Source organism: Ruoffia tabacinasalis, assembly GCF_005864045.1.
GTDB classification, from domain to species: domain Bacteria; phylum Bacillota; class Bacilli; order Lactobacillales; family Aerococcaceae; genus Ruoffia; species Ruoffia tabacinasalis.
Map to the genome: position 1 here is coordinate 1 of NZ_VBSP01000018.1, position 46,412 is coordinate 46,412.

42 protein-coding genes, 1 tRNA gene and 1 pseudogene are annotated in these 46,412 nt (G+C 37.4%); 7 read left to right on the forward strand and 37 right to left on the reverse strand.

Annotation, left to right across the window (positions count from 1 at the left end):
* Positions 1-279: 279 nt before the first annotated feature.
* From FEZ33_RS12420 to rlmD (FEZ33_RS06290), 15 genes and pseudogenes are all read right to left on the reverse strand, one after another.
* Entirely contained in the window at positions 280-453 is a 174-nt protein-coding gene (locus FEZ33_RS12420) for a hypothetical protein (protein ID WP_171031307.1), read from the reverse strand.
* Positions 453-1,049: a hypothetical protein gene (locus tag FEZ33_RS06230; RefSeq protein WP_138404546.1), complete on the reverse strand. Its 597-nt coding sequence runs from the start codon at positions 1,047-1,049 to the stop codon at positions 453-455. The genes FEZ33_RS12420 and FEZ33_RS06230 overlap by 1 nt, the downstream gene beginning before the upstream one ends.
* A 162-nt stretch (positions 1,050-1,211) precedes the next feature.
* The gene (locus FEZ33_RS12580) at positions 1,212-1,487 is read right to left on the reverse strand and encodes a hypothetical protein (RefSeq protein WP_212746673.1); all 276 of its coding nucleotides are present in this window, start codon (positions 1,485-1,487) and stop codon (positions 1,212-1,214) included.
* A 564-nt stretch (positions 1,488-2,051) separates the two neighbouring features.
* Complete coding sequence (locus tag FEZ33_RS06240; RefSeq protein ID WP_071131225.1) at positions 2,052-2,570, reverse strand: ClbS/DfsB family four-helix bundle protein; 519 nt, start codon at positions 2,568-2,570, stop codon at positions 2,052-2,054.
* A gap of 545 nt (positions 2,571-3,115) precedes the next feature.
* Positions 3,116-3,715 carry an ABC-2 transporter permease gene (locus tag FEZ33_RS06245; protein WP_138404547.1) on the reverse strand — a complete coding sequence of 200 codons (600 nt, stop codon included), beginning with the start codon at positions 3,713-3,715 and terminating at the stop codon, positions 3,116-3,118.
* Complete coding sequence (locus FEZ33_RS06250) at positions 3,716-4,561, reverse strand: ABC transporter ATP-binding protein (RefSeq protein ID WP_138404548.1); 846 nt, start codon at positions 4,559-4,561, stop codon at positions 3,716-3,718.
* Positions 4,562-4,563: 2 nt separating this feature from the next.
* Entirely contained in the window at positions 4,564-4,938 is a 375-nt protein-coding gene (locus tag FEZ33_RS06255) for a GntR family transcriptional regulator (protein WP_138404549.1), read from the reverse strand.
* A gap of 243 nt (positions 4,939-5,181) precedes the next feature.
* Positions 5,182-5,268: pseudogene (locus tag FEZ33_RS13055) on the reverse strand (site-specific recombinase); the annotation flags it as partial.
* Positions 5,269-5,611: 343 nt separating this feature from the next.
* Positions 5,612-6,706, reverse strand: a complete 1,095-nt coding sequence (locus FEZ33_RS06260) for a recombinase family protein (protein WP_438943008.1) — start codon at positions 6,704-6,706, stop codon at positions 5,612-5,614.
* Between the two features lie 258 nt (positions 6,707-6,964).
* The gene (gene rlmD / locus FEZ33_RS06265; RefSeq protein ID WP_138404550.1) at positions 6,965-8,368 is read right to left on the reverse strand and encodes a 23S rRNA (uracil(1939)-C(5))-methyltransferase RlmD; all 1,404 of its coding nucleotides are present in this window, start codon (positions 8,366-8,368) and stop codon (positions 6,965-6,967) included.
* Positions 8,369-8,535: 167 nt separating this feature from the next.
* Positions 8,536-8,736, reverse strand: a complete 201-nt coding sequence (locus FEZ33_RS06270) for a hypothetical protein (RefSeq protein WP_138404551.1) — start codon at positions 8,734-8,736, stop codon at positions 8,536-8,538.
* Between the two features lie 11 nt (positions 8,737-8,747).
* Positions 8,748-9,425, reverse strand: coding sequence for a hypothetical protein (locus FEZ33_RS06275; RefSeq protein WP_138404552.1), 678 nt, complete (start codon positions 9,423-9,425; stop codon positions 8,748-8,750).
* An 11-nt stretch (positions 9,426-9,436) separates the two neighbouring features.
* Positions 9,437-10,168: a DUF1538 domain-containing protein gene (locus tag FEZ33_RS06280; RefSeq protein ID WP_138404553.1), complete on the reverse strand. Its 732-nt coding sequence runs from the start codon at positions 10,166-10,168 to the stop codon at positions 9,437-9,439.
* Between the two features lie 17 nt (positions 10,169-10,185).
* Positions 10,186-10,866 carry a DUF1538 domain-containing protein gene (locus tag FEZ33_RS06285; RefSeq protein WP_138404554.1) on the reverse strand — a complete coding sequence of 227 codons (681 nt, stop codon included), beginning with the start codon at positions 10,864-10,866 and terminating at the stop codon, positions 10,186-10,188.
* A 191-nt stretch (positions 10,867-11,057) separates the two neighbouring features.
* Entirely contained in the window at positions 11,058-12,428 is a 1,371-nt protein-coding gene (rlmD, locus tag FEZ33_RS06290) for a 23S rRNA (uracil(1939)-C(5))-methyltransferase RlmD (protein WP_138404555.1), read from the reverse strand.
* 182 nt (positions 12,429-12,610) lie between these two features.
* On the opposite strand from rlmD (FEZ33_RS06290), the gene FEZ33_RS06295 reads away from it, so the two are divergent.
* The 4 genes from FEZ33_RS06295 (at position 12,611) to FEZ33_RS06310 (ending at position 16,951) form a co-directional block, all read left to right on the forward strand.
* Complete coding sequence (locus FEZ33_RS06295) at positions 12,611-13,666, forward strand: peptidoglycan-binding protein (RefSeq protein ID WP_138404556.1); 1,056 nt, start codon at positions 12,611-12,613, stop codon at positions 13,664-13,666.
* 298 nt (positions 13,667-13,964) lie between these two features.
* The gene (locus tag FEZ33_RS06300; RefSeq protein ID WP_138404557.1) at positions 13,965-14,924 is read left to right on the forward strand and encodes an alpha/beta hydrolase; all 960 of its coding nucleotides are present in this window, start codon (positions 13,965-13,967) and stop codon (positions 14,922-14,924) included.
* Positions 14,905-16,296: a condensation domain-containing protein gene (locus FEZ33_RS06305; RefSeq protein WP_235888783.1), complete on the forward strand. Its 1,392-nt coding sequence runs from the start codon at positions 14,905-14,907 to the stop codon at positions 16,294-16,296. The genes FEZ33_RS06300 and FEZ33_RS06305 overlap by 20 nt, the downstream gene beginning before the upstream one ends.
* Positions 16,286-16,951 (forward strand): DUF6320 domain-containing protein, encoded by a 666-nt coding sequence (locus tag FEZ33_RS06310; protein ID WP_138404558.1) that lies wholly within the window; start codon positions 16,286-16,288, stop codon positions 16,949-16,951. The genes FEZ33_RS06305 and FEZ33_RS06310 overlap by 11 nt, the downstream gene beginning before the upstream one ends.
* Positions 16,952-17,482: 531 nt before the next feature.
* Here FEZ33_RS06310 and FEZ33_RS06315 read toward each other — a convergent pair.
* From FEZ33_RS06315 to FEZ33_RS12865, 3 genes are all read right to left on the reverse strand, one after another.
* A complete protein-coding gene (locus FEZ33_RS06315; RefSeq protein ID WP_138404559.1) occupies positions 17,483-18,244 on the reverse strand; it encodes a LysM peptidoglycan-binding domain-containing protein in 762 nt (253 codons plus the stop codon).
* A 167-nt stretch (positions 18,245-18,411) separates the two neighbouring features.
* Positions 18,412-18,597: a glycoside hydrolase family 2 TIM barrel-domain containing protein gene (locus FEZ33_RS12860; protein ID WP_138404560.1), complete on the reverse strand. Its 186-nt coding sequence runs from the start codon at positions 18,595-18,597 to the stop codon at positions 18,412-18,414.
* Positions 18,598-18,599: 2 nt separating this feature from the next.
* Positions 18,600-19,013 (reverse strand): glycoside hydrolase family 2 TIM barrel-domain containing protein, encoded by a 414-nt coding sequence (locus FEZ33_RS12865; RefSeq protein ID WP_138404561.1) that lies wholly within the window; start codon positions 19,011-19,013, stop codon positions 18,600-18,602.
* A gap of 277 nt (positions 19,014-19,290) precedes the next feature.
* On the opposite strand from FEZ33_RS12865, the gene FEZ33_RS06330 reads away from it, so the two are divergent.
* Positions 19,291-19,373 (forward strand) — tRNA-Leu (locus FEZ33_RS06330).
* A gap of 64 nt (positions 19,374-19,437) precedes the next feature.
* Here FEZ33_RS06330 and FEZ33_RS06335 read toward each other — a convergent pair.
* Complete coding sequence (locus FEZ33_RS06335) at positions 19,438-21,618, reverse strand: Tex family protein (protein ID WP_138404562.1); 2,181 nt, start codon at positions 21,616-21,618, stop codon at positions 19,438-19,440.
* Positions 21,619-21,628: 10 nt separating this feature from the next.
* Positions 21,629-22,333, reverse strand: a complete 705-nt coding sequence (locus tag FEZ33_RS06340; protein ID WP_138404563.1) for a metallophosphoesterase family protein — start codon at positions 22,331-22,333, stop codon at positions 21,629-21,631.
* Between the two features lie 218 nt (positions 22,334-22,551).
* Here FEZ33_RS06340 and FEZ33_RS06345 point away from each other — a divergent pair, with 218 nt between their 5' ends.
* Positions 22,552-24,015, forward strand: coding sequence for an NCS2 family permease (locus tag FEZ33_RS06345; protein ID WP_138404564.1), 1,464 nt, complete (start codon positions 22,552-22,554; stop codon positions 24,013-24,015).
* Between the two features lie 142 nt (positions 24,016-24,157).
* On the opposite strand, the gene FEZ33_RS12425 is transcribed toward FEZ33_RS06345, so the two are convergent.
* Together FEZ33_RS12425 and FEZ33_RS06350 are read right to left on the reverse strand one after the other, a co-directional pair.
* Positions 24,158-24,298 carry a hypothetical protein gene (locus FEZ33_RS12425; protein ID WP_171031308.1) on the reverse strand — a complete coding sequence of 47 codons (141 nt, stop codon included), beginning with the start codon at positions 24,296-24,298 and terminating at the stop codon, positions 24,158-24,160.
* A gap of 146 nt (positions 24,299-24,444) precedes the next feature.
* Positions 24,445-24,645 (reverse strand): hypothetical protein, encoded by a 201-nt coding sequence (locus FEZ33_RS06350; protein WP_138404565.1) that lies wholly within the window; start codon positions 24,643-24,645, stop codon positions 24,445-24,447.
* Between the two features lie 300 nt (positions 24,646-24,945).
* Here FEZ33_RS06350 and FEZ33_RS06355 point away from each other — a divergent pair, with 300 nt between their 5' ends.
* Positions 24,946-25,176 carry a hypothetical protein gene (locus tag FEZ33_RS06355; RefSeq protein ID WP_138404566.1) on the forward strand — a complete coding sequence of 77 codons (231 nt, stop codon included), beginning with the start codon at positions 24,946-24,948 and terminating at the stop codon, positions 25,174-25,176.
* A 111-nt stretch (positions 25,177-25,287) separates the two neighbouring features.
* On the opposite strand, the gene FEZ33_RS06360 is transcribed toward FEZ33_RS06355, so the two are convergent.
* From FEZ33_RS06360 to FEZ33_RS06430, 15 genes are all read right to left on the reverse strand, one after another.
* Positions 25,288-26,568 (reverse strand): ABC transporter substrate-binding protein, encoded by a 1,281-nt coding sequence (locus FEZ33_RS06360; protein ID WP_138404567.1) that lies wholly within the window; start codon positions 26,566-26,568, stop codon positions 25,288-25,290.
* 29 nt (positions 26,569-26,597) lie between these two features.
* Positions 26,598-27,419 carry a carbohydrate ABC transporter permease gene (locus FEZ33_RS06365; protein ID WP_138404568.1) on the reverse strand — a complete coding sequence of 274 codons (822 nt, stop codon included), beginning with the start codon at positions 27,417-27,419 and terminating at the stop codon, positions 26,598-26,600.
* The gene (locus FEZ33_RS06370; RefSeq protein WP_138404569.1) at positions 27,416-28,318 is read right to left on the reverse strand and encodes a carbohydrate ABC transporter permease; all 903 of its coding nucleotides are present in this window, start codon (positions 28,316-28,318) and stop codon (positions 27,416-27,418) included. Before FEZ33_RS06370 ends, FEZ33_RS06365 begins: the two co-directional genes overlap by 4 nt.
* Positions 28,311-29,351 carry an ABC transporter ATP-binding protein gene (locus FEZ33_RS06375; RefSeq protein WP_138404570.1) on the reverse strand — a complete coding sequence of 347 codons (1,041 nt, stop codon included), beginning with the start codon at positions 29,349-29,351 and terminating at the stop codon, positions 28,311-28,313. The genes FEZ33_RS06370 and FEZ33_RS06375 overlap by 8 nt, the downstream gene beginning before the upstream one ends.
* Before the next feature lie 94 nt (positions 29,352-29,445).
* Positions 29,446-31,035, reverse strand: a complete 1,590-nt coding sequence (locus FEZ33_RS06380; RefSeq protein WP_138404571.1) for a bifunctional metallophosphatase/5'-nucleotidase — start codon at positions 31,033-31,035, stop codon at positions 29,446-29,448.
* A 12-nt stretch (positions 31,036-31,047) separates the two neighbouring features.
* Positions 31,048-32,388: an MBL fold metallo-hydrolase gene (locus FEZ33_RS06385; RefSeq protein ID WP_138404572.1), complete on the reverse strand. Its 1,341-nt coding sequence runs from the start codon at positions 32,386-32,388 to the stop codon at positions 31,048-31,050.
* A 195-nt stretch (positions 32,389-32,583) separates the two neighbouring features.
* On the reverse strand, positions 32,584-33,762 hold the full coding sequence (locus FEZ33_RS06390) for a LysM peptidoglycan-binding domain-containing protein (RefSeq protein ID WP_138404573.1): 1,179 nt from the start codon (positions 33,760-33,762) through the stop codon (positions 32,584-32,586).
* Between the two features lie 160 nt (positions 33,763-33,922).
* Positions 33,923-35,731, reverse strand: coding sequence for an oligoendopeptidase F (pepF, locus tag FEZ33_RS06395; RefSeq protein WP_138404574.1), 1,809 nt, complete (start codon positions 35,729-35,731; stop codon positions 33,923-33,925).
* A gap of 19 nt (positions 35,732-35,750) precedes the next feature.
* Positions 35,751-36,944, reverse strand: coding sequence for a pyridoxal phosphate-dependent aminotransferase (locus tag FEZ33_RS06400; protein WP_138404575.1), 1,194 nt, complete (start codon positions 36,942-36,944; stop codon positions 35,751-35,753).
* On the reverse strand, positions 36,941-37,429 hold the full coding sequence (locus FEZ33_RS06405; RefSeq protein ID WP_235888784.1) for an Lrp/AsnC family transcriptional regulator: 489 nt from the start codon (positions 37,427-37,429) through the stop codon (positions 36,941-36,943). The genes FEZ33_RS06400 and FEZ33_RS06405 overlap by 4 nt, the downstream gene beginning before the upstream one ends.
* 113 nt (positions 37,430-37,542) lie before the next feature.
* A complete protein-coding gene (locus tag FEZ33_RS06410) occupies positions 37,543-39,285 on the reverse strand; it encodes a serine hydrolase (RefSeq protein ID WP_138404576.1) in 1,743 nt (580 codons plus the stop codon).
* A 79-nt stretch (positions 39,286-39,364) separates the two neighbouring features.
* Positions 39,365-40,102 (reverse strand): hypothetical protein, encoded by a 738-nt coding sequence (locus tag FEZ33_RS06415; protein ID WP_138404577.1) that lies wholly within the window; start codon positions 40,100-40,102, stop codon positions 39,365-39,367.
* A 142-nt stretch (positions 40,103-40,244) separates the two neighbouring features.
* On the reverse strand, positions 40,245-40,976 hold the full coding sequence (locus FEZ33_RS06420; protein ID WP_138404578.1) for an amino acid ABC transporter ATP-binding protein: 732 nt from the start codon (positions 40,974-40,976) through the stop codon (positions 40,245-40,247).
* A gap of 3 nt (positions 40,977-40,979) precedes the next feature.
* Entirely contained in the window at positions 40,980-43,925 is a 2,946-nt protein-coding gene (locus FEZ33_RS06425) for an ABC transporter substrate-binding protein/permease (RefSeq protein WP_235888785.1), read from the reverse strand.
* 253 nt (positions 43,926-44,178) lie between these two features.
* The gene (locus FEZ33_RS06430; RefSeq protein ID WP_138404579.1) at positions 44,179-45,717 is read right to left on the reverse strand and encodes a ClC family H(+)/Cl(-) exchange transporter; all 1,539 of its coding nucleotides are present in this window, start codon (positions 45,715-45,717) and stop codon (positions 44,179-44,181) included.
* Positions 45,718-46,412 lie beyond the last annotated feature (695 nt).

Here is a 46,412-nt window from a genome sequence, read left to right on the forward strand (position 1 = left end):
GGTAAGATGTGTGTATGGATTCATAGCTTTCTCCTTCTAATAGTTGGTTGGTACATCTATTTTATAGGAAAACTATGGATCTTTTTTTATTTTATTATTGTTGTTGCACTTAAATTGTAAATTCGTCACACAAAATAAAGAGAGTCACAGCACCATGCCTCATTGAGGTGACCCCCGAAAGTTAGAGTTAAAAATCTAACTTTGGGGGTCACATCATTTAAGGGGGTTCATTTGGTTTAATTTTTACCTGTTATCTATTAAATAAACAGGTAACAAAAACTAGCTATCTTTTTTATTTTTGTTCTCTAAATATTTACTAACGATGAAAGAAGATGATGTCATGGCTATGACAACCCACCATTTAAATTCTTTATTAGCTAGCAGTGTTAATACATACACCATCGTTAAAGTTAATAAGTTATAACCTACTAATTTTATTAAGTCTTTGCTCATTAAAAATTAATCCTTCCATTGTTAGGAACAGCATCGTTTTCGTCCCATAATTGAGCTAAATAGGTACCTGGTGATAGTAAATTCATTGCAAATTCTAATACAACATCATTCACAACCCAGCTTCCTAAATATTTTGCAATTGCTGAACGTATGGCACTTTTTGCTGCGTGTTTGCCTTTTACTTTTATTAAATTGGCTAGGGTAGCTGTACTTCCTCCTAGAGCTAATGCAATATCAGTATCTAGGGCCGCTCCCATTTGATCTACAGTTATACCTTGCCATGATGATCTAGTTTGAGCCTGAGACGATGTATATTCTGTTTGTAACGAGTAATCACCTTGAAGTTGTTTGTATATTACTTCTATAATCCACTCTTTAGAAACACTAGGGTGTAATGCTTGAATTTCATTAGCAAGGGAGTTGATTTCTACCTCTGTTAATGAAAGAGATGTAGGCTCTACAATTTCAACTTCAGTGTATTCTTGTGTTTGTTGTTCATTTTCAGTAGCGTAAACAGTTGTAATATTAGGAAATATAGAAGCACCTAGAAGCATTATAGCGAAAGATAACGAAACGATTTTAAGTTTTTGATTCATAATTTCTCCCTTTTTTTAATGTTTATTTGTTTACTGTACAATGTGTTTGAATAATATAATCGATTTAGCCCCAACTTTTCTGTTTAAAAAACGTTCCCCCCCTACAATTGTATCTTAAAAAAATTTATCTTGTTGTCAAATGTCATTAAGATCGCTTTATAGTTAATAAGTTATTAGGTTGTAAACAAAGTGTAAAATTATTTTGTGTAACCCTTTTATCGAATCTACTCTACTAATATCGGTAGATATAACAGCATCATAGCAATCTATAGTTTGAAATAAAGCAGTCTTTTCATCTAAACCAATTGCCTTTGGCCCTCCCCCTCTACAAATTAAGAAAGCAATTTCTTCAAGACTGGTTTCATCAATAGCTGAAATATTTTTTCCTTCTAGTAGATCTTTAAGTGAAAATCTCTCCAGTCGAATCCTTTGTCTCATATAAGCTCATTGGTTGCATTAACAGCCTAGATATTCTTTCCGTCCCTGTGTGCATAGATTCATCAAATTCATTAGGCACCGCTGAACCTGTTAATATAAATTGATCAAATTCATCCCGATTATCCACTTCATAACGGCTTTTTTGTCATTAAATTGTATCAAGTTGCCAGTTATCATTTTTCCACCTTATCACACCAATCGACCTGTTTCCCCAGACGTACCCCTATTTTTCTCTGGAAAATCAACTTCCAGGTCAAAATGTCCACTTCCCTAGCAAAAAACGAGGCCCTTAAACATCCATCAAACGTCCAGAAACCCGTCCATATACGATTTATCCTTTCATTTTTTCAATCAATACTACACACTCAACATGTGTTAAGAGGAAGTCATAGCTGTCAAAGGTCAATTTCCATTTTCCTTTTTTACTTAATTCTCTTTGAGGGAACATATCCATTGTGGACTTGCGTATGTGGGAAGATATCCAAGATCGAACCTTGTATGCAGGAACATATCCAGATAGGATTGTACTTATGAGAATAGTTTGCCAAGTAACTGAACTTAGTTTCATAGTGCTATCTTTTTCCATTTTCTTATCTTGGTTCTAAAAGTCCCAAAAGGAGCAACAGTATTAACGTGAATAAATTTATATACTTCCCATACTGCTGTTTTTGTAGCTTCATCAGCCCACTTTCTCATATGAGGTAAAAATAATTCTTCATCACTTAGTACATCAATCATTTTATTGATTGAAATAACATTTCTGTTTAGCCTATCCTTTAACTCCTCTAAGGATAAATTTGCATAGGTATCTGAAAACCACTGATATAATTCACCAAGCTGATTCCACCTAAACATATCTGATGGTGTCTTTACTGTTAAGCCATTTTTCTCATCGGCTTCCCATTGCAGGAGCAATGTTGTCCAGCCAACTTGATAAGCAAGGTTTTCAGATGGTGTTCTGTCAACTTCGTCAACGCTTTTGTCTTTCAGTGATTCTGGGATATTATTAAATTCAGAAATATACTTTTCAAAACTTTTATTTATCTCAAATTTTAGCTCTTCTTTATCTTTATATGTTCTCATAATACCTCCTGTTATTAATACAAGGTCTAATTGATAATAATCTTTCTAGAAAAATAGAATAATTACGATGGTAAACCTCTTGAACCTCTATGGCTCAAATTTGTAACATAAATGAAATCGGGGAATTAATCCACTGATGGCTTTCGTATTCAACTTAACATCCCCTTACTCTTATTAATCTGTTTCCACAGTCAAACTCACTTTAAAATAATAAAAAGGAGTAACTTAATCTAAAAATCAAGTTTACTCCTCATAATATTAGCATACCAATTTGCTGTTTTCATTAACAACCTTATTGTATCAAACTTTTAGTCAATTGCTTTTTCAATCAATACTACACACTCCACATGTTTTGAGAGGTATAGATAGCTGTAAAAAATAAATTGCATGAATATTTCCATGTGAAATTCTCTTTGTGGGAAGATATCCAATATTGGCTCTCGTATGGGGGAACATATCAATCAGTTTTACATGTTTTGCAGATGTAACCAAAAAGCCAATTAATATTAATCGTTTTACTGTTATATTCATTTTTCTTACAAAAATTAAGCTTTATCCTTTTTAATATTCATAGAAATCATTAAAGACATCACATTTAGTATAACAACAAATGCAAGTAAAATAACGGGAGATAAGTTAAATATTTTAAGTATAATTCTACTATCAACTTTCTGCAGAATTGGTCCGCTTGCACCAACAAGCGCCATTGTAATAATAAAAACAAACCTACCTTTTTCACTACCAAATTTAAAGAGAATGGGAGTATTTATTGCTATAAAGATAAGACCTCCCATAACGGCAAATAGTAGAACTTTTATATCATCATCTATCGCCACAATGCCATTATTTTTTCCAATAATTTGACCAATAAATACAAGCAGAGCTGCACCAAACATACAAAGATAACCCAGCAAATATTTACTAAAAATAAGATCAAATTTCGAGTAAGGCATCATGGCGGCAAGTTCATTCCACTCAGAACGTTCATCATAAGCAATCGCTGTCATTGGTAACACCGCTCCTAGTAAAATTGAGAAAGTAGACATCGCCTCTCCTGTTGTCAGCGCAATAACTGGAATAATAATAAGAAATATTTTAAGCTGTTTTGTGATAACATAAAAATCTTTTAATAGTAAGCTTTTCATTTAGACACCTTCCTTTACCATCAATAAAATAATATCTTCAAGTCTGGTATTTTCTACCCTAAAGGCTGCGTTAATTTTATCTTTTTGTACAAGTACTTCGTAGCCGAAACTTGTTCTATTTTTTCGAACAATGGAATCCTTTGGTAATGTTTCCAACTGATTTTTCGTCAGTTTTATGACTGCATATTTTTCTAATAACAAATCTTTTTCTTCAACTAAAAGAAGCTCACCTTTATGAATAAAGCAGATATAATCACAAATTTTTTCAAGGTCACTGATAATATGCGATGAAAGTAAAATTGAATGATTCTCGTCCCTTGTAAAGTCATTAAACACATCGAGAATTTCATCTCTCACCATAGGATCGAGTCCACTGGTTGCCTCATCTAAAATAAGTAGTTTTGGATTATGGGATAGTGCAACTGCGATAGACAATTTCATTTTCATTCCTCTTGAAAAGTCTTTAAATATTTTAGTGAGAGGTAAAGATAACTTTTTTATGTATTCAAAATAAGAATCCTCGTTCCAATTTTTATAGATAAGTTTCATTATGTTATTAATGTTTTCAGCATTTAATACTTCTGGAAAATACGCCTCATCAAGTACAACCCCGATATCTTGCTTAAGATTTGTAAATTCCTTAGATAAATTAGACACCCCTAAAACTGAAACTTCACCGTTATCTGCTTTTAAGGTGTTCATAATAAGTTTTATAGCCGTGCTTTTTCCTGCGCCATTTTCACCAACTAGCCCCATAATCGTTCCTGAAGGTACATTAAAACTAAGATCTTTAAGTGTGAAATCACCAAAAGATTTTGTAAGATTCTTCACTTCAATACTGTTCATATTTATTCCTCCTCTGAAATGATTTTGAACATTTCAATAATATCGTCTACTGTTAATTTACACGCTGGAGCAATCTTTAAAATTATTCTGAAGTGCTCCTCAATTTCTTTTAAATGGGCTTCCCTCAATATTTCTGTATTTTTTTCTGCAACAAAAGAGCCTTTACCTATTGCTGAATAAATATATCCGTCTTTTTCAAGTTCATCATAAGCTCTTTTGGTTGTTATCACACTAATTCTTAAATCTTTTGCAAGATTACGAATAGACGGGAGTAAATCCCCTTCTTTAAGCTCAGATGAAATAATTGCAGACTTTATTTGACGATATATTTGCTCATAAATCGGCTCATTATTTGCGTTGCTAATAATGATATTCATCTTCTACCTCCAATGTAAGTGTATATATTGAACATAAACATTATATACTCAACGAACAGTTGTGTCAAGATATAAAGTAAGGCGGACTATATTTTAATCCAGCCTAAAGGTATACAAACCAATCTTTCTGGAAATTCTTATTGGTTGACAATTACGAAGGTACTCAGAACATTTTTTTCTTGAACAAGCACAAATAAAACCCACAACTCTACCGCAGAGTCATGGGTTATTTGCTTTGAGTTTTCATATTTCCATTTCGATGCCAGATTTATAGGCTATGACGAAGTGGTCTTCATAGACTGTAACGCTCTGGATTATCTTCCTTACAAGCTTATCATCATATTCTAAGGTGCGGAATTTGTTCTTGCGGATAAATTCAATCAGCTCATTGATTCGCTCGTTCTCGCCACTGAGGGAGGCATCTTCTACTAAAAGGATCTGTCGCTTGTCTCTCAGCTCATCAATCTCATCTGCTAGGTGTTCATAGTCTTGACCCTTGTTCGCCAGCTTGATAAGTTCTTTTTGCTTTTCCTCCAGTAAGTTGTTAATCTCTGAAATTTGGTATTCTGTCGTTTCACCAATCACAGCATAAATGTTCTCTTCCAGGGTCTTTATCATGTTGTTGCCACCTGCAAGTAGCTTATTAATTGCGGTCATTACAGCACCATAGAGTTCATCTTCTTTTCTTACAAACTTCAGGACCTTGCTCGATTCTAGTCACGCATCGCCAGACAAATTCTTTTCTACCATGAATATTCCAATAGGTTCTCCTATAAATATCGCCACAATCTCCACAGAAGGTGATGGCACTTAAAGCGTACTTGCTACTATAAATTCGTTTGTTCTTGCCTTCTCCTGTGTAGATATTGCTTCTTCGATGAATCTCTTCCTGCACCTGCAAAAATAACTCTTTAGGAATAATCGCTTCATGGCTGTTTTCAACATAATACTGGGGAAGATGACCTTCATTCTTAACTCGTTTCTTGGTTAGAAAATCTACAGTAACAGTCTTTTGTAAGAGGGCATCTCCGATGTATTTTTCATTTTGGAGGATTTTTTTAACTGATTCCGGTCGCCATCTTGGTTTTCCTGCTGCTGTTAAAATACCATCCTTCTCAAGACCTCGACCAATACCCACTAGACTCTGACCTTCAAGGTATTCTCGGTAGATGCGTTTGATAATCTCAGCTTCTTCGGAGACAATAATTAAATTTCCATCTTCATCTTTGGTGTAACCCATAAATCGCTTATGGTTGACCTGTACCTTTCCTTGTTGGTATCGGTACTGTAGTCCAAGCTTAACGTTTTGTGAAAGGCTTTGGCTTTCCTGCTGTGCCAAAGATGCCATAATAGTCAGCAAAACTTCACCCTTGGCATCCATTGTGTTTATGTTCTCCTTTTCAAAGATTATTCGAACTTTTAATTCCTTGAGCAATCTTACTGTCTCTAATGCTTCAATCGTATCTCGACCAAAACGACTCACACTCTTTGTGATAACGATAGTTATTTTTTTATTACGACTGCCATAAATGAGACGGTTATACTCTTCCCGCTTTGATTTTGCTTCGGCTGAGGCTACATCAATATAGATATCAACTAACCGCCAATCCTCAACTAAGGAAACTTTCTGAGTTAAGGCCGAAACTTGATTAGCTAGACTTCGTAACTGATCTTTTGTATTGGAACTTACTCGACTATAAATAGCCACTTGCTTCTGTTTCGGTTGACGCCTAGCTGGATTATAATACACGTTGTCCTTTAAATTCATTGGTTCCCTCACTTTCTAGAATGACTTAAATAATCACATTTAACCTACCTATCTATTTAGAATAACCCCATGATAAGTAGGCTACTTAAATTTATTTTATTCATTTTTTTATACGAAAAGATGTTGACCAGTTCCCACATACTACCTATCAATTATTGGATATCATTCCCAACCTCAACCGTTTCCAAACCAATTATACTAAAAAAAACAGCCCCTTGAATATGGTATGCACATTCAAAAAGCTGATATAACAACTATCTAATCTTTTACCTTTTCCATCAATACTACACACTCAACATGAGGTGTATGCGGAAACTGGTCAATCGGTTGAACCGTCTTCAATTCATAACCAAAGTCTCTTAACCAAACTAAGTCTTCAGCTAAGCTTTTTGGATTACATGAGACATAGACAACTTTATCCGTTCCAAGTCTTCCAATGCTTCGCATCACTTTCCCGCCGGCACCACTTCTTGGTGGATCTAAGAGTAATAAGTCTGGTTGGCCCCAAATTTCTGGGAGTTCTTTCATTCCGCGTCGAGCGTCACTCGCCATGAAGAAAGTATTGTCTAAGCCATTATCTTTCGCATTACGCTTCGCTGACTCAATTGAAGTTTCAACAATTTCAATTCCAGCTAATTCTTTACTGCGTTTCGCAAATGGTAAACTGAATGTCCCTACCCCGCAGAATAAGTCTAAGACACGCATATCTTCATTCACATCAGCTAACTCAAGAGCTAACTCCACCATTTTCTCAGCTTGAACTGGGTTCGGTTGGAAGAATGTATCATGCCAGATACGGTAGCGGTAGCCACCTAATTCGTCGTAGATATAATCGCGTCCATATAAAGTAAAGGACTCTTCTGATTGAATACGCCCTGAGATATTTGTATACTCAATCCAAACTAGACTGGCTAAGCTTGGGAAAGCTTCGCTTAAGCGGTCTGTTAAGTCTTTTACAGCTTCTGGATGTGCTTCGGGTTTTTCTGTCGCATAGACAACGACCATTAATTCACCCGTTTCAAAAGAAGTTCGCATCATTAGGTTACGTAAAAGTCCTGTATGTTTATCTTTATCATAGCCTTTGAAATCATAATCTTTCTGCCATTGGCTCACAATGTGCTTTACTTCAATCATCACCTTTGGAGCAATAACTGAATCATTTAAATCAATGACTTTTCGGTAATTTCCTTGTTGGTGCATACCTAGTTCTCCGGTTTGTCCGAAAGATAATTCCATCTTATTACGGTAACGGTCTGGCTCATCCATACCAATAATTGGTTGGATTAACGCTGTATCAAAGCCAGCCTGCTCTAGAGATTCTTTGACAATATTCGCCTTAAACTCCAATTGATCAGGGTATTTCATATATTGCAGTGGCGCTGCACCTGACACATCAAAGTGAGTTGGCATATCTAAGTTACGTGTTGGACCTGGTTTCAATAACCTATCATAGGGAACAACTGCCTTGTAACGACCTTTCGCATTATCAACTGTTACTCGAACCACATCACCTGGAACCACATTCGACGTTATGATTTTTAACGTTCTACCGTTTGAGCCTCTATCTGGTGCATGGGTATAGTGAACGAAGCCACGTCCTTTTGAATCTACATAATCGATTTCTACATCCAACACTTCTGTTGGGTAATCGCCTTTTCTCATTGAATCACCTCAATATTATTATTTATACAAAAGCCTGTGTATTATTACAATATTCCCTAGTTTATCATATGTAGCCGTTGTGTCTATCTTTTAAGTAAATTTAAGTGCATATTTTTTAGTATTTTATCCATACAAAAAGCATCCCGTTAAGGATGCCTCTTTTAAAATTATTCACTTGGTAATTGATTCACCAAACCATGAACTTCACTTAAAGGTTCTACAAATAGAATTCCGTTACCTTCTTTGTCTAAGTCCATATTTTGGAAAATAATTTGACTCACTTCTTTATATTTATCTTTCTCAACAATAAACCAAATGACTTCTCCAGCATCCCCACTTGGAACGACTGCATAGATTAAATACCACATATTATCCCCTCCTAAAAGCGATACAGATAAACGATGTCACGGGTAAAAGCAATCGCTCCGGCTTCACCGAATTGAATACCTTCATATGCTTTCGCAAATTCGTGCACCCCTTGGACATTTTCACTTTGTACAATTTGCATGACAATGTCTTTTTCCGGTTGGAAATAACGTCCTTCAAAGTTATCAGATAATCTAGCGGAACCATGTCCTTTAATTAAAGCATGTTGTAAGATATCAGTTCTTTGAGTCGCATCGATATAATCCTCACCCTCACCATGGTCACAAATCACTGTTACCATTTTATAAGGGGATTTTACTGCGGCTTCGACATCATTAAATGATGAATTCTCTTCAATATCACCGTAGTCTTCTAGACCTGCTAAGCCGGCTAGACGCGTAACAAATAGGAAGCTTTCGCCGTTCTCTTTTTGAGGATAGCGACTTTCAACATGTTCAATTACTTTATCTAAATTGTCTTTATGCGTTGCTTTTATAATAATTTCTTTTCGCTGACCTTGTATATCTAGAATACTTTGGCGATCATCTTCATCATAACAAGCAGCTAAGTAAGTCGTTGCTCCACTCGTCCCCTGTTTATGAAATATATCATCAATTCTGTCTGCCAGTTTAACTTTGGCAATAATCGTAATAAGGTAAAACTCACTACTAAATTCTTCAGTATTAACCAATGTTCGTCCTCCTATTTTTGTTTCACTTGATAGTCATAAAATATTCCAACAAGTTGTACGATAACAATCGGTGTTAAAGATACAATCGCAATCACCCCAAAACCGTCTGTGACACTATCAGCTGTCGGTACAAAGTTGGCTACCCCTTGGGTAAATGGCAAGATAAAAGTTGCGGTCATTGTCCCAGCCGCGACTCCTCCCGAGTCAAAGGCAATCCCAACAAATAAATCTGATGCGATATATTGTAAGATAAGAACTGTCACAACGAGTGGTAATAAAATATGCCAAATTTCTAACCCTGGTAGTGTAACACGAAGTAGAGATAATACAACCGATAATCCGACACCAATAGAAAGACAGAAAGTCACTAAACTTTGTGGAATCATTCCTGCTGTTTCATCAAGAATTTGGACATTTAGGACATGGACGGATGGCTCAGCTAATATACTTACCATCCCAACGATTCCACCAACAAGCAAGATGATCCAAACATTATATTGTTCTGCTAAGGCGTATCCCATTTCAGAAGCAACACTTAGGAAGCCTTGGTTCACTCCCGTTAAGAAAAGACTTAAGCCAACTAAAATTAATCCGACACCAAGCAACATACTCTGTAAGCGTCGCTTAGATACTTTCACTTGCTTTGTCGAAACTAGAATGAGGAATACAATGACTAAAGGTCCAATCGCAATTAGTGAATTAACTATCGACGGCCATAATTCTAAGACAAAATCCATCGCCATCGTTGAATTATCAATCGCTACTTGGGTATCCGCACCACCTGCGGACAGCGAATAAACCCAGCTAAAGCCCCATATAATATAACTGCGAAGATCGCTCCGGTTGACACAATTCCAAGTAAACCGAAACTGTCCGCACCAGTATCATCTGCTTGACGAGACTGGCTTGCGGCACCCGCACCAAACGCTAGGATAAACGGTACGGTAATCGAACCAGTTGTAGAACCTGAAGCGTCAAAGGCAATCGCAATAAATTCAGACGTTGAGAATAAGCATAAGATACCTATTAATATGTAGATAATTGTAAAGCTATGACGTAAGTTAAAGTCTTTTATAATTCGGTACACCCCAAAAGCAAGCATCGCCCCTACACCTACAGATACTGCCATAACAAAGATTTGTTCAGCAATCGCTCCACTAGTCATCGTATCGACTTGAATCCCTAAGATAGTTAGATCCGGTTCAGCAATACTTGAAATGAATCCTAAACCAAATATACCAATCATCGCAATCACTTTCTTCGGATGTTTAATTAAGTAGTGACTGAATAAGTCACCCATCTTCTCAATACTCATATCGACACCAACTAAGAACAGCGGTAACCCTATTAATAAAAAAACGACACCAATAATAAATCGAAGTATCGTTAACCAAGCTACCGGCTGCAATATAAATTGAATTAAAAGTACGACACCAACCATTGGTAGTAAGGAAGATGACGTTTCTTTAAAGTTATCTATTAATCGACCCAGTATAATCTCCTCCTTTTCAAAAAATTATCGAAATAATTTGTACTAATAATATAGTAACATTTTAAGCGTTATTTAGCATTTTTTTCAAATGATGCCAAATAAAAAGAAGCCCGTTCTCACAGACTTCTTTCAAATATAAATTATGCTTTTGTAAATAAGGCAACGGCTTCAACGTGAGTCGTTTGTCCAAATAAATCAACCGGTTGGACAAATTGTAAGTCATACCCAGCATCTGCAAATAATCGTGCATCTCTCGCTTGAGTTGCTGGATTACAGCTAACATAAACAATCTTTTCTGGTTGTTGTTCAATCACTGCATCCACAAAGACTTGATCTAAACCTTTACGTGGTGGGTCCACAACGATAACATCAAAGTTAATGCCTGCTTCGTTCCATTTTGGTAGCCATTCTTCTGCACTTCCGACTTCGAAGGTTGCATTTTTAATGCCGTTTACCTTCGCATTTTGCTTAGCCATTTCAACGGCTTCATCCACAATATCCATCCCATACACTTGTTTCGCATGTTGAGCGAGTGATAAACCGATTGTTCCGATTCCAGAATACGCATCCAGAACAGTCTCATTCCCTTGTAAGTCCGCTGCATCAATCGCAGTTTTGTATAGAACTTCTGCTTGGGGTGTATTCACTTGGTAGAAAGATTTAGATGAAATTCTAAATGTTAAGCCTAACATTGAATCTTCAATATAAGGTTGGCCCCATAATACTAAACTTTGACGACCTAGAATGACATTCGTACGTTTCGTTTGCACGTTTTGTACAATACTTGCGATATTTGGTACTTCTTCCGCGATCGCATCGACGATGATTTCTTCGTTAGGCATCTTACGTTTATTCGTTACAAGTGTCACCATCACTTGACCGCTATAATGTCCACGTCTTACAACTACATGACGGATAATTCCCGTATGATTCTTTTCATTATAAGCAGGCACATGGAATCGTCTTAAGATATCTCTCACAATTAAGATGGCTTCATCAATTTCTTTATGTTGAATAAAGAAGTTTTCAACTGGCACTAAATCATGTGAGTTTCTTCTAAAGAAGCCTGTTTCTAGTTGGCCATTGATTTCTCTTACTGGAATTTGTGCTTTGTTACGGTATCCCCATGGATTTTCCATACCTAGTACGGGACGGATCTGTGCATCTTCAAAGTGTCCAATACGTTCGTAAGCTGATTTAACTTGTTGTTCTTTGTATGCTAATTGAGCGTCGTAGCTCATATGTTGCAGTGTCATTGTCCCGATTTGACGTCCGATAGCATCAGTCATCTCCACGCGCTCTGGACTCTCTTCAATAATTTCAAGTAAGCGTCCAAACCCGTAAGTCTTACCGACTTTCATCGCTTTGAATTTAACAACTTCGCCTGTCATCGCCCCTTCGATAAAGAATGGATAATGATCAAGTTTTACAACGCCTTGCCCTTGTGATGTTATGTCTTCGACCGTTCCGGTGAACGTGTCATTCTTCTTAAATGGTACTTTGTTTGCCATTTTTTATTTCCTCCAATTTCAATGTCTTACCCATTTTATCAAAACCTAGCCATTATTCCTAATTAGTATTGAATGAGGAAGAATTCAAGTCATTAAATTATTTTATTCATAATGATAAATAGCACGTGCATTTAATCACAAGTCGTGCTAATATATACTTAAAGAAACAAGGGGGATATAATATGAAAAAGAAATCATTACTACCATTAGTGTTATTAACAGCAAGTTCGCTTGCATTAGCTGTAAGTTCACCGGTGAACAATGTAACGCCTTTTGCTGAGACAGTTGCCGTTCAAGCTCAAGAAGCAACAACTTTAAAAGTGGCTTACTTAGCTCCTCACGGTGACAAATCATTCGCTTCTGTTGTTGTGGCAATGCAAGGTGATGTCGTTGTTGACGCACAAATCGATGAATTCCAATTTGTTGAAGGTGATCAATGGACTGGTGTTCCAAACGCAGATGCTACATTTGGTGAAGGTTTCGCTGACGGTGTAACTTTAATCAGTAAACGTGCGGACAGTGAAGGCTACTCTGCTATGATGGCTGATATGGCTGATTCAACTGTTACTTATGCAGATAACTTAAACGCTATCGAAGACTTTGCTAAAGGCAAAACTGTTGCTGAAATCGAAGAAGGCATTACTGCTTTAAATGATTTAGGTGAAGATGGAAATGTTTCTGACGTAGTATCAGGTGCAACTTTAGCTGACTCAGCTGGTTACTTACAAGCCATTATTGACGCTGCTAACGAAGGTACTGAATTCACTGGTGCTGAAGCAGATGCTGCTAATTTAGAATTAAAACAAGCCGTAGCTGCACCACATGGTGACCAATCATTCGCAATCGTTACTACAGCAGTAGATGGTGATAAAGTTGTTGCTGCTACTTTAGACGAGTTCCAATTTGTTGAAGGTGATCAATGGTCAGGTGTTCCAAACGCGGACGCTGGATTTGGTGAAGGTATCGCTGAAGGAGTGACTTTAGTTTCTAAATTAGAAAACTCTGAAGCATACTCTCAATTAATGACTGACATTGCTGGATCAACTGTTCCATACGCAGAAAACTTACAAGCAATTACTCAATTCGCTGCTGGTAAAACTACGGCTGAATTAGAAGAAGCGGTTGCTGAATTACAAGACTTAGGTGAAGAAGGAAATGTTGCTGATGTTGTATCAGGTTCAACATTAGCTGACACTTCCGGTTACTTACAAGCGATTGTAGACGTAGCTAACCAATAATTATTAGCCTTAAAATTAACTTCCTAATTAGACAAGCTCAGCTGGGCTTGTCTTTTTTGTTGAGAATTGTGATTTTTTGGAGGAATTATGTAGAAAGCATCACTTTGAATTATCATTGTGTAGCTTTTGACGGTAATGTGATATTTTGAATTCCCATAGTGTCGCTTTAAACGGAAAAGTGTCGAAATTATCATTTTATAAGTCTTATAAGTATTTTTTGATCATTTTTTACTAACAACTTGACACTTCTCTTGATATACGACACACTGAAGAAAACTAAATATTATGAGGTAGTAATATGAATACTCTTAAACGTTTTGCATTAGAATTATTATCATCGCCAACGATTAATATGCATGAATCATACAAATTCGTACGGCAATTACAAAAGGTTTTTGTCACCCCTTCTAAATCCCGCTTTCAGTATTTGGATCAGGAGATTTATTCTGCAGATCAAAGTCATGAAATTCCGATTCGTATTTTTCGTCCAAAAAAATTGATGAGTAGTGACATTATATTATTCTTTCATGGTGGGGGCTGGGTTTTAGGAAATATAGATACCTATACAAAAGATTGTCGTCGTTTGGCTGATCAAATGGGGCGGATTGTCTTAGCGGTTGATTATTTAAAAGCACCTGAGAATCCTTATCCTGCTGGTTTCGATGACTGTTATCACGTCGCTCAAGTACTTTTATCACGTCCGGATTTAACGGGAATTAAAGGCGCGCGAAATATTATTATTGTTGGAAACTCAGCTGGAGGAAATTTAGCTGCAGCCGTTTCTTTACGCTTACGCAATGAAGGCAAGCCTTTACCAAGTAAACAAATTTTAATTAATCCTGTGACGTATTGGCGCCACGATGAAGCGTCTCCTTTTAAAAGTGTTGAGGAGAATGGCTATGACTATGGACTCACAGCAAAGAAAATGCAGGAATATATGGAAATGTATGAACCGGACGAGGTCAAAAGACAGAATCCGTACATCGCACCGTTAATGACTGAGGATTTTAGTAATCAACCGGACACTTTAGTTATCTCATCTGAATTTGACCCTTTACGTGATGAAGGTGAAGTTTATGGCTACATGTTGTTAGAAGCTGGGAACCAAGTGGAAATTATGCGTGCAAAAGATACTGTTCATAATTTTCTATTTGCCCCATTAAATGAAGATATTATTGATACAACGTATTTATTAATCAAAGACTTTTTAGAGAATCACTTGAGAAGGAGTGACATACGTGGAGAATCAGAAAGTTAATCAACGTAAAAAATGGGTTCGCCTAGATAACGCATCAAATATATTCTTAGCGGCGATGTCTAACCGTGATAGTAAAGTGTTTCGAATTAGTGCTGAAGTCACTGATACTGTGGACCCTGACTTGTTACAACAAGCTTTGAATAAAGTCTTTGAGCAAAATTTACTTTATCACAGTGTATTAAGACGCGGTTTCTTTTGGTATTACTTGGAAGAAAGTGATTTGAAGCCCAAAGTAGAGCCGGATACGAACACGCCTTGTAGCCCTTTATATTTTTTCGATCGACGGAATTTACTATTTCGCGTTATGTACTGGAAGAAGCGCGTGAGTCTTGAGGTCTTTCACGTCTTATCTGACGGAACGGGAGCGATGTGGTTCTTTCAAGATTTAATTACCGAGTACTTGAGTTTAAAACATCCTGATTTAAAAGATGAAGACGTTGAAGTTTCGACTTATATTCATGACCAATCGAGTGAAGACAGTTTCGAGCGCCATTTTAGACGAAAGGATCAATTGAACTTTTCGAAAGCTGCTCAGTCGGCTTTACGGGGAGTTACAACGGTCGGTGCTAAGGCAAAAAACTTCTTATTCCCTGCGGTTGAAAAGGAACCCAAACCGAGTCGAAAAGTCTATCACTACAAAGGAACTTACACGTCAGATTACCGTCCGCGCGTCGTTGAATTGGAAATGCCAGTCAAAGGTATTTTGAAAAAAGCGAAAGCGATGAATGTTTCTTTAACAGTTTATCTGACTGCAGTTTTTATGGAATCGATTCGTAAAGCCGAACCGGATTTTCAAGGGAATGAGACGATGGCGGTCTCTGTGCCAGTGAATTTACGCCAGTTCTTCCCTTCTGATTCCGCACGAAATTTCTTTGCGGTGACGCGGTTGGAATATAAATATAAGAAGAATGGTGACAATTCTTTAGAAGCAATTTCTCAGGAATTAAAAAATCAGCTAGATCCGCAACTAGAGAAAGAAACTTTAGAAAGTTGGCTTAGTCAGTTAATTCAATATGAGTACCATCCTTTAAGTCGGATTATTTTACGACCGATTAAAGATTTGGCTTTAAAATTTGCTAATTACATGAATAATCGTAAGCTCACTTTTGCGATTTCCAATCTTGGTCTAGTTAGTTTCCCTTATTTAGTTGATCAAATGATTCATCAAGTTTACTTCCATACGATTGCGGTTCGTCCGCAGTTTTGCGCAATTAGTCATAATGATGTATTGACGATAACTTTTACGTCCCCATTTATTGAAACGGATATTTACCGTCATTATGTTAGGTTCTTAAGTGACGAGAATATTCCGGTGACGATGACGGTAAACAAAGTGACTGAGGAAGAGTTGGGAGGTCGTTATGATGCGTAAGTGTCCGGAATGCCAAGTAAGTGTGAAAGGTGAATGGGATAAATGCCCTCTTTGTGAGGCGCCTCTTGATAGTAATATTCCAGTCACATCCAGTTCAATGCCAGATGTGCCCTTGCAATTTAATCGTCGTTTCATTACTCAATTTTTGATGGCTTTCTCTTTAATTGTTGTGGCAGTTATTCTTGGGATTGGCTTACTCTATCACGGTCGTATCCAATTGTTTCAAGGGGCAGCCTTTGGAATAATTACAATGTGGTTGGCAGTGCTGACCTTGATTCGCAAGCGTCGTAACATTGCCAAAAGCTTACTTTATTTATTAATCATCTTGTCCCTCATGTGCATTTACTTAGATTACACGATTGGTTGGTCAGCTTGGTCGCTAACTTATGCAGTTCCTATCATATGTAGCTCGACTTTAATTAGTATGATCATCACCGCACGGATGACCCGCATGAAACCAGGTGATTATGTTCTATACTGGGCTGCCGTAGCTATCTTAAGTTTAGTGCCGATAATCTTCCTTTTAATCGGTTGGATTCAATTTAAAACCCCTTCCCTAATTTCCTTTGGTTTTGGTTTAATTGTGTTGATTTATATGCTAGTGACAAAAGGCCAAGTGATTTGGGGAGAGATCAAGAAACGAACATTTATATAAAATGCGATTGGCATCGACTTCGGTCGGTGCTTTTTGTTTGGATTGGAGTTGAAAGTTTAACTGGACTTGTCATTGGATGTCAGGGGAAATTAAACGTCTAACGGGACTTGTCACTATATGACAGGGGAAATTGGACGGCTAACGGGACAGGTCACAATATGACAAGGGAAATTGAACGGCTAACGGGACGGGTCACATAATGACAGGGGAAATTAAACGGCTAACGGGACGGGTCACATAATGACACGGGATATTGAACGCCTAACTGGACAGGTCACACAATGACAAGGGAAATTGGACAGCTAACTGGACACGTCATCACATGACAGGGGGAATTGAACGGCTAACAGGACACGTCATCACATGACAGGGGATATTAAACGCCTAACAGGACGGGTCACCGAATGACATGGGAAATTAAACACTTAACGGGACTTGTCACCGAATGACAGGGGAAATTAAATCCTGCACCCCGCTCCCAACACAAAAACAGCGCCAATCACCGAAGTGGTTGGCGCTGTTCAATCTATATTATGGTTGTGACACTCTTAAGTAAGTGCCGATATAGATTAAGTCTGATGTTAAGTTGTTCCATGCTTTTAATTGATTGACTGAAGTTCCGTAGCGGTAAGCTAAGTTAAATAATGTGTCGCCGGGCTGTACTCGGTGAACGGTTTCTTGTGATGGCGGTTGATTGTCGCCACCTCTAATATTTAAGCGCATGCCGATGGCTAAGAAATCAGATGACAAATTGTTCCATGACTTCAATTGGTTAACCGTTACGCCGTAACGATTCGCAATGCTCCATAATGTATCCCCTGATCTGACTGTATAAGTTAATCCTTCAGATGGAGGTGGTGTTGTACCTTGATCAGATACAACAAGTCGCATGCCAATGTATAAGAAATCAGATGATAGATTGTTCCATGATTTAATCTGATTCACTGTTACACCATAAGTGTTAGCGATACGCCATAAAGTATCTCCAGCTCTTACTGTATATACTGAGCCTGTTGGCGGTGGTGTTTCAGCGTCTGTGACGATTTTTAATTGTTGCCCAATTTGTAATAAATCAGTTGTTAAATGGTTCCATAATCTTAATTCGTTAGCTGTTACGCCGTAGTCGTTTGCGATTTTGTTGAGGTATTCGCCTGGTCTAACCGTATGAGTAATCACTGTGCCTGTACTGTAGTCTGCGTCTGCTTGGGCCATGACGGTTCCAACGCTCGTGTTCATTGCGCCAGCAAGTGTCAATATTGCTAAAGGAACCATTAATAATTTTACTTTTCTCATCGTTCCCACCTCTTTCAATTTCAAACTTAAGTGCTCTCTTCTATACTTATACTTTACCACTAAAGCGCTTACATAGCAATCTCATAGCCTTTTTTACACAGTTTTATAACACAAAATTCACACATTAGAAAAAGCACCCTAAACTAATAGGATGCTTCGTTTAAAATTCATTTAATATTTTCCCAGCGTTCTTTTAATTTATAAGCGACGCGTTTTGGTTGGCGTTGACGTGTGAATACACCTTTTCTATTTCCGTTCACTCGCATCAGACCTTCAACAGTTTGGAAATCAGCAAAGTTCCAAATTTGCTCACTTTGAACCATGTCATAATCAGCAAACACGCGGTGATACATATCTAAGTACCCATCCCTGTATTGCTCTGTCCCATCACAGATGGTAGTTTTGATTCACCGATGTAATTATCTGTACCATATTCAGTAAAAATCATTGGTTTATTTAAATCGAGTTCTACCCAAGCGTCCATCTCATCACGGAATAGTCGTTCAGCACCTTCAAAGTCTGATTCACCTTTAACATACCAACCGTAATAACGGTTCATACATAGGGAATCAGCATGGTGATAACTTTTACAAGCATCTGGAGTTGAATACATAATTAAGGCAAATATACGTGGACGTTGTTGCGGACCATATTTGTGAGCTGCTTCAAATAATGGTCCGAAATATTCATTCGCTGCTTCTGTTGTTGTGCTTGGCTCATTCAGTAAGCTCCATGCAAAGACACTTTGGTGATTTTTATCACGTAAAATCTAGTCATGAATATCTTCAATATGGTTCTTTTGCAATTCATCTAGATTTGGATGAGCTTCAAAGAAGTCAATATCTGTACCTTGAGAAGCTGCTAAGAAGTTTACGATACTTTCTAAATTTAATAACTTACACTATGATTATATCAAAACCATGACTTTACTCAGTTATAAAAACTCTTTAACAGATTTATATACTCTATTCTCTTCACTATGAAACATTGATTCCAAACTTCGTTTGTGCTATTATAAATCTTGTCCTTTAATTTAAGTAAAACACGCGATCGTGGCGGAATGGCAGACGCGCTAGCTTGAGGGGCTAGTGTCCTTAAGGATGTGTGGGTTCAAATCCCATCGATCGCATCATAAACTCAGTATATAAAAGAAACACGGTGACTTCGTTAGAAGCAACCGTGTTTTTTTGTCTTTACTCTTTATTAAAAATTCTCTTTAACCCAATGCGGCTTTTTTGACGATCTAAAGAAATGACTTCGACTTCAATAATATCTCCAACAGAAACGGCATCAGAGGGATGTTTGATGAATTTTTTAGAGAGTTTTGAGATATGTACTAAACCATCTTGTTTCACTCCAATATCAACAAAGGCTCCAAAGTCGACCACGTTGCGCACGACTCCTTGCAGTTGCATCCCCTCATCCAAATCTTCCATTGATAAGACGTCCGCACGAAGTACTGGCGCATCTTGCCCGTCACGTACATCTGCCGTAGGATGCATTAACCCATCTAGAATATCTGAGATAGATTCTTCACCTAAGTCGTATTGGGTTGCTAAGTCACTGGCTTTGAGTGATTTTAGTGTTTCAATCGCCTCTTCAGAACCAATATCATTTACGTTAACATTTGCCTGATTTAAAATATCTAAAGCCACTTTATAACTTTCCGGGTGAATACTCGTTTGGTCTAATGGATTTTCCCCGCCTAAGATACGCATGAAACCTACCGCTTGTTCATAAGTTTTAGGACCTAAACGTTTGACATCTTTAATTTGTTCACGACTTGAGAAGTGACCTATTTCGTCACGAAGTGCAATCACATTCTTAGCTGTGGCTGCAGTCAAGCCTGAAACGTGCTCCAATAATTGGATACTAGCAGTATTCAAATCGACTCCAACCTGGTTAACGGTAATGTTGACCACAAAGTCTAATTGTTGCGTTAAATCTTTTTGACTCACATCATGTTGGTATTGACCTACCCCCATAGATTTCGGATCAATCTTAATTAATTCAGCAATCGGATCTTGTAAACGACGAGCAATTGATACCGCACTACGTTCTTCAACTTGGAAGTCTGGGAACTCTTTACGGGCAATGGCACTCGCACTGTATACCGAAGCACCCGCTTCATTAATCACGATAAATTGTGTGTCCAAGTTATGTTCTTTAATTAGATTTGAAACAAATTGTTCAGACTCACGACTAGCTGTCCCATTACCGATCGCAATGATATCCACATCGTGTTTACGGATAAATTCTAATAACTCGCCTTTAGCTGCTTGACGTTTAGGGCCTGCTGCAGGTTTATGTGGATAAATAACACCTTTATCCAATACTCGACCTGTTTCATTGATGATAGCTAATTTACACCCCGTACGGTATGCGGGGTCAAAGCCCATGACAACACGTCCTTTTAAAGGTGGTTGTAGTAAGAGGTTACGTAAGTTCTCACCGAAGACTTTAATCGCTTGTTGACTGGCCTCTTCCGTTGCTTCACTCCGCATCTCACGTTCAATGGCTGGTCCAATGAAGCGTTTATAAGCGTCTTCAACAGCCAATTGAACTAACTCTTTCTTGTCTTCATTTAACTCTTTAGGAATGAAACGATTCGACATATATTTAATAACTGGATCAGCGTCAACTTGAATTTTCACTGTGATGACGCCTTCTTTTTCTGCACGATTAATTGCAAGCGTTCGGTGAGACATCAATGTCGTTAACGATTCGCTAAATTCATAATATTGTTGATACACTTTATTCTCATCTTTGTCTTCATCTTTAAGTGTAGTTGCGATTTTAGCATTATAGCGCGTGTATTTACGAATAAATTCACGGAACTGTGCGTTATCAGACACTTCTTGAGCTAAGATTTCATGTGCACCTGCTAATGCATCTTGTGCGGTTGGCACTTCATCGTTGATATATTTTTCTGCTTCTGCTTCTGGAGTTGCATCCGTTGCTTCAACTGATAATAACCACTCGGCTAATGGTTCTAGGCCATTTTCCTTCGCTGTCATCGCTTTTGTACGGCGACTTTGTTTGAACGGACGGTAAATATCTTCGACTTGTTGTAAGGTTGAAGATTTCATAACATTTCGTTCAATCTCATCGGTTAATTTTTCTTGTTCAGCAATTAAGCGAACGACTTCTTCTTTTCGCTCGCCCAATTGTTTCGCATAGGTATATTTTTGTTCGATATCGTGAATTTGAACTTCATCCAGTGATCCAGTTACTTCTTTACGGTAACGGGCGATAAATGGAATCGTATTCCCTTCACTTAATAAATTCAGTACCGCTTGGATTTGCTTGGAACTAATTTTTGTTTCTTGATTAATTTGTTTAATTAAATCTGCTGTATCAATAACTGTTGCCATTAAAAATCTCCTATCTTAATACTACGACATCCTTCACTTCTTCTCGATCAATGCGTAAAGCAATTAGGCTTCCGCCATAAACATTCCCACCATCGATACCCCATTTGCCATCACGTTGCCAAGGTTCGACGGATTCATGCAATGTTTGAACAGGTGTATGGCCGAAGATGATGTTGCGACCGGTCGTATTTTTTTCATAATGAAACCCTTCTCGAATCCATAAAAAATCATGCAAAGAAGTGTAACGCCAATCTGATTTAGTAAAGTCTACTCCTGCATGGACAATAATATGATTACCAAAAGTTGTGTAATAAACTAAACTTTCCAGCCATTCTATCAGCCACGGTTCTTTCTCAAGGAGTTTCTCCACTACTTCCTCCGGTGCTTGTGCTTCAACGTCTTCGATTTGGATTTGTAGTAATTGGGAAATTGTTGTTGCACCACCATTTTTCTTATAAAGTTTCCATTCTTTTCGTGGTTCAAGTAAGTAATTTAAGAAAAGTTGTTCATGATTGCCTCGTAAAAGGATCGCATTATGCTCTTTTTGTAAAGTTCTTACGGTCTTTAACACAGAGTCCGAATTGGGTCCGCGATCAATATAATCTCCGACTAATATTAGTTGCTCTTCATCCCGGCGCCAATGAGATAACATGACCTCTAACGAATGATACATGCCATGGATATCGCCGATTACAAAAGCTTTTTCTTTTGTCATACTAAGTCACCTTCTTCCTACATATAATAGATTATATCATAATTGCCAACGAGTATATAATGAGCTACATATGTTGTGAATATTATTTTAGATGGGTTTTTATCAAAAACACGAACGTTCATCTCTGAATATATACGAATCGTTTGTTTCGGTCTAGGCATTTCAGAAGTCCGTTGTTATACTTACTAGCGTAATAAACATCTTTTAGGAGGAAGAAAATGAACGCTTTAAATCGTTTTTTTAAGTTGGAAGAACACAACACAACCGTTTCTACAGAAATTGTTGCGGGAATTACAACTTTCTTAGCAATGTCTTACATTATATTTGTAAACCCTAGTATCTTAGCATTATCTGGCATGCCTTCTCAGGCAGTGTTTCTAGCGACATTATTTGCATCAGCTATCTCGACATTATTTATTGGATTATTTGCAAATGTCCCTTATGCACTTGCACCGGGTATGGGTCTGAATGCATTCTTTACATATACAGTTGTCTTTGCTTTAGGCTTTACTTGGCAAGAAGCTTTATCCATGGTATTCATCTGTGGGATAATTAACGTATTAATCACAGTAACTAAAGTTCGTAAGATGTTAATCCTTGCGATCCCAGAATTTTTACAACATGCAATCTCAGCCGGTATCGGAGTATTTATTGGTTACCTTGGTATTAAAAATGCTGGTTTGTTACAGTTCACTTCAGATGCATCAAATATCGTCTCTGTGAATGGTCAAGCGGGCGGGACTGAAATTAACGGTGTCGTTGAATCAGTTGTCACAAGTGGTGGAATTTTACCTGAGTTAGTTGACTTAACTCAACCAACGGTTCTTGTTGTTATTATTGGATTATTCATTACAATTGCTTTAATGATTTTAAATGTTCAAGGTGCAATTTTAATTGGTATTATTGCGACAACTTTATTAGCGATGGTATTTGGCTTAGTTGATCTATCAACGATTGATTTCTCTGAAAATACTTTAGCGGATGCTTTTGTTGAATTGAAAGATACTTTCTTAGTCATCTTTTCATCAGCCGGCTTACCTTCCCTATTCTCTGATCTGTCAAAACTACCAGTCGTTATTATGACAATCTTTGCATTCAGTTTGGCGGATGTCTTCGATACAATTGGTACATTCATTGGAACAGGTCGTCGTACAGGAATCTTTACAGATAAAGATATTCAAGAATTAGAAGATTCAACAGGAATTACTTCAAAAATGGACCGCGCATTATTCGCCGATTCAATTGGTACTGTCTTTGGTGCGATGTTTGGTACTTCTAATACAACGACTTTCGTTGAGTCAGCTGCAGGTATCGGAGCTGGAGGTCGTACAGGATTAACTTCAGTTTCAACCGCTATATGCTTTATCTTAGCAGCATTTTTAGCACCAGTTATAAGTATTGTTCCGACAGCAGCAACGGCACCAGCTTTAATTATTGTTGGTATCTTAATGGTTTCAAGTTTTGCTGATATTGAATGGTCTGATTTCTCAGTCGCTGTTCCAGCCTTCTTCACTTCTGTCTTCATGGGACTGGCATATTCAATTTCTAATGGGATTGCAGCAGGTTTCATTACATATGGACTTGTAAAGATTGTTAAAGGCGAAGCGAAAGAGGTTCACCCTATCTTATGGATTTCAATGGGTCTATTCATCCTAAACTTTATCGTTATGGCGTCATTCTAATTGAATTACCCTTCTATATACTTTACCTCTGTAGAGCATTTAACCGTGCTTTACAGGGGTATTTTAGTTTTAAAAAATAATCTTGACACACAAAAAACTCCGGACACAGACTTTCTCTGTTCCGGAGTTTAATATTATTACTTTACGTAGTTTTAGAGTTTGTAATTGCGACTAACCATGACGCACCGCCAACAACTCCTAAGATTGTCATTACGATCCTAGCCGTATTGCAACCACCACTTACATCCACAATCCCTGCAACCGCTAATGAACCAATCGCCATGCCTAATTGTTGAGCTGATTGACCATAACCATTGGCATTAGAATACTCTTTAGCCGGGAAGATTGAATTTGAGAAATACTGTAACTTACAAGTCCGATAATAGACGATATAATACCCATTAAATAAGTCTTATTAAAATGTGGACCTTATAAATTTTTTGAAACGATCGTTAAAACAAAAATCCCAATTCCTAGAACAATCACATTATTAATTGCTAAGGCACTGTTATTGATTGCCAATTCTATTGCAACCGATGTTTGGAATATATTGGCTAGAGCGACTGCAGCTGGACCTAGTAACGAAATATTGATTAGAATCGCAATGACGATCCACCAACCGTAGATCATTTTCTCCTTTTTTAATTCATCATACGAGTTTTCATACAATCATAACAGAAAGTCCCTAATTCAGAACACTTTTTTCACATTTTTTATAAAAAAGCCATCATTATGGCTTTTATGTAATTTATTTGCTATCAAGTTACATCAGTGTTTATTTATAAATTGGTGATATAGGTCTGATATCTATCGGCGCATGATAGATAAAGGTAGCTGTCTGGGACACCTATAATATGCTTAATTTGAAGAATACCGTTAATTTAAATTAGCTGTAACTAATAAGGATTCCTTTTGTAACTTAAGACAAATGTGAGTGCCGTTTGGCTTGAGCTAGGTCAACTAAAGACAAATGGCGTTACTGTTTGGCTTGAGTTAGGTCAACTAAAGACAAATGGACTTGCCGTTTGGCTTGAGCTAGGTCAACTAAAGACAAATGGCGTTACCGTTTGGCTTGAGTTACCTCAACTAAAGACGAATGGACTTATCGTTTGGCTTGAGTTAGCCCATCTAAAGACGAATGGAGTTATCATTTGTCGCTAGTTTAATCTGAATCGCACAAATATTTAAGATTCACAATCCTAAAAGCAAAAAACACCCACTAAAATTTCAGTGAGTGTATTTGTTATCTATTCTATTGTTGCGGATAGTAGATTACTCTACTCCAAGATGTCCTTTAACTAAGTCTTCGATTCCTTGCATTTCAGCTTGAACGTCAGCGTCGTTAATCATAATATTTTCTAAAGCTAATTCGATTTCACTGAATACTTCTGAAGATCCTACATAAGGAACTTGTGATTGACCGTAGTCTAACTCTGCTGATGCTGCTTCTACAAGTGGGTTTTCAGCTAAGTAGTCTTGCCATAAGTCAGAATCTAATCCTGCTTGAGTGATTGGTAAGTAACCAGTTCCAATTGCCCATTTAGCTGTATTTTCACCTTCTAATAAGTAAGCTAAGAATGCAGCTGCACCAGCGCGTTCTTCTTCTGAAGCTGATTCAAATAAGCCTAAATCATTACCAGCGAATAAAGTTAAGTTTTCACCATCGTTGAATACTGGAATTTCAGCTGTAGTCATGTTAATTCCATTTTCTTCAATTCCTGGTAATACGTGTGCTAAACCAGCTGAAGATCCGATGTATAATGCACTTGCACCTTGTGAGAATGGACCTGACATGAATCCGTCTTCTCCAGCTTGACGTGCATGTCCATTAGTAATTAAATCTTTAATGAATTGTACAGGTTCAGTGGCAGTTTCTGAAGCAATTTCAACTTCTGTTAAATCATCAGAAATCCAAGTTGCACCATTTTGACGAGCCATTGTTTCAACTTCCATTGAGATAGAGTTTTCTAATCCCATTGCTTCTTCTTCTAAACCAGCTTCGTCAAGAGCTTCACCTAAAGCTTGAACTTCAGCCCAAGTTGTTGGAATTTCAGCTTCAACTTCGTCTAATAAATCTTGGTTAACAAACATTAAACGAACTGATTTTGAGAATGGCATTGCATAGATTCCATCATCATAAGTAACACCAGTCATGAACCCTTCAAAGATTCCGTCTTTTAACTCGTCCGTCCAACCATTTTCTTCTGTTAAGTAAGCGTCTAATGGCGTTAATAAACCTTGATCACGGTAATCAGGTGTATTTGAGTTTGTTAATTGAGACATTGTTGGTAAGTCACCAGACACACCAGATGCCATAATACTTTGTTGTAAAGTACTGTAGTCACCTTGGTTTTGTTCAACAACAACATATTGGTCTTGTGAACCGTTGAATCCTTCAACTAATTCAGTGATCATGTCTTGGTGAGGACCGTTCATTGCGTGCCAGAAAGTAATTTCTACTGGCTCTTCTTGTGCTTGGGCAGTGAATGGTGCAAATGCACTTACTGATACTGATGCCGCTAAAGCAGCAACTGATAATTTAAATTTCTTCATTAAATAATTCCCTCCTGAGGATATATTGACTAACCTTTTAGTCCAGAGTTTGAGATACCTTGAATAATGTAACGTTGCAACAATAGATAGATGATAACCATAGGAACAATAACAATCGTTGAGGCAGCCATTAATAACTCAAATTTCGTACCCGCTTCTGTTGTAAATGCTTGAAGTCCGACAGGTAATGTACGTAGACTAGTATCATTTGTAACAATCAGTGGCCACATGAATGAGTTCCAGCTTCCGATAACCTTCAATATCATCACCGCGACAATCGATGATTGAGATAGTGGTACCATCATTTCCCAAAGGAAACGCCAGTCACTACTTCCATCCACTTTCGCAGAATAATATAAAGCATCTGGGATCGATTCAAACGACTGCTTTAGAGTAAAGATCGAGAATACACTCGCTAACCATGGAATGATTAATGCCCAATAAGTATTAATTAAATCCCAATTTGCTAAAGTAACAAAGTTCGGGATGGTCATCAATTCACCTGGGACCATCATCGTAGCTAACAATATTATAAATATTAAATCTTTACCCCAAAATTTAAGTTTAGCAAAGGCAAAAGCTGCCAATATGCTAGTAAATAATTCACCCGCAGTGGAAGCCACCGTGACAATCACACTGTTTACGAAATAACGAGCGAACGGCGCTGCTTCGAGCGCTTCTTCATAGTTTGAAAACAACCAATTGCTTGGTAAAAGAGTCGGTGGAATCGCAATCGCTTCTCCAGCTGACTTCAAACTGGTTGACACCATCCAGAAGAATGGTAACACCATCAAGATACCACCTAGAAAAAGTACTAAATAAATTGAAAATAATTGTAAGAATTTTTTCATGCTTGCCCACCTCGCTTCTCAAAATACCGATTACCAAGGTATTGAATGATTGTTATCACAAGTACAATTAAGAATAAGACAATTCCAGATGCCGCAGCGACACCATAGTCGAATTGTTCGTAGAATTTTCTAAATAGATAGTAAACAACGGTCGTTGCTGAGCCTGCCGGTCCAGGTCGTCCATTGAATAAAGCAAAGACTTCATCAAACACTTTAAATGAATTAATCGTTCCAACGACTGACAATAAGAACAATGTCGGTCTTAAGAGTGGAATAGTAATGTTTGTAAATCTTGCCCAAACTCCTGCCCCATCAACTTTAGCGGCGCGATAATAATTATCACTAATATTATTTAATCCAACTAATAGAAGCAGGATGTTAAAACCTAACCCCTTCCAAATCGCCATGATAATGACGGCTATCATCGCGTTATCAGGATCTCCTAGCCAGTTGATGGCATCAACACCAAAGAGTCCTAAGATATAGTTAATTAAGCCATATCTAGAGTGGTAAAGCCAACTCCAAACTACTGAAATCGCAACCGTACTCGTTACAAAAGGTAAGAAGTAAACAGAACGGAAGAAGCCTTGGAATTTAGGAATTGAATTCAGTAATACAGCTACAAACAAAGATATAGTAATCGATGCAGGTACTACACCAATAACATAAATTGCTGTGTTCTTTAAAGCTTTGAAGAACTCAGGGTCAGTGAGTAACTCTTGATAATTATCCATCCCACGAGCATTAATCTCACCCGAAAAGATATTAAAGTCTGTATAAAAACTCATATCAATCGATTTAAAGATTGGATAAATCGTAAAAATACCAATAAAAATAATGGCTGGTGCTAAATAAAGTAAAGAGACTAAAGTACTTTTTACTGTTGCCTTCTTATTCATCTTTATCCCTGCTTTCCAGGCGATTCCCTTCTATGTCGAAGTATAAAGTGTTTGCTTCATCGGCATTAAAGTAAATTGTATCGCCAACATTTAAGCCTTCAGTATCGACATCAGAAACAATGAATTTCTCACTGTCATTATTTAAATGAACTGTGATGTCTTTACCTACACGTTCGATACGTTCAACTGTTGCACTTAATAAGTGTGATTCCTCATTAGCTACAACTAGATGTTCTGGACGAACTCCAAAGTGGAACCAGTCTTTATTATAGAATGAGTGTTTTTTATTGATAGAACGCGATTCTTTTGTAAAAATATTAATAATTGGCGACCCAATAAATTTCGCAATAAATAAGTTTTTAGGGTCTTCATATAAAGTAACAGGATCTGTCATTTGTTGAATTTCCCCATCGTCTAGGACCATAACGTGGTCTGCGATACTTAAAGCTTCTTCTTGGTCATGGGTTACAAACACGGTTGTAACACCCGTTTCTTTTTGAATACGTCGAATTTCTTCACGCATTTCAATACGCAAACGCGCATCCAAGTTACTTAATGGCTCATCCATTAATAGAATTGACGGTGATTTCGCTAAGGCACGACTAATCGCTACCCTTTGTTGTTGACCACCGGATAATTGACGTGGGTATTTATCTAGTTGATCGCCGATCTTAGTTAACTCCGCCATTTCAGTGGCGATGCGACGGCGTTCCTTTTTACTCACTTTAGCCATTTTTAAAGGGAACATAATATTCTCTAAGACGGTTAAATGTGGATAAAGCGCATAGTTTTGGAATACTAAACCAACACCCCGTTTAACTGGGTCTAAATTCGTGACCTCTTTATCGTCAAAGTAGATTTTTCCTTCTGTTGCATCTAACAAACCTGATATGAGATACAATGTGGTTGATTTCCCACTACCACTTGGGCCTAAAAATGAAATTAATTCGCTACTAGGCAGGGTGAAATTAATACGGTCTAAAACCGTTCTATCCCCAAATTTCAGCGTTACGTCTTCAAATCTTACTTGCATACTGACACCTCATCCTTCTCAAGTTATTTTAGTATATCAAGTTACTGTAAATTTTGTGTAAATTTTATGTAAAATAATCTTATCTTAATTATTCTCATAAATTATTCATATCAGCGATATCTAATTTAGGATCCCATTTGAGATGCTGATAATTTGAATTAATATAGTCCCATTTTTCTTGAGTATAATTGCCTAAAGCATCTTTCATTAAAGTCGCGATATCAATATTTGAGATTGATTCAATTTTTTCTTTACCGTACCACTTAAAGTCTCCCCCACCGACTGCTCGGTATTGAGATAAGGCCACACTGTAAGTAGCATTTTTATCCAGCTTTTTTCCAGTTCGATCATCGACAATACTAGTCACACGGTGCCCAACAGGTTGTGTCATATCAACGGTTGTAGTCATTCCACTATAGACGTCAAAGTTATAATGTCTTGGTTTAGGTTCAACATATTCTGGATTCACCTGGATATTACCTTGAGCGTTTACTTCTAGGTATTGTAAGTTGAATTCCATGACTTCATATAGGTCATTACCCGTGACATTCACTTTAGCGATTAGATTATAGAAAGGATAGCTCTTTAATAAAATTTCATTCGTAATTTCACCGTGGAAATTTACAAAAGCGTCATTAACTAAAGCCACAGAACTAAAATCAGCCCCTGTTTCATCGAATTGAATTTGATTTAATAATTCAATAAATGGATGGCCATTCAGACGCGCATCAATCGGACTTGTAGTCACTTGTTCTAAAGGTGCGACACCCAATACGGTATTCAACCAATTATTTCCATCAGTAATTTCAGGTTCCATGACAGCTTTAACTGCTTGGTTAACCTCACATTGAGACGTATTATGAAGTGTACCGTTTATTCCTGAAACCTCTTGATTATCCGTTAATTCAATTTCGACTTCGGCTACAATTTCACCGGCATAGCCAGGTTGAATGACGTAAGTTTGGCCCACTTGTTGATTCAACTCGCGGTGTTGATGACCTGTTAATAAGACGTCAACCCCTTCAATACCCGCCAACATTTCAGACCCTTGGTTTTCTTTCGTTAATTCTTCTAAAGGTTCCTTAGTGACTAAATCTCGTTCGAAACCACCATGATACGCTAATATGACAACATCCACTTGGTCACGCACTATTTCAACGTAATACTTAGCGGATTCAAAGGCATCCTCAAATCGTAACCCCTCATAATGGGCGGGCAATTCCCAGTTTGGAATATAAGAAGTTGTTACTCCTACAATACCAATCTTAATGCCTTCTCGCTCAATGATATCGTAGGGTTTACCTAAAAATGGTTTTCCCGTCGCATCATCAATAATATTGCTGACAAGTAAATCCGCATTCAAATCTTCAATTATCTGGTCGCGGTAATCTTGCCCAAAGTTAAATTCATGATTCCCAATCAATTGATAGTCATAACCAATCACATTCATTGCTCGAGCAATAACTCTTCCGTCTTGACGTTCTTGACTCAAGTAGGTTGCAAAAGATGACCCTTGGATAAAATCACCTAGGTCTATCGTTAAAGTCACAGCAGCATCTTTGGCTTTTAAATTTTCAATACAAGTTGCGGTATTGAATAAAGATGCCTTAGGATTATCTGGTTGATTTAACCAATGTCCATGGGTATCGCTTGTTACAATTAATCTAATAACTTGTTGACTCACTTTATCTCTCCTCTACTTACTCAGTTCCTTCATTGAATCGATAGAATATTGCTTGTTATATTCAGGTAACCAAGTTGTAACTCCATACGTTTCAAGGGCTTCACTGTATAGTTCTGGCAATTTTGTGTGCCAAGGAACGGTGACTTTTGCGTTAATTGTGTAGGCAACCGCTAATAAATCTTCTTTAGAAGCATGTCCTGACACACCCGCATCAACCACTCGCCAACCGTTATCGTGTAAGCCACGAATATAAGTTTCATAACCTTCCATGAATGATCCTAAAGGAACACCATTTGAATGAAGTAAGATTCCTTTTGGTAAATCATATAGCTGCTCGTAAGTAAATTCATCCACTTGAAGTGCAAATTGTTCAGGGTTTTCCTGAATTTGTTGAATACTCACACCAAAGCTCGCATCTTCCGTTGCTAAAGGAGCGACATAATCTAAGTCTTTGACATATTCGAATGCTAGATTATATAGACTCGCTTGCAGTACAAATGTGCGTTTATACTCATTGAATAAATGCGCTAATTCAACCACGCGATCCACATTTTGTGGATAACCATTAAATGCTACTAATTTATCTGAGTCTTTAATTAAAGCACGTACGTCTCGCATTAAGCCAAATTCTGTGTGACTGCCTAAGCGTTCAATCAGTGGTTCTAATGCCTTATCAAGTGCAGATGGTTCAATCGTTTCGCTGAAACTATAACTTGTTCCCTCAAGTAATAAGATATCTGGTTGGAAAGCTTTTGCTTTAATCGTTGTCTCCATCACTCTTTCCGGATGGAAACCACTTAATCTCAAGTCTCCTGAGTAAATCACTTTAACATCAGGAGCTTTAATAAAGATACTTGCCGCCCCTTCCGTATCATGATCACTTAGATGAAAAGTAATTGAAAACTCACCATGTTCAATCGTCTCACCGGGTTTTACTGGTGTCCAATTTACTGGATAGTCCGGTAGAAATTCGTGCTTGTTCAACGAATGATATAAAGCAACCGCTGTCTCGGTTGCATAGACAGGAATTTCCGGATGTAAATGAGCCAAGCTCCCCACATGGTCCAAATGTAGATGTGAAATTAATACAATCGTTTTTAAGTCTGAAGCTTCATAACTTAATGTTGAATTACCTTCTAAAGCTTCTTGTCTAAATAGACCATCAATTTTAGGCAATTTGTTGTCATCATATAATGCTTGCGTATTTCTCTGATATGCTAATTCATTAATATCAACACCTACAACTGCCCCAAAATCTGTAATAATACGATAGCCATTGTACACTAGCGAGATTATATTACCGCCGATCGTATCTAAGCCCCCATGAAACTCCATAATTGTTTTGTGATTCATTCAAAATAACTCCTTTGTCTTAGCTCTAAAAATATTCTAACACTATCTCAAGTGAAAAGACAAATATAAATTTTATATATGAGAAGACGATAATTTAATGCCTATTAGTATTAATCAAGCCAACAAAAGTCTAAGAAAAAAAGCCGAAGCAACTATTTTTAGTTGTTTCGACTTTTTTTAAAATATAGTTAAATTTTAATACCAGTTGTTTGCGTTGTGGTGAGCTAAAGCCGCTTGCCAGCTTCCGTAACGTGATGCAACATATCCGTTAGCTGCTGCTTCTTGACTGGCTGGTGATCTATCACCATATCCATATGTCGTGAAGTATGAATCTAACATTTGGTAAGCTCCGTAGTGGTTTCCAGATACACTATAAATATCATAGTTATGTGTACTTTCACGACGGCGGATTTCTAATTTAGCTGCTAATTCAGATTCTGATAGACCAGCATTTTCTGGCATTGAACCTAGACTTGCTGAGTAGTAGTCAATTGAACCAGAAGCTGGCTCTTCGACAACAGGTTCTTCAACAACCGGTTCTTCGACCTCAGGTTCCACATAAACAGGTTCCTCTACCACTGGCTCTTCTTCTTCGACTACTTCCCATGGTTGAGTTTCTTCAGGAACAGTTAAATCAGTTTCGTAAGTTGGTTCTTCCACTTCTTCTACGATTTCTTCTTCAACGATTTCTTCAACGACAGGAGTTTCTTCCACAACTTCAGTGGTTTCTTCTTCGACTACAGGTGTTTCTTCAGCAACAACTTCTTCTGTTACTTCTTCTTCCCAAGTGACTAAGTTTTCTGGGTAAGTAACTTCTGCTGTTTCATAAGTAAATTCTGATACTTCTTCAGCTGCTTCAACTTCTTGTGTTTCAGGCGCAATCCATTCTTCAACTGTGTTTAATACTAAACCATCTTCAGTCATTGGTTCAGTTACTTCTGGTTCTACGACTTCTTCGATAACCTCTTCTGTTTCAACTGGTTCTACTTCTTCACCAGTTTCAGTTGAGTAAGTCACTTCTTCACCTAAATCTTCATTAGCGAAAGTCACTTGATGGTGCTCTTCGTTAAAAGCTAATGTTGAACCTGCAATAATTAAGTCAGGATTTTCAAGTTGGTTTAATACTGTTACTTCTTCAACAGATAGCCCTAACGCTTCTGCGATAACTGATAAAGTATCTCCCCATTGAATTGTATATTTGCCTGTTTCAGCAATTTCTTTATTTATTGAATCGGCAACATCTACGATTGAACGCTCGGTCCAAGTCCCTGATGCTTCGTTATCACCGATGACTTGTGCTTCAGCACTATTGATCGCCATTGATGAAGCAGAAACTGCAATTGTAGCTGCCACAAGTTTTAGTGATTTTCTCATTTATGTAATACCCCTTTATATTTAAAATAATTAAATATCATATTTGATGACTTATGATATATTAACTCAAGTTCAAATATAAAGAAAGAGCTAAGGGCCATCTGTTAATGACCCTTAACTCTTTTGTTGCATAACTCCGTTTTTGTAACACAACTGTAACTTAAGCAAGCTCTTCGATTTGATCGATTAAACCGTCAACGAATTGAATTGCTTGGCGAATCGCGTCCGCATTGGTCATATCTACATCCACATGGGCTGCTAATTCAAGTGCATCTTTCGTTCCGCCAGCTGCTAAATTGTCTAACCAAGCCGACACAGCTTCTTGATCATTATCAGCAATCATCTGACCCACTTGAGTTCCAATCGTTAAACCAGCAGAATAAGTATATGAGTATAAGCCCATATAGTAATGTGGTTGGCGCATCCAAGTTAATTCAGCACCATCATTGATTTCTACAGCATCTGCCCAAAAGTTTTCTAACGTTTCTTTAAAGAACCCATTTAGACGATTAGCATTTAATACTTCATCATTATCTACTGCTTCGTAAACTTTGCGTTGGAAATCCGCTTCTAATAAATGTGTCACCATATTATGAAAGTAAGTTCTTGTAATAAATTCCGCAATTAATGAACGTTTCGCATCATTTTCAATCGGTTGATTTAATAAATATTGGCACATAATAACTTCGTTTGCTGTTGAAGGTGCTTCAATAAAATACAAGCTTGCTTCCGGTGTAATACTTAATTGGTTTTGATAAGTTAATTGGAAATGCCCTGCATGGCCTAACTCATGGGCTAGCACAAGCACTTCACTTAATAAACCAGTCCAGTTAAGCAGAATATAAGACGGTCCATCAGCAATCGTTGAACAGAAACCACCTGTTGATTTTGATTGGTTCATCGGGTAATCAATCCAGCGTTCATCAAAGGCTTGTTTCACATAACCTAAATACTCATCCCCAAAGACAGATAAAGCTGACTCAATCATCTCACGACTCTCATCAATACTAATCGACATCGGTTCATCTTTAGAGAATGGCATCTTAATGTCAGCTAAAGTAACTTTATCCAGCTCTTGTTCTTCTTTTAATAACTTCGCGTAACGTCTAAATACTGGCGCTAACTCCGTAGTTAAGGTATCGATAATTAAATTATAACTATCACGAGAAATTTGTTGATCGTGTAGTAAATAATCAAACACAGAATCAAAGCCACGTAAAGTTGCCATTTTCTTCTCAGTTTGAACATGGTTAATATAATTGGCAGCAACCGTATGTTGATGGTTACTTAGGCCTTGGTGGAATGATTTCCAAGCAGCATGGCGAATTTCTTTATTCATATGCCCTTCAAAATCTTGCTCAAAACCAGCAAAGGAATTGCTGTAAGTTTCAGAACCCACTACAAAGTCTGGAAAGATCATGTCTTGGAATTTAACTGTATTATACATATCACTATGGTTCGTTAGTGATCCCGATAAGCTACTTAGGGTTTCCTCAATCATAGGATCTAGCATCATTGGTTTATTATATTTGATTCGATCGATAAAAGCTTTAAACTTTTGCCCTTCCTCAGTCGCTGTTAATTCATTTAACATCTCTTCAGATAAGTTCGCTAATTCCGATTCAAAAAATGATAAACGAACGCCAAGCCACTCACTTAATTGACCTAATTTTAACGCATTTGCTTCATTCGTATCATCTAATTTATCTACTTCATAGGCTAAAGAACCGTATTGAAATACTTTCCCCATCCTAACATTGATATCATCAAAATCATTTAAAGCACTTAAAATCGTTCCAACATTTGTTAAGTTCCCTTTATAATCTGTATTAAAAGTTGCTACTTTTTCTTTTAAGGCTTCTATTGCTTTTTCGTACTCTGCTTGGGTTACAAATAGTAATGATAAGTCCCAAGTCTCTTCTTTATTTAATAAATCACGTGTTGGTAGTGGTCCATTTTGTTTAGTCATAATATCCTCCATCATGTTATTAATGTGCTACTTCGCCGTACAATGCTTTCTCTCTTAATCTGTGAACGAATTGCTCTAAGCGATTAATTGCGACTTTCAGTTCTTTAATCGAATATGCATAGGAGATTCGGATGTACCCTTCGCCACTGTCCCCAAAGGCAGACCCTGGAATGACAGCCAAATGCTCTTCTAACAGTAATTGGGTCGCAAAATCTTCTGAAGACATCTGAAATTCTTGAATATTAGGGAAGATGTAAAACGCCCCTAAAGGTTCAAAGCAAGTTAAGCCAATTCGATCTAACTCTTTTAAAAGATAGCGTCGACGTTGATTGTAACTTTGGCGCATCTCTTCAACAGATGCATCCCCATTTTTCAAAGCTTCTATACCAGCGTATTGACTCAGTGTCGGTGCAGCCATAATTGTAAACTGATGAATCTTAATCATCTGTTCCATAATCGCTTTTGGCCCGCAACAATAACCTAAACGCCAACCAGTCATCGCATAGGTTTTAGAAAAACCATTAATATAGACTGTACGCTCTTTCATGCCTAGTACTGAAGCTAATGTTACATGCGCACTTTCAGTATAGGTCAAATCATCATAAATTTCATCCGTCACTAAAAGCAAGTCATGCTTCATAATCACACGAGCTAACGCATCGATATCACTTTGCTCTAATATCGCACCCGTTGGATTGTTTGGAAAATTCATAATAACTATCTTAGTCTTCGGTGTAATCGCTGCTTCTAGTTCTTCCGCCGTTAAACGGAATTGATTTGCTTCTTTTAAAGCAATCGGAACTGGAACCCCGCCAGACAACTCAATACAAGGTAAGTAAGAAACATACCCTGGTTCTAAATAAATAACCTCGTCCCCGGGACAAACAGTTGCCCGTAAAGCAATATCAATCGCTTCACTCCCACCAATCGTCACTAAAATCTCTTCTTTAGGATTATAATCTAATTGATACTTGCGATTTAGACGCCCAGCTATTTCTTCTCGTAACTCCATCAAACCGGCATTCGCTGTATAGAATGTACGTCCTCGACTCAATGCGTCGCGCGCTTCATCACGAATATGCCACGGTGTATCGAAATCAGGTTCCCCCACTCCTAATGAAATAACATTATCCATCTCATTAGCAATATCAAAAAAGCGGCGAATTCCTGAAGGTTTTATTTTTTTGACGTGTTCATTCACGAAATCTCTCATAAAGAAACCGCCATCCTACGATCTTCATCATCATTATCAAATAATGTTCCATGATCTTTATATTTTTTTAAAATAACGTGCGTTGCTGTCGATTGAACTTCGTCAATCACAGATAATTTACTTGTCACAAAACGGGCAATTTCTCGCATGGGTGCTTTCTTCAATTCAATTGAAAAATCATACCCACCTGACATTAAATACATTGCTTCAACTTCTGGAAAATTGTAAATCAAACTCGCAATCCGATCAAAGCCTTGACCGCGTTGTGGATTCACTTTCACTTCAATCATCGCTGAAACATATTCATCTTCAGTCTTATCCCAATTAATCAAAGTGTGGTAGCCGATAATGACTTTCTCTTCTTCTAACTCAATAATAATTTGTTCAACAACACTCTCTTCTATATCAAGCATTGTCGCGATTTCACTCGTTTTTAAGCGGCTATTTTGTTCGATAAGTTTTAAAATATTCTCACGTTGATTCACAATATCACTCCCTTATTTTAGATGACATCTATTATAGCAAAACGCTTTCTTAAATACGATAGAAATTACAACAAAAAAAGCAAGCACCGAAACGGCACTTGCTAAAAGTGTGATTAATCCACAGATATCCACAACTGTGATCTTAATTCATTAAAGACATTATGAACACGAAGAGATAAATTCCCTACCTGGTCTGAAATGCTGTCATAATTCCCTGGATAAGACGTGTAAACAGCTAAAGAATAAGCCCCATATGGTGTGATAAATGTGGCGATATCATTTTGCTCTGTCTCTCCTAAACCAGACTTATTCCAAGACGTTGTTGAATATGGAATATATTGGCGTAAGAAATTATGTGTATTCATTGTCAGCTTATTAATTAACATCCCATCCCAAGGTTCACCATTGACTTGGTTGTTATCTAATAAAGCAAAGTAGCGGGCTGCATCATGAGGCGTTGTCGTAAAGTAAGTATCTTCACTATAATACTTTCCATTCACATACGTCTCATAAAGGCCTAATTGGTGGATATGCGGGTTGATAATGTATCCACCACCTACAACATCAATTAACAAGTTCGCAGCTGTATTATCACTATAAACCGTGACTAAGTTAACCAATTCATCAACCGTATACATACTTCCACTTGGCTGACCTTGAATAATTCCCGCTCCGGGTACTTTATCCCAATCCGTCATCGTCACATAAGTATCTGGTGATAATTCACCCGTCTTGTATTGATGGTAGACTTCACCAAGAACATAGATTTTCTGGGTACTTGCAGGCCAGAATTGTTGGTTATTAATATCAACTTGAGCCATTGTTTCATTATTAATAAAAGATGCCCCAACGTTAGCGTTGATCATTCCAATTTCTTCCCAGATGACTGCTTCCATCGTATCTAACAACTCACGTTCACTGTAGTAAGTTTCTACGTAATCTGTACCTGTCTCATCTTTTCGAACCCAACCTAATTCCTCATAACCAATGTAAACATGTAACCATTCTTCATCGAAAGAAGTGTACTCAGCAACAACTTCCATCGGCATATCATAGAAACCTTCTGTCGTCGTTCTCATCGTTGAGTTTTGTGTCTTAGGTGGTGCACTAAGAATCAATGAATCTGTTGCTTTATAAAGAATACTGTAATCAACAGGTTTGACCTCACTCATCTTTGTATATTCATAAGGTCTTTCAATAAAGAAGAAATCAGGTGCATCCGTAGGTACTAAATTTAATAACATATTACGGTGTTGACTTAACTCTTCAGCTTCTTCCAAACTAAAGCCAATATCTTGTTGCTTACCTTCTAGAAAGTAAAACCAGCCTTCCTCAGGTATGTTATGCCAACCCGTATATGGTGCTTCATTACGATATAATAATTCTTCATCCTCAACTTCATACCAAGCAAAGCCATTTAAACTTTCTTCAGACAATAAACGTTCTTGATTCACATAAGAAGTGGGTGAGACAAGCGCCACATTCGGACTAAAGTAAAACCACGGAACAATCTCAGGTAACTCTTCTTCTGGGGTTAATTCCCCATCATTTTCAGCGACTTCCGTTAGAAGCGGAGTTTCTGTTCGGTTCGCTACACCCACATTTACAACGGATGATCTTAAATCTTCAATTAATACACTGGCTTTCGGTTGAAGATGCAAAGTGTCATAGCGATGCTGTTCCACAAGTTCAGCTGGCGTAATTTCTTCAGCTTGATTGAATTCTTCACCGAGTGAATTTGCGGATTTATTTGTAAAGGGTTGCCCAATAGAGAAAAAGATGACAGCCAATACAATGACAATACCACCGGCAATGCCTCCAATTATTCCGTAACGCTTCATTTTATCTTTCTCCAATACAACCCTCCTTTCTTGTTTGCTTTAATTTTAGACATAACATTATTATATCCATTTTAATGATAAGTTCAATATTATTTTACACACGAAGTTTTGCATCAGGGTTGATTTTAAAGGTAATACGTTTACTGAAGTACTCGTAAATATCTTGTGATAGAGACATTTCTGGCATCATTTCTTTAAATGCATTATAGGAGAATCGTTCTCTTAACTCGATTTCGTCTGCCCCTTGTTGGACAACATTACGGTGAATAAATTGCTCGTAAGCTTCTTCATCTAAACGTCCACCTTGATTCTCAAAGACACGATGTGCAATCACTTTAAAGATAAAGTCTTCTTCCGCACGTTTCTCAAGTTGTTCATTAATATTTCCTTCAAGTTTTAATTGTTCACGCCCATATTGCTCTAATGGCATGTTATATTGATCGGCGTAAGCTTTCACTTGTCTTAAATAATCTGTAACATAACTGTCGCGTTCTTCACTATTTAAGATGACGTTTGAGTTGTCTGCATAGTATTTTAAGATGAATGGTAAGACTTCATTGTAGAATTGTAACTGTGTTTGGTTACGTTGGTATACTTCCATACCCGATTGTTTTAATTGTTGAATTGTTTTAACTCCTGGTAAAGCTAAAGCGTCTACCATTTCGTTTGTTAATTCGTCAACCGGTTCATTAATCATTTCTTCATATTGTCTGCGCGCATGGTCAACTAATGGTTGTGCCACGGCATCCCATGAAGGTATTTCAATTGTTAATTTTTCCTCAGGAACATTTATATCTTTATAACTCATTACATTTTCAACACTGCTTTTCATATTTAATCGCTCCTTTATATCTTGATATATTGTAGTCGAGAATCGCTGAAACAACAAGCCTATTTGGATAATTCCAAGACATTTTTAAATATTTTAAGAAAATAAAAAAGGTAGCCCGAAAGCTACCTCGTTCAAATACTAATTAAACTAATACTTTGTCTAAGAATGATTTCGTACGTTCTTCTTTAGGATTACTGAATAGTACTGAGGGAAGATCTTCTTCCACTACATAGCCACCATCCATGAAGATGACACGGTCTCCAACTTCACGAGCGAATCCCATCTCATGAGTTACAACAACCATTGTCATACCTTGTGCCGCTAAATCTTTCATAACGTTAAGAACATCTCCGACCATCTCAGGGTCAAGTGCTGACGTTGGTTCGTCAAACAACATAATATCTGGATCCATGGCTAAGGCACGCGCAATTGCCACACGTTGTTTTTGTCCACCTGATAATGAGTTTGGATATGCATCAGCTTTATCATCAAGTCCAACTTGATTTAATAAATCTAATGCTTTTTTATCTGCTTCATCTTTTGATAACACATCTAGTTCAACCGGTGCTAAAGTGATGTTTTCTTTAACACTTAAATGTGGGAATAAATTAAAGTGTTGGAATACCATTCCGATATTTTTACGCACCGAGTTAATATCTGTCTCTTTTGCACTGATATTCACACCATTAACATTCACTTCACCGCCGTTGATTTCTTCTAAGCGGTTTAGGCAACGAAGTAATGTTGATTTACCTGAACCCGAAGGGCCGATAATACAAACAACTTCTCCTGAGTTTACATGCAAATCAATGCCTTTTAAAACTTCATTACTACCAAAGCTTTTCTTTAATCCTTTTACTTTTACCTCTGCCATTGGTTACACATCCTTTTCTAGTCTATTAGAAATCTTAGTTAAGATTGTAATCAAGATAATGTACATTAATCCAACGATTAACCACATTGCTCCTGATTGATAAGTACGAGCAATAATAATTCGACCTGTTTGAGTTAATTCTACTAAACCAATTACTGATAGAATTGATGTATCTTTCAGTGTAATAACAAACTGGTTAATGAATGAAGGGATCATAATTCTGAACGCTTGCGGTAAGATAATTCGTCTCATTGTCTTACCTTTGTTCAACCCTAAACTTCGTGCCGCTTCATTTTGTCCGACATCAACTGCATTAATACCACCACGTACAATTTCAGCAATATAAGCCGCTGCGTTTATACTTAAGGTAGTAATCCCGGCTGCTACCGCTCCGAATGTCCAACCTGTTAATTGTGGAATACCGAAGTATACGAAGAATGATAATACGATCATCGGCGTACCACGCATCAAGTCAATATACACTTGAGCAATGAATGATAAGATAATATTACCAGACGTGCGCATTAAACCAATGATAATACCAATAACGGCTGCAATTGCAAATGACACTAATGTAATCCATAAAGTTGTCCATAATCCGTTAAGTAAAGCACGGCCATTTTGTTCGATTAAACCGAAGAAACCACTTGAAGAAGATTCTTCTTCTAATTCTTCCTCACCTAAGTAGTTCGATATTATTGTATCATACTCACCAGAGGCTTGAATATTACTTAGTCCTTGATTGAATAAACCAACTAATTCTGGGTTCTGACCTTCAGAAACTGCGAATCCATAATCAGTTACTTCCATTTGTTCACCAATAAAGCGTAATGGAATACCCCCTGTTTGAGCCGCATAAGCCATTACTGGGTAGTCTTCAATAACTGCAACAGAGTTTCCTGCTTGTAAATCTTCATACATATTGACTGAATCTTCAAATGTTGAAATCGTAAAGCCGTATTCGTCAGCCACTGACTCAGCTGCTGCCATTCCTGTTGTACCAGTCTTAACAGCAACGTTTTGACCTTCTAAATCTTCTAATGACTCAACGTCACTATCTTCTAAGACTGCGAATTGAACTCCCGCTTCATAATATGGGTTTGAGAAATCAAACGACCCTTCACGTTCTTCCGTGATCCCCATACCAGCAATCATTCCATCAATTTGACCCGCCTCAACAGCTTGTAAAGCCGCGTTAAATCCTAATGGACGAATCTCATAATTAAAGCCTTGATCTGCAGCGATGGCTGCAAGTAAATCCATATCAATACCAACGTATTCGCCGTCATCTCCAACGAACTCGAATGGTGCAAATGTTGTATCTGTACCAATCACATAAGTACGATCCGGATCAGCCACAACTTCTTCAGCTTCTTCTGAACCCTCTTCCCCTTCGGAACTTGGGTCTGCATTCGCCATGTCTGTATCGCCTAAATGCGTATTAACAATTTCATCAAATTCACCTGACTCACGAACATTTGAGAGTCCCGCATTAAACATTTCAATTAATTCTGGATTCTCACCTGTCTGAACAGCGAATCCATAATCTGTTACTTCCATTTGTTCGCTGATAAAGCGTAATGGAATACCCCCTGTTTGAGCTGCATAAGCCATCACTGGGTAATCTTCAATCACTGCGTCAGAATTTCCTGCTTGTAAGTCTTCATACATATTGACTGAATCTTCAAATGTTGAGATTGTGAAGCCGTATTCGTCAGCCACTGACTCAGCTGCTGCCATACCCGTTGTACCGGTCTTAACTGCAACATTTTGACCTTCTAAGTCTTCTAATGATTCAATATCGCTGTCTTCTAAAACCGCAAATTGAACTCCCGCTTCAAAGTATGGTTCTGAGAAGTCAAAAGATTCTTGTCGCTCTTCAGTAATCCCCATACCAGCAATCATACCATCAATTTGACCCGCCTCAACAGCTTGTAAAGCCGCATTGAAACCAAGTGGTCTGATCTCATATTCAAAACCTTGATCTGCAGCGATTGCTTCTAATAAGTCCATATCGATACCAACGAAATCACCATTCTCATCTTGGTATTCAAATGGTGCGAACGTAGTATCTGTACCAATTATATAAGTTCGATCTGGATCAGCGACAACTGCTGCTTCTGATTCTTGTGAACTTTCCTCTTCTTCAGAATCTGATTCTGATTCAGCTAAATCAATCTCACCTAAATGTGTATCAATAATTTCATCAAACTCACCAGATTCACGGACACTTTCTAACCCCGCATTGAACATTTCAATTAATTCTGGATTCTCACCTGTTTGAACAGCGAAGCCATAATCGGTTATTTCCATTTGTTCGCCGATAAAGCGTAATGGAATACCACCTGTTTGTGCTGCATAAGCCATCACTGGGTAATCCTCAATGACTGCGACAGAATTTCCTGCCTGTAAGTCTTCATACATGTTAACTGAATCTTCAAAGGTTGAAATCGTAAAGCCGTATTCATCAGCCACTGATTCAGCTGCTGCCATACCGGTTGTACCGGTCTTAACGGCAACATTTTCTCCTTCTAAATCTTCTAACGATTCAATATCGCTATCTTCTAAAACAGCGAATTGCACTCCTGCTTCATAGTACGGATCTGAGAAGTCAAAAGATTCTTGTCGCTCTTCTGTAATTCCCATACCTGCAATCATACCATCAACTTGTCCACTCTCTACAGCCTGTAAAGCTGCATTGAATCCTAGTGGTCTTATCTCATATTCAAAACCTTGATCTTCAGCGATTGCTTCCAATAGGTCCATATCAATCCCAACAAAGTCACCATTCTCATCTTGATACTCAAATGGGGCAAATGTTGTATCTGTAGCAATAATGTAAGGCTCATTATCCTCTTGTGCCTGCACAACCGTATTCATTACCGGTGCACCGACAAGTACGGTTAACATTACAACTAAACTCATAGATAACCATCTAAAAAACTTCATGTTTCACTCCAACTTTCCTTGAATTTTAATAATTGTAGAAACTTTTCTCATATTATTCTAACAATACTTATTATACGCGAAAACACCCCTCTTTCGCAACTTATATATATCATTATATGTGAATGAATCTAACATAAATCGATAGAATAACACTATAATCCTTACAAATAAGTAATTATTGCTATCTATTATGTAAAATTTTAACAAAAAAGCCGACTCCAGTTGGAATCGACTTTCATTAAATGTGTATTATCTAATCTTCATGTGTAAAGTAATTATGAACTAGCTCTGTGTCTAATACATTATGTAAAACCATCACCGTATCTAACGTTTTAATCGACTCATCTGCTTTAGGAAGCAAGTTTAATCCTTCTCGATTAATTTCAACAATCAGTAAATTTGTCGGCAAATTCAAATCAGAGATTAACGTATTCTTTAGTGGACTTTCTGGTCCAATTGTAAACGTCGACACGATTAATTCACTTTCTTCCACTTTTTGAGGGGTTAATCGCTGAATCAGGTTGTTATATAAAGTTTCGTAAATAGGCTCTGTACGAGTGATTTCTCCTACAATGAAGGCGATAATTGAAGCGAAGGATAACATGATTAAGTGAGTAAATGACCCTGTCATCTCCATTACGAGTACAATTGACATAATAGGCGCTCGAACAACTGCGGTCATCACCGCCGACATACCTAAGATGATAAAATTCACCATATAAACTGGCTCTAGCCCACTAATGTGGTAAACAAGTAATCCAGAGATTGCCCCTAAAACTAGGACTGGCAAGAAAATACCTCCTTGAACTCCACTATTATAGGATATACTGGTAAAGACTAACTTACCTATCAACCAAAAGACTAACATCCCCACACTAATCGGTGCAGCAACCATATGCTCCACTAAATGATGCCCTCCACCTAATAACTCAGGTGAAAATAATCCAACAACGACCGTCAACATAAAAATCAATGGTACTAAATAGATTGGTTTTAACCTTGTCCAAGCAAAGAAACGTCGTGTCCATTCCATAAAGTGATTAAATAAAATCCCCACTAAACCTGCAATTAAACCAACAAGGACTACCCAACCAATATCGTTCATATCAATCGTTTGATTCACTCTAAAAGAGAAAGAATAAATCTTACCTGCAAATATAAATGAAACGAAGTTTGCTGTAATACTCGCAATAATACTTGGTAATAATAAGTAATGTGAGAAAGAACCGTACACTTCTTCTAAAGTAAATAAAGTCCCAGCAATCGGTGCATTAAATGCAGCCGACAAACCAGCACTCGCTCCAGCCGTAATTAAATAATTGGAAGTTAATTTATCTGTCTTGAATAACTTCCCAACAATCTTTCCGGTCACTCCACCTAACTGAATTGACGGACCTTCACGCCCTAAACTTAACCCAATAAAGTTAGCCAAAGAACCACCAAGAAACTTACTAATTAAGGTCGGTCCCGGATTCATTGACAATCTGCCTAGTAACTCTCCTCGGATTTGAGGTATTCCAGATCCTCCAGATAACGGTGCCCACTTTAATAACTGAACGACTATCACACCGAATACAAACGCTTCGAGAAACATCCATAAATAATTAATCGAAAATGGCATGTTATATATCGAATCACGAATCGTATCCAATTCAGCTAATACAAAGCGATAAGCCACCGCAAGCATTCCGCTAAATAAACCCGTTACTAAACCCAAGAAAATTAATTTAAATTTATTTGTTCCGGCTAAGTTACTTTCCCTTACCGGAATCTGCTTATATTCCTTCACCATTCCACATCAATCCAGCTTTCTAAAATAATAAGTACATCCTTAATCATATCATAAATTATAAGTGCATGTATCAAAAAATGTGTGCAAAAAAGCACTTTTTAGTGGGAGCTAGATTGGATGATAATCAGAATACGCGAATTTGTCGGAAAGTGACACTTTTTTGAGTAAGAGCGTCACTTTGGGTTCTCATAGTGTCGCTTTTCAGGAAAAAGCATCACTTTGGGTTTTCATAGTGACGCTTTTACGCGTTTAATCATGGATAATCAGAAATATGATGATTTCATTCGTAAACTTTGTATCATTTTGGTAAAAATATCGTAGACAAATAGGTTTAAGAAGGAAAAATAAATACACCCTACTACACATACTGATAAGAATGTCGCATTTACTAAAAAAATTTATACTTCAGATAATATTTTGGACAAATTTCGGACATTATCGAAGAAATATAACAATCCATAATTGACGCAAAAAATCTCAACCTCAAAATTCGCACTATTATATAGAAGGAACAGAGCGCAAAAAAGGGGTTCTACAATAAATAGGGTTGATGACAAAAATTAAAATGTCATCAACCCTATCTTTGTGTCTTCTAAAAGACGCAGATATTCGTTATATTAAAAGTACCACCAAATAACATAAGGAGAATATCTACGCATGAACCATTTTATCCAAAAAACCTTTCAATTAAAAGA

Excerpts from the sequence above, each read along its gene's own strand:
- FEZ33_RS12420 (WP_171031307.1), bottom strand. The coding sequence starts at position 453 with ATGAGCAAAGACTTAATAAAATTAGTAGGTTATAACTTATTAACTTTA.
- FEZ33_RS06230 (WP_138404546.1), bottom strand. The coding sequence starts at position 1,049 with ATGAATCAAAAACTTAAAATCGTTTCGTTATCTTTCGCTATAATGCTT.
- FEZ33_RS12580 (WP_212746673.1), bottom strand. The coding sequence starts at position 1,487 with ATGAGACAAAGGATTCGACTGGAGAGATTTTCACTTAAAGATCTACTA.
- FEZ33_RS06240 (WP_071131225.1), bottom strand. The coding sequence starts at position 2,570 with ATGAGAACATATAAAGATAAAGAAGAGCTAAAATTTGAGATAAATAAA.
- FEZ33_RS06245 (WP_138404547.1), bottom strand. The coding sequence starts at position 3,715 with ATGAAAAGCTTACTATTAAAAGATTTTTATGTTATCACAAAACAGCTT.
- FEZ33_RS06250 (WP_138404548.1), bottom strand. The coding sequence starts at position 4,561 with ATGAACAGTATTGAAGTGAAGAATCTTACAAAATCTTTTGGTGATTTC.
- FEZ33_RS06255 (WP_138404549.1), bottom strand. The coding sequence starts at position 4,938 with ATGAATATCATTATTAGCAACGCAAATAATGAGCCGATTTATGAGCAA.
- FEZ33_RS06260 (WP_438943008.1), bottom strand. The coding sequence starts at position 6,706 with ATGAATTTAAAGGACAACGTGTATTATAATCCAGCTAGGCGTCAACCG.
- rlmD (WP_138404550.1), bottom strand. The coding sequence starts at position 8,368 with ATGAGAAAAGGCGATTACCCAACAGAAGTGTTGGATGTAGAAATCGAT.
- FEZ33_RS06270 (WP_138404551.1), bottom strand. The coding sequence starts at position 8,736 with ATGTGGTATTTAATCTATGCAGTCGTTCCAAGTGGGGATGCTGGAGAA.
- FEZ33_RS06280 (WP_138404553.1), bottom strand. The coding sequence starts at position 10,168 with ATGGCGATGGATTTTGTCTTAGAATTATGGCCGTCGATAGTTAATTCA.
- FEZ33_RS06285 (WP_138404554.1), bottom strand. The coding sequence starts at position 10,866 with ATGGTTGGTGTCGTACTTTTAATTCAATTTATATTGCAGCCGGTAGCT.
- rlmD (WP_138404555.1), bottom strand. The coding sequence starts at position 12,428 with ATGGCAAACAAAGTACCATTTAAGAAGAATGACACGTTCACCGGAACG.
- FEZ33_RS06295 (WP_138404556.1), top strand. The coding sequence starts at position 12,611 with ATGAAAAAGAAATCATTACTACCATTAGTGTTATTAACAGCAAGTTCG.
- FEZ33_RS06300 (WP_138404557.1), top strand. The coding sequence starts at position 13,965 with ATGAATACTCTTAAACGTTTTGCATTAGAATTATTATCATCGCCAACG.
- FEZ33_RS06310 (WP_138404558.1), top strand. The coding sequence starts at position 16,286 with ATGATGCGTAAGTGTCCGGAATGCCAAGTAAGTGTGAAAGGTGAATGG.
- FEZ33_RS06315 (WP_138404559.1), bottom strand. The coding sequence starts at position 18,244 with ATGAGAAAAGTAAAATTATTAATGGTTCCTTTAGCAATATTGACACTT.
- FEZ33_RS12860 (WP_138404560.1), bottom strand. The coding sequence starts at position 18,597 with ATGTATCACCGCGTGTTTGCTGATTATGACATGGTTCAAAGTGAGCAA.
- FEZ33_RS06335 (WP_138404562.1), bottom strand. The coding sequence starts at position 21,618 with ATGGCAACAGTTATTGATACAGCAGATTTAATTAAACAAATTAATCAA.
- FEZ33_RS06340 (WP_138404563.1), bottom strand. The coding sequence starts at position 22,333 with ATGACAAAAGAAAAAGCTTTTGTAATCGGCGATATCCATGGCATGTAT.
- FEZ33_RS06345 (WP_138404564.1), top strand. The coding sequence starts at position 22,552 with ATGAACGCTTTAAATCGTTTTTTTAAGTTGGAAGAACACAACACAACC.
- FEZ33_RS12425 (WP_171031308.1), bottom strand. The coding sequence starts at position 24,298 with ATGGCGATTGGTTCATTAGCGGTTGCAGGGATTGTGGATGTAAGTGGT.
- FEZ33_RS06350 (WP_138404565.1), bottom strand. The coding sequence starts at position 24,645 with ATGATCTACGGTTGGTGGATCGTCATTGCGATTCTAATCAATATTTCG.
- FEZ33_RS06360 (WP_138404567.1), bottom strand. The coding sequence starts at position 26,568 with ATGAAGAAATTTAAATTATCAGTTGCTGCTTTAGCGGCATCAGTATCA.
- FEZ33_RS06365 (WP_138404568.1), bottom strand. The coding sequence starts at position 27,419 with ATGAAAAAATTCTTACAATTATTTTCAATTTATTTAGTACTTTTTCTA.
- FEZ33_RS06370 (WP_138404569.1), bottom strand. The coding sequence starts at position 28,318 with ATGAATAAGAAGGCAACAGTAAAAAGTACTTTAGTCTCTTTACTTTAT.
- FEZ33_RS06375 (WP_138404570.1), bottom strand. The coding sequence starts at position 29,351 with ATGCAAGTAAGATTTGAAGACGTAACGCTGAAATTTGGGGATAGAACG.
- FEZ33_RS06385 (WP_138404572.1), bottom strand. The coding sequence starts at position 32,388 with ATGAATCACAAAACAATTATGGAGTTTCATGGGGGCTTAGATACGATC.
- FEZ33_RS06390 (WP_138404573.1), bottom strand. The coding sequence starts at position 33,762 with ATGAGAAAATCACTAAAACTTGTGGCAGCTACAATTGCAGTTTCTGCT.
- pepF (WP_138404574.1), bottom strand. The coding sequence starts at position 35,731 with ATGACTAAACAAAATGGACCACTACCAACACGTGATTTATTAAATAAA.
- FEZ33_RS06400 (WP_138404575.1), bottom strand. The coding sequence starts at position 36,944 with ATGAGAGATTTCGTGAATGAACACGTCAAAAAAATAAAACCTTCAGGA.
- FEZ33_RS06415 (WP_138404577.1), bottom strand. The coding sequence starts at position 40,102 with ATGAAAAGCAGTGTTGAAAATGTAATGAGTTATAAAGATATAAATGTT.
- FEZ33_RS06420 (WP_138404578.1), bottom strand. The coding sequence starts at position 40,976 with ATGGCAGAGGTAAAAGTAAAAGGATTAAAGAAAAGCTTTGGTAGTAAT.
- FEZ33_RS06425 (WP_235888785.1), bottom strand. The coding sequence starts at position 43,925 with ATGAAGTTTTTTAGATGGTTATCTATGAGTTTAGTTGTAATGTTAACC.
- FEZ33_RS06430 (WP_138404579.1), bottom strand. The coding sequence starts at position 45,717 with ATGGTGAAGGAATATAAGCAGATTCCGGTAAGGGAAAGTAACTTAGCC.